This is a genomic window from Acidocella aluminiidurans (genome assembly GCF_055383125.1).
Map to the genome: position 1 here is coordinate 1956351 of NZ_AP031589.1, position 56755 is coordinate 2013105.

A 56755-nucleotide genomic window follows, 5' to 3' on the forward strand; every position below is an offset into this window, starting at 1 on the left:
GCAAACCAGAGCGGGCGTCACCAAAGGCATTTCCATCCGTATCATTGGCGAATAGTCCACCGACAATCCTGTTGGTCGGCACGCTGTCCCACATCGCTATGTAGGCCGCTTCTAGATCCTCAAGACCAGCTGCAAAATGATACGTCCAAGTAAATCCTTTATTCGGATCGCCTTTGCGGCCAAAAAAATAGGTCTGCCAAGGCGTGAAGTTCGTAATACACGGAACTTGATTGGCTTCCGCCTGATCGGCCACTGGATTGACCGTATCCGGAGCCGAATAGGCCACGAGCATATCAACGCCCTGCGAATTAATCAGATCGGCTGTCACGTCCGCGGCACGGTTGGGATCTGACTCGCTATCACGCTCAATAATCTCGACTTGATACGTCTCTCCAGCAATTTTTATACCTTGCCCCAGCACGCTCCGGACTTGGCTGACGATAAACTGGCTGGGCTCACCAAAGGCCGCCAAAGGACCGGTCTTGGCAACCACGAAGCCAATCTTGACAAGATTTGCCGCACGGGCAGGGCGCGGCCGCAATAGCGCCGGCAACGCCAAGCCCGCGCCGGCCCCTTTGAACAAGTCACGGCGCTTGAAGTCAGATCTGTGTCCCTTCCTCATTATTATTCTCCGTTTTTTTCTTTTCTTGATTATTTTTTAGAGTCGCCAATAGCTTGGCGCGTATCGTCGCCTGCTGGGCCGCCGTCCAACGACAAAACCCTTCGCCGCTCTTCATACCGAGTTTGCCGGATGCCACGAGTGCTTCGAGGTAAGGCGAAGGTCCCGGGTGGGAGTTGATCGCGGGTAGCACAATCCGATGTATAGCCAGTGTCAGATCCGTACCAACCAGATCTGCATTCTCCAAGGGTCCGAGCACACCAAGACGCAAACCAAAGCTCGATTTCACAACGGTATCGACATTTTCCGCGTTGCAAATGCCCTCCTCAACCAACGCGATCGCCTCCCGCCAAAGCGCATGCTGCAAGCGGTTGCCGATAAAACCGGGAACGTCTTTTTGGACATGGACCGGCGTCTTGCCCGCCGCGGCCAACAGCGCCATCGTCTGCGTGACAACCTCTGGACTGGTCCATTCTGTAGCGATGACCTCGACGAGCGGAATTAGAAATGGCGGGTTCCACCAATGCGTGCCCACAGCACGTTCGCGTTGGGAGAGCTTTTCCATGATCGAGGTAATCGGCATAACCGATGTATTGCTCGCCAGGATCGCCCGGGGCGGTGCATGGGCCTCAACCTCGGCGAACAAGGCCTGCTTGACCGCAAGATCTTCCAGTGCCGCCTCGAACACCATGTCGGCGTCCCGCACGGCATCAGCCAGCACCGCGCAGCCGCGTACGCGCCCGAGCAGCGCCTCCTCAGGCTGATTGAGCGTCTGCAAGTTCGCCGCTATGCGTGCATGCAACGTGTCGAGGCTCCCGGGATACGGGTCGTAGACGCTGACTTCATGCCCGGCCTGGGCAAACACCTGGGCAATGCCATGGCCCATTAACCCAGCACCGAGCACCGCGATATGCGCTTTCCCGCTCATCCCGCAGTATACCCACCGTCGGCATAGAGGATATGGCCGGTATAGAAATCGGACGCGGCCGAAAGCAGGAACAGCAATGGTCCCGCAAGATCCGAGGGTTCGCCCAGCCGCCCCTTGGGCACCCGCGCGAGGAATCCCTTGCGCGCCGCGACGGCTTTCTCATTCTCCTCAAACATCCAGGCGGTGAGGGGGGAACGGAATACAGTCGGCGCGATGGCGTTGACCGTGATGCCACGCGGGCCCCATTCGCAGCCAAGCGCCTTGGTGATGCCATCCACCGCTGCCTTGGAAGCGCAATAGGCCGTATAACCGGCGGGGTGACCGAGCAATCCCCGCGCGGAAGACATCAAGACGATCTTGCCGCCATTATTCTGCTCCAGCATACGAGCCCCTGCGGCGCGGGCCATGAGCCACGAACCGGTTACATTCGCGTCCATCACCTTGCCGAAACGCGCGGGCGTCAACTCCGCAATCGGCGCCACGTCATTCATGCCCGAAGCAACCACCAACCCGTCCACGCTGCCAAAACCTGCCGCATGCGTCACCATGGCATTGGCGTTGGCTTCGCTATCGGGACGAAGGTTAACCCCCACTACAGACGCCCCCAAGGCCTCGCATTCTGTCGTGATCTTCTTTAGTTCGTCGGCATTCCCCGCAGCGAGCGTGAGCTTGGCGCCCGCAGCCGCGAGCACGCGAGCCGCCAAAGCGCCGAACGCACCTGTAGCGCCGGTGATGAGGATGGACTTACCGCGCACATCGAACAGCGAGAGCGGATCTTTCTGCCAATCTGACATTATTTCCCCCCCGGATATGGCATGACGACAAGCATCGACACGACCTCATTCGTCTTATTGATGATATGGCGTTCGACATTCGCGCCGATGGTGCAAGAATCCAGAGGCCCAAGTTCGACCTCCTGACCTTGCGCAATAACAGTGAGGTGGCCTGAGAGAATGACATAGACCTTTTCAAGCGGCGAGGCGTCAGGGCCAGCGCTCCCCCCAGGCAAAAAATGCGACAATCCAGTCCAAAACGCCTCTGGCCCGCCTGGCTCGAAGCCTTGCAGCCGCAGCGCCTTGCACTCGAAATGGTTGGGAGCGCTGTAAGGCTGCGCTTCGTGAAAACGCTTCACGAGCATGTTGGATATTCTTTCATTCCGTTGTTCTTGTTTAGTCTCGCGCCACAAATCGGAGCGAAGCGACGCCTACATCGCTCCATACGGATAGAGGCGCGGTTCGCACGGCACGATATGATCCTCATCGATCTCGGCAACGCAGCGCACCATGGACCCGTCGCCCATATGCCAACGGATCGGCAGAGCCAGAAAGCGGAAGCGTTGATTCGTGACCTTGTCCAGATCACCACCGAGATTTTCAACGCCGACGATGCCGTTGCCCAGTAGATATTTGTGGCACGGCTCCCAAGTGCCGGGATTTCCGGTGGCCTCGAGTTCACCGAACTTCTCGTCATACTTCGCCTTGCCGTGTACCTTGATGTAAGTATCACGGTCGAACTCGGCGTAAGCCTCTTCACCGAACTGTTCGATAAATTCCTCACAGACCGAGCGTCCAGAATAGCCCGGCAGCGCCATACGGGTGCCGTTATTGCCGATCGATGTATGTAGCGGATGGTCCAGAGCCTGCTGGTCGAGCGCAACGACCTTAACCTGGTGCTTGACGAACCATTTTCCTGCATCGATTCCGGTGCCAAGGGAATAATGGTAGTACTCTTTACTGTCGTCAAACCTTCTGTGCATGCCTGTATTCAGACAAACGACCATGCCCTTTAGATCGGCCGGCTTCATGCCCGCGCGCTCAACCGCCGCCTCGAGATCGGCAGGCATGATCAATTGCCAGCGCTCGACGCGCACATCAAGACACACCGCCTCGCCGCAATAGGCATCCACCGGCAGTTCGTGGGTGTAAAGCGCGCGGCTTCCATCGAACATGCGCTCCATGACATGCCTGGGTGCATCGCAATGCGTGCCCGTGTGCATCGTGCATTTGATCATCTGGGTTAGCACGCCAGCCTTGGCCATGCTGTGCATCGGGGCGATCTCAGGCTTCTGGAAGTAAGGCCAAAGCGGCATATCACCGTAAAAAGGATGGCTGAGATCAACGAAGACTTTTTTACCCACGTATGTTTCCTCGCAAAGTGATGAGACAAAAACAAACCGCCGCCAAGCGCTGGCGTTCAGGCTGTCGATGAAGAAAGCACTGTTCAAAACCTCAGCCATTGCGCTCCAACGGATACGCATGGGCGTCCAGACAGCACTAAAAGAGCAAGAAAATGACTTTCAACAGCAGGCTTCCTTCCTCGGCACGCCAGCCATCTTTGGGCCGGTCTACCCGTATTGTGGTTATATTGAACCGCAATACGGGTCATGTCAAGTTAAACCCTTCCCCCCCCCGCCGACGGGCCGATCAAGCCGTGGCAGTTCGCTTCGCCGCACGAATTTTCGGACTTGTTCGAAAACCGCCAACCAAGACGGGCTTATTGCGCGGCTGTATTACATTGCGGTACAATATTAAGATGAGCACCATCCCCTTGCCTCGCGCCAAAGAGACCACCCCGCCCAAAGACGCCCGCGCCAACCAGATTCAAGTCATTGCCCGCGCCGCCGCAGTGTTGCGCTCGTTGGAGGATGAGGAGCGCGGCTTAAGCTTGGGGCAAATCGCCACGCGTGTCGGCTTGGCGCGTTCGACCGTCCAACGCATCGTTGCCGCACTCGCAGCGGAGCAACTGGTTATCGTCTCCGCCGCTGCTGGCGGCATCCGGCTCGGACCGGCGCTGCTGCGTCTCGCGGCGTCCGTCAATACGAGCGCCACCGAAACCGCCAAACCGCTGATCGCCAATCTCTCCGCGGCCCTGATGGAAACAGTCGATCTCTCCGTGCCCAAGCGCGATCATCTCGTCTTTATCGACCAGGTCGTGGGATCGCAGCGCCTGCGGACCGTCTCCGCGGTCGGCGAAGCATTTCCGCTGTCATGCACAGCGAATGGCAAGGCTTTCCTCACGACATTATCCGACGAAGAGGTCATCCGGCGCATCGGCCAAAATTACGAGCCGCGCACCCCGAAGACCCTGACCAGCTTTACGGCATTGAAAGCTGACCTAGCCAAAGCCAGGGCTCGCGGATACGCCCTGGACGCCGAGGAACACGCGCTGGGCATCACCGCGGTGGGCATTCTCGTCTATGACATGTTAGGCAACCCGCTGATGATCTCCGTGCCCGTACCCACGGCGCGCTTTGAGCAACATCGCAACGACATCATCCGCCAATTACTGGAAACCAAGCAGCTACTGCAGGAACGGTTTGGCGAAGACCGATAGCTTCGCCACCCCCTCGTGATGCGACGGACAATTCAGTGAAATATCGTGGCCAAGATTTATATTGATAGTTGATCATGTTTGATGTAGAATCACATTAATTAATTCAGTCAATTCGGATGGCGCCAAAACAAGCCGTCTTCCTGGGAAGGAAATTTGCATGTTTGACCTCACCCTGACCGGGTGTGGCACGGTAGTGCCGCACTGATGCCCCCGTCATCAGAAACCCTCATCATCGTCGGCGCCGGACATGCCGGCACCGAATTAGCGTTCCGCGTCCGCCAAGGCGGATTTTCCGGCAGGATCGAATTGATCGGCGCCGAGCCACATGATCCCTACCAACGACCTCCCCTTTCGAAATCCGCCCTCGCGGGAAGCTGTCCCACCGACACGCTAATCCTACGCGACCCCGCAGCATTTGCCGCCGCAGCGATCAACTTGCGGCGCGGCACACGCGTTATCGGCATCGATCGCATAACACGGCGGGTGATCCTGGAAGGCGGTGAAGCACTGCCTTATACATGGCTGACTCTCGCCACTGGCGGACATGCTCGGCATCTTAATCTGCCGGGGAGTCAGCTGGAGGGTTTGCATGTGTTGCGCACACGCGACGATGCCGAGGCGCTACGCGCCTCGCTGGTTGCGGGCAAGCGGCTGGTAATCGTCGGGGGGGCTATATCGGGTTAGAGGTGGCTGCGATAGCCGTTAGGCTAGGCCTGAGCGTGACCGTGGCTGAGGCGGCGCCGCGGCTATTGGCACGCGTAGCCGGGCCTGGTCTTTCGGCATTCGTGGAAGCCGCGCACAGAAAGGCAGGCATTACATTCCGGCTCGGCTGGGGGGTGAAGGAATTCCTGACCGCCCCACATAATGCGCGCCATGTCGGCGCCGTGCTTTGTCATAATGGGGTAAGCCTACCCGCCGATCTCGTCTTGATTGCCGCTGGGCTAGTGCCCGAAACCAGCCTTGCACAGACAGCAGGCCTGGCCGTTGGCGATGGTGTGCAAGTAGACGCTTTTTGCAAAACGACCGACCCAAATATCCTCGCGATCGGCGACAATGCTGCCTTTCCATTGCCAGGTTGGGATGAAAAAGTCCGATTAGAATCGGTACCCAACGCCTGCGAGCAAGCTAGGGTTGCAGCATCCGTCATCAACGGCGCGCCCAGCCCTTATGGCGCGACCCCGTGGTTCTGGTCAGACCAGGGGAACCTGCGGCTGCAGTCGGTTGGGGTGGCCAGACGCGGCGATCAGGAAGTCCAGCGTCCGCTGCAAGAAAACGCTTATGCCGCCTTCTTCCTACGCGCCGGCCACGCCGTGGCGGCAGAGTGCGTCAACTCACCCACGATTTTCATCGCCGCCAAAAAAATAGTGGCTGCGCAAGCCCGCCTGTCCCCGGCGCAGCTATCCGACCCGCAGCATCCACTCAGCTATCCGATGCCGGCTTGATCTAAGCTAAAGTATAAAGTGGCTATGATGCCCCCGGCCCGTGTTGGCTCGGCTCACACCGCAGCTTTCATCCAATCAAGAATAACCCGTTGCAAAGCACCGATGGAGAAACATCCATGGCAAACCCGCCACTTTCGAAAATCGATCTGTTTACCGACGAAGCGTTGAACGATCCCTACCCCCTCTACAAGTCATTACGGGCTCAGAATGGCGCCGTGTGGATGGAAAAATACGAGCTGTTCGCCTACTCGCGCTATGATGACGTCAAGCGCGCCCTGGCCACGCCTGAAATCTATTCCTCGGCCTATGGCGTCACCTACAATGACAAGATGAATCATGTGCTACGCAATGGGTTGCTGTGCTCGGACTCCCCACACCACGACAGGTTACGGCGAATCATCGAACGGCCGCTCACGCCCAAAGCTCTCTCTATGTTACGCGAGCGCATTACCAGAACCGCCGAAACATTGGTGGAACGTCTTGTGGCCAAGCAGACATTCGACGCCGCAACCGACCTTGCTCAGCATCTGCCTGTGACAATCGTCTCCGAACTAGTTGGTCTGCCGGAGGAAGGACGCGAGAAGATGTTGGAGTGGGCCGCGGCCAATTTCAACTGCATCGGCCCTATCAATCCACGCACCGAGACCGCATTTCCGATCGTGGAGGAAATGGTGCATTATGCCTTCACCCAATGCATACCAGGCAAGTTAGCTCCGGATTCCTGGGCAGATCGCATCTGGCAGGCGGCTGATAATGGCGAGATCGACCGCGAACTCTGCCCCTATCTGATGAACGACTATATGGGTCCAGCCCTCGACACCACGATCTTCGCCACCACAAACGCCATCTGGCTATTTGCCCAACATCCCGAGCAATGGGACATCATTCGCGAAACCCCCACGCTGATCCCCCAAGCCGTAAATGAAGTCATCCGCCTAGAAAGCCCTATCCAGGGCTTCACCCGCTATGTCACGAAAGATGACGAGATCGACGGCACCCGCGTGCCAGCCGGTTCACGGGTGGCAGTACTCTACGCATCCGCTAACCGTGATGAACGCAAGTGGCACAATCCAGAAACGTTCAACGTGCTTCGCGAGGATGCTGGCGAACATCTCGGCTTTGGCTTTGGTGAGCATCAATGTGTGGGCAATAATCTCGCGCGTTTGGAGATCCGCGCACTGCTGACGGCGCTGGCCACGCGCGTAAAACGTTTCGAGTTGGGAGAGACTCAGCGCGTGATGAACAACGTACTGCGCGGCCTAAAAAAGTGCATCGTCACAGTAAACTAATTTACTAGAACGAGATGGATTCACACTCAAGCGCTCCACTTATGTTTTGGCGATCAATTTCATGCGTTGAGTGTGACACTGACTCGTCAGCCCAAACATATATTACTCTAAGCACTGAGAGGGGTGTCATAACATGGATGTACGCGCGGCCGTGGCCGATATGACGGGGGAGCCATTGGTAATCGACATAGTTCAGTTCGCTCGACCAAAGTTCGGTACAGTGCTCGTAGACGTGAAGGCCGCCGGCATCTGCCACACGGATAAGCTTAACCTCTCCGGGGCCGACCCAGCAGGGCTTTTTCCCGCCATTCTGGGCTAAGAAGAGGCCGGAATCGATGGATATCATTGCCTGGCACTGGGTAAAGCTTGCCCCAGGCCCCCAAGAGAGTAGGCAGCCTTAACTCTTATCCTCGAGCGTAAACGAGAAATCGATGGCAACAGACACAAAATCAGGAAGAGGAGTATTTGCGACCTGATGCGCCAGATCAAGCGGAACACCGAGCATGCGCATGACCGACTCCGCCATCACCGAGGCCGTTGTGGGCGGGCAATATTCGTCATTGATGTCTTTGATGTTTCCAGACAACAACCACATCATCAAGCTCCACGTTGTCTGAATGTCATCGCCTATGATGCGGCACTCCCCTTGCTCACGCGCCCTCTGAAGGTCACGCAGCCCAAACGGCCCAAATCCGGCGCGCATACGCTCAATCATCAGATCCGGCCGCTTTACCCACCAGCGCCAGATCGGATTGGTCATCATTTCCTGCGCCACCAATCGCAGCGAATTAGCTATGATCTGAACAGGGCTGCTAATCTTGTCAGCGTTATTGGCAAAATCATTCTGATGTCCGAGGGAGTTGATAACACAATCAAGTACTCCGGCGGCGATGTCATCTTTCGAGACAAAATAGTTGTAGAACGTTCCAAATCCTGTATCCGCATGCTCGGTAATCTCCTTGATCGTCGTCGCATCGACACCTTGCGTGGACATCAACGAATAAGCCGCTTGAAGAAGACGCGCACGCGTCTTCAAACGTCTCGCCTGCACACGACGCGGTTTGGGTAAAGAAGATGATACATTCGGATCCATTTACATAACTTACCATCTAAACGGCTTCTGCCAAGCGACGCGCAGCACACCAAACAAGGAGGACACGCATGACGAGGATCACTTATATTCTGCCATCTGGCCATGGTATGCGTAACTTAGATGTACCAGACGGTACATCATTAATGCAGGCGGCGGTTCGCGCTGGACTACCCGGTATCATCGGTGAATGCGGCGGTGCCGCCATGTGCGCAACGTGCCATGTCTATATCGAGGCTGGCCCCGTGGCTGCAATGACGCCGCCAACTGACGACGAAGCGGCGATGCTCGACGACGCGGCCAGCCAACGCGCGTCAAACAGCCGGCTCGCCTGCCAAATCAAGGTCAGCGGCGCGTTGGAGGGGCTAATCATCAGGATCGCAGATATAATGTAGTCCGTTCCAAAAATTAAAATCGGGGAAAGCATAATGATAACAAAACCCGTCTCGCACTCGCGGCGGCGTTTAAGCCAGACACTCGGCATTGGCGCTTTAGCGCCGCCGTTCATCGTGCGAAGCGCCCATGCTGCAGGTCGGGTTGTGAAAGTTGGCTTCTAGGACGAATCGACATTCAGCGCATCCAAATCATGCTGCTTGCCAGTTGAACATTGGCTAAGAAGTAGATTTCCCGGCGATCATAGCGTGTTGCGATGCGTCGGAAGTGTTTCAGCTTGTTGAAGAATCTCTCGATCCTATTTCTGAGTTTATAGGCTTGTTCGTCGTGTGGAATTTGGACTTTGCGGTTTCGCTTGGACGGGATGACCGCTTCGATTTCTGCCCGTTCGATGATTTCGCGCAGCTCATTGGTATCGTAAGCCTTGTCGGCAATCACGCCACCCACGGTTTGGCCGTCCAGCAGGTCAGCCGCGGTGGTACAGTCGTGGGCCTCGCCGCCAGTCAGGATGAAGCGCAACGGCCGGCCCTCAGCGTCCGTGAGGGTGTGGATTTTCGTGGTCAACCCTCCTCTGGAACGCCCCAAAGCCTGATTCTTTGCCCCCCTTTTCCCCTCGCTGCATGCTGATGGGCGCGAACCACGGTACTGTCTAACATGAGATACTGATTATCAGGATCACTTGTCAGATCCTCAAAGATACGCTCCCATACCCCGGCTTTGGCCCATCGGGTAAAGCGTTTATGGACGGTTTTGTATTTGCAATATCGTTCCGGCAGATCATGCCAATGCGCACCCGAGCGGATCACCCAAAGAACTCCATTCACAAACAACCGATTATCAGCCCCCGTCCGGCCAGGAGAGGTGGCTCGACGTGTTTCTGCCCCCCGACTTCGCGACCATCTGGCTTCAGGCCGCCCAACTAGATTTCCAACCCAAAATCGCTACTCCCGCCAAGGCTATTCTATTCCCCGCAGCGGTCAAGGCGCTAGAGGCGCGCGGATTGGGTTATCGTCAGAGCTTTGATAGTCTCCCCGCCATCCTTTCACCTCCGGCTTGGCGGGGCAGGGCGCGGCGGCTTTCTCGACCGGATATGGGCTTCAAACACGCACTGACCGAAGTGGCATACGATGTGTTGCGCCGGACCACCAACGTCGATGATCCGGCATCTATTCGGGATGCAATCGCCACAACGGATCACACTTCCATCGTCGGGCGCATAAATTGAAAAAATGAACCGATCAATAACGTGTCTTCCACTCCCCTGGGCGGTGAGCAATGGCAGAGGGGAACGGAATTCCCAACTGAAATCTTCGTGGTCGCTAATAAATTCGCACCTGAAAACCCCGTCAGAAAAATTTTTCGTCATATCGAAAAGGGATTCCGCGTGCCAGTGACACCAAATGAAAAATCAACCCCCTCCGTAGGAGGGCGTTGCGGGAAACAAAACCGGATTACTGGCCGCTCAACACGCGGAAGAGATGGCGCCGCTCTCTCCATCTCTCAAAGAACTGCGAATGCGCGGTATAGTTCTGGCAAAAACTGCGCGAGATGATGCATTTCCTCGGCACAGTGCCCTAGCAATTCCAGAGGCTTGGGGCCAGCATTAGCCGAAGCCGGCGGCAATGACGCACCGGTTATGCTGTTACGAGGGGATTCCCCAAGATAAAACCGGCTACGCATCTCAGCCCCCTCTGGGGTCTGGCGCACCTGGTGGATGATCCAGGTATGCTCTACTGGCACATGCACTTCGCCAGCGCGACCGCAAATCACTGTGCCTTGAAATGCCCCCGCTTCAAACCCCAAACTCTCAGGAGGCACAAAGTGCAGCGCGCCTTCCAGGTAAGTTTCACCGATAAACTCTTTAATGAGCGAAACCCTTCCGACATAACTGCGATGCCCAGGGCGTTCGCCATCGCCATCCTTCCAGACCGCGAATAAATGCTCATCCGGGTGCCATAACTTGTAGCGTGCAGCATCGCTGCCATGCCAAGAAAACCACCAATCCCACATTACCGGACTTACACCCGGCATCGGCGTATGGACCGCAACCACCGCCGGGCCATCAGGAAACACCGTCCAGCCTGTTTCAATCGGAAGATATCCCGGCGCCGATAGCGCCGCGGATACTTCGCTGAAAGGCTGGAACAACCTTGAATCAAGAGGCTCAGCATGCAGGGCTCGAAGCTCGGCACTGCGGGTACGATCGAGTGGAGCCAGAAAGCGCGAAAAAGGCTGGGCTTGATCTTCCTTGTTGTAGCCACGATGGGTGGCGGAAGCGGCGAATGCGGACAGCATAGCAGCGCTCATGACTCCACCTCGATAGCAGCCAGAAGTATCGATTTGTCACGGGCCGCTGACAGCCCGGTAAGAGCATAGATCAACGCACTTAGCCAAGCGAAACATGCCGCGACCAAACCGAGGGCCGCATAACCGCCCGCCTGCACAACCACGCCCGCCAACACCGGCCCAATGGCCGTTCCGGTCATCAGCATGGCAGGGGTAAGCGCGGGTAGGCGCCCGGAAGGATCAATTCTGGATATGAACCCGAACATAAAAATATGACCAAAGATTACGAGGAATACGAGTGAGCCACCAGCTATGGCAAACCAAACAAAGTCGCTGTTATCGCAAATAACCAACGATGCACAGCCATGCAGCAGCAAGGCCACGACCGCCACCCCTACCGCCGGGAGGCGATATTGCAACATCCTTGCCCCCAACGGCGCCAGCAAATTAAATATGGCTGAAACGGCGAGAACTTCACCGATAGCACTCGTGGAGAAGCCATGTGCTTGCCCAACTTTTTGCAAAAAGCTGAAAATCATCGACTGCGCGACGGTCATAAACGCCACCCCCGAGAAGGCAAAGATTCGAACTGGCCAGTTTAGCTGCAGGCCAGTCGACTCAGTCCGTTTCTGGCTGATTTCTATGGACGGAAATCCAATCAGGCTAGCCAGGACACTAAGGCCGGTGACTATGGATAGCAGCAAAAATAAAGCCTGAACGCCACGGCTCGCGATGAGCTGTGGCATGATCGCAAAAAATGCAATGCCAAAAATCCCTACACCGACATTGACGGCGGCAAATAGCCGGTGCGGATTTTTACTGCGCCCGATCGTTCCGTTGACGCAAGACAATGCCGCGCCCGCCCCCAATCCACCTACTAGATGAGCAAAAACATAGAAGGCAAAACCATGCACAACGCAAAGGGACAAAAAACTGATTGTGGTAATGCTAAACCCGATAGCGACGGTAAAGCGGCCAGACAAGCGCATGAAGATCGGGCCGAAAATAAAATTGGCGACTAACACGCCAAAGATATATGCGCTGACAGTCGCGCCAGCCTGTTGGGCGGAAAAGCCAGAACTGTTGATCAGTCCAGCAATCCATAATGGCAGCACCACCAGGTCGATCATTCCTGCGACAAAGGTAATCAGCAAAACGGTATGCCCAACCCGCGTATCCGAACGCAGGCATCTGAAATTTGGCATGTCCAACTCCCAAGGAAGTTTTTTATTTTTAGCGGGCACTTTTCCAGCCCAAGGATTACGACAGCAGAAAAATGGCACCTTCCCTATTGGGAACGGTGCCATATCCGTCAGGCCAAGGCCGTTTCAGGTATCCAGGTTCCGTGAAAACCTTCATGAATTCGGCAAGGCAGTTTTATGATCGCGACAGGACCAGCCGCCAGATTAAGAGAGTCGAGTATCACAACGTCTGAGCGGTTCTCGGCCCGGCGCCCGACGACGGCAATCAGCCAACCATCATTTTCCCGTGCATCCGGAGATTTTGGCACGAACAGCGGCTCTTCTGGTGCTGAGTCGGGGCCGGCGTAGTAAAAATCTCGTTTTTCAGTCTCCAGGTCGATCCGACAGATGCAGGTGAAGGGCGGCCCCTTGGGTCCCCACTCCAGCATCGGCCCCAGTGCAGGATTTGAAGAACCACAGAAAAAACTTTTGGTCTTCTTTCCAAGATAACGGGGATCGATGACCGGCATTTCGCCAATTTGATCGGCCAATCTGACAATCTCTACGTGATCAGCCGTAGAACCAAGGTCAACAGTCCAGCGTTCAGGAAAAGGCGGCAACTCGTGAGCATCGGAGGCGTTTATCTGGGGGAATTGGGACAACCAACCAGAATCCGTAATAAAATGTTCAAGGTGCAATAGCGAACCGTCTTCCCATGCATTGATCGTATGGGTTTCCATGCAGGTTTTAGGAACGCTAAACCTACGCAGTCCAGCGACCCCTTCCTTTCGTGGGATTACAACGAGCTGTACCGATCTGGTTGGATCCCAGGCGAAATACGGCAAACCCTGTTGCACCCTCTCCCAATCGCACACCATCGGACAGATCGTGAAGGCAATATAGTTTGGCGATACAAGACAATCATGCACCATAGATGAGTAGGGAACGGTGAAGCTTTCTTGGCGCGCCAGCTCGCCGTCTGCGGCAATCCAGAATATATCTATGTCGTTTGTGGCCTTTCCGGCCGAATTATACGCAAAGGCGATCAATTCCCCGGTATCGGGATCAATTTTAGGATGCGCCGTGAATGTTGCACCCTTAAGCTTTCCTGCAAAGTCCCAACTTCCAAACGTTTCCAGCGTATGAGGATCGAGATGCATGGGGCGCGCCGCTTCTTTCAGAGCGAACAGCCTTCCACCATGCCAGAGCGTGGAGGTGTTCGCGGTATTGCCGTCAGCTGCACGCACAGAAGGATCGCTCGTATACGGATTGCGATAGGCGCCAAACAACGCGCGCCGGGCAGCCCGTTCTCGCTTGAGCTTCTCGGTTTGAACATAGCGCATCTTCAGATCGGCATGACCGTTCTCGAACCGCAGCATATGAATCATGCCGTCGCCATTCAAAAAGATATCATCAGCATGCAGTGGCGGATAAGCGTGATCGGCAGCAGCTCTAATATACGCCCCTTGCAAGGAGGGCGGTATGCTACCCTCAACTTCCAGGTCATATACATCCCCTTCAATCCTTACCGGCGCTGCATAGCCTCGGAAAACGAGCGTGTCGGGGAAGCGCAACCCTTCTTTCTGGGGTGCAACTTGATCCATATTTTCCTCCTCGTATCGCGGCATTTGCGCCGCATCGCTTGATGCGAGGCAGCTTATCGTCAAGCCAAGCGGGACGTCAACAAAAACCGAACCTTTCGGTTCAGTTTTTTGATCATCCAGATCTGTAAGCAGCCAGGAACACATCCACCCCGACTTTCACCTCCTCGGGGGAGGCGCCATAGGGCTGGTTATCCAGGGTGATGACCTTCAGATGCCGGTCAGACGAGACAAGTGCGAGGAAATGCGCCGCGGCAACCTCTGGATCGGCGACACGCAACTCTCCCCGCGCCATTGCCTTAGCCAAAAAGGCCGCCAACGCTTGGTGCAAACGAGCGGGGCCAGCATCGTAGAAAATCCGCCCAAGCTCGGGAAATCTTGTAGATTCCGCGATAATAAGACGAAGCGTGGCCGTATTGGCTTGGGACAAAAGCAGGCCGGCAGCCTCCTCGCCGAAACGATACAACGCTTCGGCCAACCCCCCGCCCGTGTCGGCCTGCAACCTGCTTAATTGCCGACTCGATTGGTCGATAATGACGGCTGTGAATAACTCATCTTTACCAGAAAAATGCGCATAAACAGTGGCCTTGCCAACCCGAGCCGCGGCGGCGACCTCCGCCATGCTGGTCTGCCCATAGCCTTGGCTCAGAAATAATTTTTGCGCCGCGTCTAGGATATTTTTGATTTTGCGCTGAGAGTACCCGCTCGGCACCTTCCTTACAGGGCACGGCCGGCTTGCTGCGGGCAGCGTTTCTGCTGGCAGGCAATGCGCGAGCTGGCCCAGCAAAATAGCGGCCAGCTCCTTGCTCAAAGCCTGCCAGTCCTGTTCTGTCACCAGCCCGGCAGGCTGCGCCAATCGGCCCAGAAGGAGAGCTGCCATTACATCATGGGCTGCCGAAACCGCCATGCGGTCGGTCACGCCATGCACAGCCAGAACGCGCCAGAGTATATCGCTGATCACGGAATGCGTTACTGCAGCCCGCGCAGCCAGCCCCTCATTCTCATGTGCGCCAGAGGCGAGCACGCCCAGCAATTTAGCCCGTCCGCGAACCGCTCCGACTAACACCGCAGCGAATTCCCCCAAAACCTCCTGGACAGTGAGAGCGGGCCTCGCCAGGTCCTGAAACGCCTCTGTAACCTCAGCCTCAACACGATCAAGCGCGGCAGATTGTACAGCACAGATTAAATCCGGCACCCCACGAAAGCGGGCATAGAAGGTACCATTACTTACGTCAGCGGCCTTCAGCACTTCAGCTAAATTAAGCCCACTCACCCCGCGCGCAGCGATAATGTCCGCCGCCGCCGTTAAAATACGCGATAATGACTTACGGCTACGATCCTGTTTGGGCTGACGCCCAGGGGGGGCATTAAGAGCAAACATCTTTAACCTTTCATTCCCCTAATACCGGCCGTGCGGAATAAAGGTAAAGCGAGCGGGGCGAGCTTTCTTTGGCGCGCCAGCAACCGGCTAGATGAAATAAATTAATTTTTATTAATTATCTTGCCCACCCACTCTTTTTTTGTGTTATAAAATTGGAGCAAAAATACCAATAATACGCCACAAAATAAGCTATGGGGAACATAATCCAATGAAATCGTCCGTTTTTTTGATCGGCCTGGCTACTCTTTCCGCTTGTAAACCTGCGCTCGCCATCGAGAATCATGTTCAATCCACACCGACAGATCTATTTTTCTTTGGTGCAGGCTTCTCCCCGCCCCCCACGCCACTCGGCACTTGGGGCGTTCGGGAGTTTATCGATCAATCTGCAGGGATTGGGCCGGATGGTAAAAAGCCCGCCGTGCAATCGCATACCACCGTCACCACAACCACGCTAAGTTGGGTCTATATGACTCACCTTGATATTCTACATGGGGAGTATGGGTTCGCTGTGGTGCAACCTTTCTTTGACATGAATGGCGACATCAATGGCGTGGTCAACGTTTCCACCCCCATGGGCTCGCTCTCTTTCCCTGAGCATGAAAGCGGCCACAACACCGGCATTGGCAATACCGAGTTCTATCCGATCATCCTGCAGTGGATGGATATGCCGCATTTGGCGTTAAACACGAGTTTGGCCATCCAGTTTCCCGACGGAAAATACAATAAGGCTGACTTACTGAACCCAAGCACGAATTATTGGACGATCGCACCAACTCTAGGCTTCAGCTACATAACTGACCATGGGCAAGAATTCTCCTCTTACCAGGAAATTGACTTCGACAGCGCCAATACAGCAACACACTATAAAAATGGCACGGAATATAAATTAGATATCGCCATCGGACAGCATCTAGGAAACTTTACCGTAGGCCCAGCCGGATATTATTATCAGCAGTTGCAAAACGACACCGGATCGGGAACGCTCGCACAAGACGCTGAGCCTGGAGCGGCACGAGTCTTTGGCGCGGGTATAGCCTTCAACTATATCCCTCGTCATGGATCTTTTTCTATATTCGGCGATATCGTCAAAGAATTCGGCGCCGTCAACCATTCACAGGGCACGGTGGCATCGCTGCGCTTGAGTGTCTCGCTATGACAATAAAGGCAAAACTTGATCTCGATCTTGCACAGAAGATCGTTGCGTCCTGTCTCGCTACAGCTCGGAAAAATGCCCTCGCTCCAATCGCAGTAGCGTTACTTGACCTGCGCGGTGTTTTACAAGTTTTTGTCGCCGAGGACGGGATAGATCTCGGTCGTCCTGCATTGGCCATTGGGAAGGCCAATGCGGCCTTGCAGTTTGGCATTGGCACCAGGGGTTTGGCCGAACGAGCAAGGCAATTACCAGTCTTTTTTACTGCCGCTGGTCAGACATTGACCGGAGGCTTCATCCCTAATCCCGGCGGCGTTATTATACGCTCGTCAGAAGGATTACTTTTAGGCGCGCTTGGCGTCTCTGGCGACATTGGCGACCGGGATGAGGAAGCGGCCATCGCTGGCATTCTTGCCCATGGACTACAAACCGATATCGGCTAACCAAAGTACCTATAAACATAGAATTTATGGTTTATTTAAGTTGTACAGGCTCTGACATTTCGCCTGCAATCTCCACACCAATGAGCACCGCCTCGTCTGCCAGCTTGGCGGGTGCCGTCTCACGTAGCCAGAAGCTAGCAATAAGCGCACAGCACAGCCCGAACGCTCCGGCGGTCATGGCAGCCTGCAGTCCAAAATGATCGGCCATGGCGCCCAAGAGCGGCGGCGCTACGATGATTCCGGCGGCTTCGGCGATACAAGTTACCACCGCGACACCCAAAGCCACCCATTCCTTGGGCACAGATTCACTTGGTATTACTGAAAGAAAAATTACCCCTCCGCCCCAAGTGACGAAAGCGGTAACAAATAACACTACCCAGGTAAGAATGCTGGCTGCATTAGGCAAGTTGAGCGCAATCAATGTGCCTATGAATCCCGTTGCGGCGACGATATGGGTCATACGCTTGCGCCCGAACCGATCCGAGAGCGCGCTCATACCCATTGCGCCCAGAAACCCACCAAGCCCCATACTAGCCATATGCATCCCAGCCACCGGCGCGCTGTAGCCCTTCAACCGGATCATATAGAGGGTGCCGAAACTCAGCCAGCTCCACAGCCATGTCATCATGAACACCGAGATGAACGCCGAGAGCAGCACATTGCGCCGCTTGAGTACGGTAAACCACGATACGCCCGTGGGCGTCTTGAGCCCAGAAAACGTCGTACCCGTCGGCTCCCGAACGAATGCCCAGACCAACGGCAGCACGATCAGCCCAGGGATGATGGTAAAAAAGCACGCCATCCGCCAGCCGAACGCAGCGCCGACAGAGGTTGCAAACAGCGGCGCGACAACGCTTGCAAACAGCGGAAACGCCCCTGTATAAAATCCTATATAAAAGCCTCGTTTATCCGCAGGCGCTTGGCTGGTGATTTGCGCCGTGGCCGCCATGTTATATGCACCCTCTGCACCGCCTACGATAGTGCGCAGCGCGATCAGCTGGCTAAAATTGCGCGCGAACCCGGTCAGCGCTGAACCCAGCGAGAAGATCAAGACCATCGGCAGCGCGACCTTGCGCCGCCCGACCCGGTCCGAAATCACCCCGCCGATGATCGCACAGACCAAATACCCCACCGACATCGCCGCCATGATCACCCCAGCCATGGCGAAATTCAGTCCGAATTCCGGCAATATATACGGAAACATCATGGCGACGAGCAACCGGTCTGCGGCCGAAAAACCCCAGCCCAGAAAATATACCGCAACCATCACATGAAACGGAGTCCAAAATTTCTTTGGCATTTCCTTATCCTTTTATTTTGATTGTCTAGAATACCTTACTGTGAAGAGGAGGAGCGGATTTGAGAAAACGCTTCCAAAAAACTCTTATGAGTTTATGAAATCTTCAGACTGATCCTTGATGCCATGATTTTCGACATACAGATCTCTCAGGATCGCCGCGAGATTTTGGTATTCTTTGGCGCAATGCTTCGCCAGTGCCTTGGCGAGCCTAGCGACCTCCACCTGTGGTACCTGCGCGCCAGCGCGCTCATAGCGGCCATTCTCGACCGTCCAACCAAGCCAGAAACAAGAGCGCAGCTCGATCCCCCCGTTAACCGGCCGGGCATTATGCGAAAACGCGATCATCGGCGGCAACCCGTGAATCCCGGCGATCGCATTGATCGCCGAGAACCCTCCCGCCTCGAAGCGAGCCATGTCATAGCCAAAAAATTCCGGCGAACGGAAATTAATGTCTAGCATAACGGTCCCTGTGCCGACATCCTCGGTTACCACATCGGTGGTGTTCCAGTTGCGCTCCCGCCAGGAGAGCGATTGATCGAACCGCCTCGCGATGGTCTCCGGCGTGACCCGCACCGCATAGTGTTCTTCAGGATCCCATATAGCATAGCGCAACGATTCGAGCCCGTGCCACGCGAACCACCATTCAAGCATCTCCGTCGTCACGCCCGGCATATCGGTGCGCCCTGCGACAAAGCATGAGCCATCGTCCATCAGACACCAACCTCGCTCGAGCGCGCGCTCGCCGGGCTCGAGCAGCTCATTGATACGTGCGAGCGGTAGCGCCAACGCGGCATCGGCTGGCGCCTCGATCGCATCATAGATCTCATTATTCACAGGCGTCATCGGCCGGGTGTAATATTTGGCGTAGGGACGCGCGGCCTCGGCCGCGGTCAATGCCCGCAGTTCCGTCATGTGCTTCCTCCAGTACTGTCTTAGAAAATTGTCATTTCGCGTGGGCGCGCTCATACCTGCGTCGGTAATCGCCAGGTGTCATACCCTGTAACCGCTTGAAAGTCCGCGCAAACGAGGCAGATGAGGCATAGCCGAGCTGGCTCGCTATGACGTTGGCGGGCACCCCTCCGGCCAGATCGCGCGTCGCCGCAAACATCCGCCATTCAGTCAGATACTGGATCGGGGTTTGGCCCAGACAGTCGTGAAAGACCTCGGCGAAGGGCGTGCGCGACATGCCGGCCTCTGCGGCTAGCTGCGCGACAGTCCAGTCTCGCTCCGGCGCCCGGTGCATTGCCTGAAGTGCCCGTCCGATCTTGGGATGCAACAGCCCACATAACCATCCGGGTCCCATCTCGCTGGTATCATGCATGCGCGCCAGATAGGTCCGCACCGCCAGAATGAACATGAGCTCGATAATGCGCGACACCATCGCCGCATACCCCGGCAGTTCATAGCTATCGTCATGCATCAGCGTCTGCGTCAAAAATTTTAACCAGGAAGGCTGAAGCTCCTCCGCTTGCAGGTGGATAAAGGGCGGCAGCGCACGCAGCAACGGGTTATCCTTTGGATTATGGACGGTGCAGAGTAAATCAAATACCACCACACTCTGCCCGCCTTTCGAGCCTTCCCAGCACACGGGACGCAGACAATTGTGCTCTGGCACCCAGACTTTTAGTCCTAGTTTTTCAAGAATTTCCGCCACTGGTGTACCGCTTATCCCCGCGTGAGAACTCAGCACATGCGGAGTGCCATGCGGAAACGCGATAAAATCCCCCGCCTGGAGCTTCACCGGCTTGGCCTGCCCAGACGGCAGATAGAGGCACTCGCCCTCGGCTATAAAATGGCAGATCATGCCCGGTAGCTGCGGATGCGTGATTCCCCAAGGCGCCGCGAATTTGAACATACCGAGCCTCGGACTCTGCATATGCATGAGCAAAAGCAATTCACTCAGCGGATCGACAATAAATTTTTTCTCGCCCCGTCGCGATATCGTATCTCGTTCGCTTAATGTGCATACATTGAACGGCTGCTCAGCCCCCCATTCGGTCTCAGCCTCCAAAAACACGGCCCGGCATTTCCCAAATTTATCCATTTTTTCGCCCCGCATCATACGGTCAATGTCTACTGCCTCCCCCTCTGGCAGGTAGACGTTACTGCTCCCGTCCTGTCCCTAGTTCTTCTGGCGGAATCCGGACGACAAATCTTTCCCACCCGGTTAGCCTAGCGCATCCGCACCACATTGTGGACCAACAATACGACAAAATCTTTGCATACCGTACTTAAATTTATACCCAGCGTCCGCTCACACCAACAGTGCGCCTCCTATTCCACTCCATAATCACCTAGATGCCGTAATGGGCCGGCTGCCTGGAGATATGCAGGGAGGTGGCTGTCCCGCAGAGTGATGGTGTGTGGAACGGGGTCCGAATGGTTCGGCCCCGAGCATCATCGGGGGACAGCCGTGGAATACTATGCTGGAATTGACGTGTCTCTGAAAGAGAGCTGCGTGTGCGTGGTAGATAGCAAGTGGAGGCCTACTACCCTTCATATCCGCATGCGCTAGCATTCCTTGGTCTGTTGTAGCCGCATAACCCACTACCACACCCGGCAGACGAGATTAGAGATGGTATATGAGGTGGTGAACGAGATGATGAACGGGGTATGGAAAGAGATATGAAATGAGATCGTCAATGAGCTGGGCAAAGAGATAGCCAGCTTGTCAAGATTCCGATTCGGAAGTTGAAAAGCTTGCTCCGAATATGAACAATGCGCGTCTGATTTTTCCAAGCAAAGACGCTGCTGATGCCACGTAAACGCAAACCCACAGAAGACGAGATTGAAATCCTGGCCGATCAATTCCGCCAGCTCTGGCGGCCGGGAGATGTGTTGCGCCCCTGGTTCCGTCAGCACCAAAACATGCTACTCGATCTTGTGCATGGCGCATGGTCCTGGGCATCCGTCGGGCAAGCCCTGACCAAGGCGGAGATCACCTATGGCACCGGCAAGCCTTGGACCGCCAAATGGCTACAAAGCGATTTCAGCCGGGCTCGGCAGCCGTTGAAGGGCTATGGACGTAACAAGCCTCCGCCGGATTCGGTGTCGACGCCTACACCCGTTGCGCCGGCGCCGCCCACGGCTTTGATCTCACAGGCCACGCCACCACCCTCGGCATCTGGCGTTCCACGTTTCAAACCAGCAACATTCCGCATCGCTGAGCCGCCACGTGTGCTGAGTGAGACCGAACGCGCAGAGATCGAACGTAACCGCCGCCTGACATTCGGGCCGCCTGAACCCAAGGAGTAGAGCCAATGTCCAAAGACAATTCCAAACCGGCCCCCGCGATGAACGGTGGCAAACCGTCGGGCGCCACCCCCTACCGCCCAAATATGACGAAATTCACTAGCCCACGCGCCGATATCGTCAGCCTGGCGCCGCCTCAGGAAACCGAGCCTGAGATCGGACAAGGGATCAATCTCACGGGCCAAGCCAAGATCATCTTCGCCGCCGGGCGGGGCAAGACGGGTAAAACCACCCTGCTGCGTTGGCTCACCGAAACCTCGATCCGTAATGGCGGCACGCCGATTTTGGCCGATGTCGATCCCAGCAATGCCACCTTCTCCGCCTATTTTGCCGATGTGGCCCGGCCAGAGACCGATAATCCGGCCGGGGTCACCGCTTGGCTGCAGGAGCTGATCGAATATTGCATCAATGAGCGGCAATCCGCCCTTGTCGATCTGGGCGGCGGGGATACCACCTTACGCTCCCTTGCCGCCGAGATGCCGGGCCTGGCGGCGCATATCGAGGCCGCCGGCATGGCGCCAATCATGTTCCACCTCACCGGCGCCCAGCCCGAGGATTTGCTCCCCGCCCTCACCCTGGCCGCACGTGGGTTCACCCCTGCGGCGCAAGCCTTGGTGTTCAACGAATATAGCATTGAGCCCGGCGCAACCCGTGAGCGGGCCTTTGCTCGTCTCACCGCGTCGGATGCGTATGCTCGTCTGGCGGCAGATTGTGTGAAGCTCTGGATGCCCCGGCTGCACGCCGCCGAGGCCGTGGAAAGCCGCCAATGCAGCTTCGCCGCCGCGCGCGATGGCACCGTCACGCCCTCGCTGGGGCTGTTCGATGCTGCCCGGGTCCGCGTTTGGCTTGATGCCATGGATCGCCGCTTCGCGGGGGTCAGATCATGGATCCCATAAGCCCCGCCGCGCGCCGGGAGGCCTTGCATGAGCAGATCAGCGACGCGCAGATGATCCTGCGCCGCGCCGCCGCGGCCGCCGCCCTGAAAAGCGACCCTCTGGCGGAGCAGCTCCAGGCCCTGGCCGTGTGTGTCGGCGCGCTGAGCGATCTCTACCAAGCCAGCGAAGCCACCCAGATCGACATCGCCAACACGCTGAAGACCCAGACCGGGGTGATCGCCGATGAAGCCATTGCCCGGGTACACGCCTCGGGCATGGACATCGTCAACCAGCTAGCGCCGCAACTGGCCGATGCCGCGGACCGCACCATGCGCATGAAAATCACCACGCTGCGTATCCGCAGCATCGTGGGTCTGGGTCTGGCATTGGCGCTGGCCATCCTGGTGCCCAGCCTGTTCACCTATGCCGCAGGGCTCAATGATGGCCGATTCCAGGCTGAAATCGCCGCGCATGTGATCCCCGCCGCCATGACCAGCCCTGCCGAGGCCCTCGCCTGGGGGCATCTGATGCAGGATAATGACGGCGTCACCGCCATGGCCGCCTGCCGCAAATCCATGCAGCAAGATGCCAGCGGACGGCATTATTGTTTCATGCCGGTATGGACCGACCCGATATCCCCCGCCGTGCCTTCAGCCCCCGTTCAATGACCTACAGCGCCGCCGCCTGGGAACATTACCCTTGCCCGTCCCAGCACATAGCCCTAAATATGACTACTGTAGTTCACCCCACCTCTCGGAGGCCGCCATGCGGGAAATTCAACTTCGCGACGCCAAGGCCAGCCTGTCGGCTGTGGTCGATGAGGCCTTACGCGGCGAGCCCGCCATTATCACCCGCCACGGAAAGCCCGAGGCGGTCATTCTCAGCTTCGAAGAATGGCAGCGGCTCTCGCATGTGCCCTCCTTCGGCCAATTGCTGATGGCTGCCCCGCTCGATGCGGACGATCTGCCGCTACGCAACCAATCCCCACTCCGTGATAGCGGCCTCTGATCCTTGTATCTCGTCGACACCAATGTCATCTCGGCGCGCGCGCCCTCGCGCGTCCCTCTGCCCGATTTGGCCGCCTGGATGGATGCCCACTCGGCCGATTTATTTCTCTCCACGGTCACAATCGCCGAGATTGAGGACGGCATCGCCAAGGCCAACCGTGAGGGGGCAACCCGCAAAGCCCGTGACCTAACCGCCTGGTTGGAGACCGTGTTGCACCTCTACGCGGCGCGCATCCTGCCATTCGACGTGGCCAGCGCCCGCCTGGCAGGGTGTCTATCAGACCGCGCCCGTGGCCAGGGTCATGCGCCCGGCCTCGCCGACATCATCATCGCCGCCACCGCCCAGCACCACGGGCTGACCATCCTGACCCGCAACCTGCGGCATTTTGAGCCGCTGGGTGTGGCAGTACATGATCCATTTATGCGCCTGCCCTGAGCATGGTCGTGGGCGGCAGGAATGTTCATACCTCCGACGGCCACTTCCGGCGCGATTGCGCCCTTGCGGGTCATTCCCGGGCTCTAATTGGATGCTCTGAAGCAGACCTTCCAAAGGTGTAAATGTTTTCTGCTGATAGCTTGGCCTGGCGGCTTTTGGGATTGTTTGCGTTCGCGTGGCCGACTTTCCATGCCACCAGGAGACGGTGCTTCGCGTGGCAAACACGACCTCGCCATCCAGCAATGTCGCGTAAATCCTAAGTTATGCGACACCTGTGATCGATCCTTGGCAGTTCTTCACTTCAGACTGCTCACAGGGAGTCTGCTCCGCAGGTCTTCAAGGGCAACGGCTATTGCTTCTCGATTAGGCCGGAAGAAGACCCAATTCTTGATCTGTCTAGCCTCAATCAGACCCGCCTCCATCAGAATCTTCATATGTGCTGTCCCGGTGGGCTGACTCACCGCCAGCTTCCGCACAATAGCTCCGAGGCAAACCCCATCCGCGACGAGATCACCATCCACCTGGGGCGGAAAGTTCGCTGTCGGGTTCAGCAGCCACTCCAGCACGTGAAGCCGCTTCTCGTTCGCCAGGGCGCGCAGAAAATCAGGAGCTGACGTCATCTCCACTTCCATATAGGAAAAATTCTATATAGGTAAGCTTCTATATGGCGCCCGTGAAGACGCCTCTTTCTTACGTTCGTTGGAGCGCATCATGGGTTCGTCACCGCACGCTTCTTACCCAATCGGCATCCTGGATAGCGGAGTTGGCGGGCTTAGCATCCTCCGCGCACTTCAACAGGTGATGCCCCAGGAGAGCTTCGTCTACTTTGGAGACTCGCAGAATGCGCCCTATGGGGCACGCGCCGAGGGGGACATCCTGCGCCTCATCCAGCAGGCCGCTGCCACGCTTCTACAACGACAGATCAAACTATTGGTGCTCGGGTCTTCCACAATCACCACGGTTGCCTTGACCGACCTGCGGGCGCGCTTCGCGCTCCCCATCATCGGCACCAATCCAGCAGTAAGCCTTGCCGTCGATGTCACGCGGTCGAAAGTCGTGGGCGTTCTCTGCACGCAGGCGACGGCGCACAGCCAACTGCTAGGCGATCTTGTTTCCCGCTTCGCTACTCCCAAGGGGGTGCGCGTCCTCCGGACCTGGCACAACGATCTGGTCCCTATGCTGGAGCGCGGGGAAACCGACACGCCTGCACTTCGAACCATCCTGCGCGAAGCCTTGAGCCCCCTTGCCGCAGCCGGTGCCGATCAACTCGTGCTTGCCTCGACCCATTTCACCTTCCTGAAGCCCACGATCCAGGCTGAGTTTGGCAATACCTTTGGATTTGTAGACAGCGCTGCGACCGTCACGGCAGAAGTCGCTTCGATCTTGAGGCGCGAGAGCGTAGATTTACCCGCAGGTGAAGGTGGTTCGACGACCTACCTGTTCACCGGGGATTTAAAACTGGCGCGTGCTGCGGTCGTGAAACTCTTCAACTCCGTTCCCTCAGCAGAGGTGACCATAGCCGAGAATTTGGTGGTCCAATCCCCCTCTACGTCAGTGCTATGATCGCTTTCCCCCTCCAGCACTGATTGTCGCATAAATTTTAAGTTGCGCGACAAATATTCAAATAGGAATGATGGCGCCCAAAGTCAGCTTGCATTGCCCCATATCTCGGTGGCCTTCACGACTGTGGTCTTCGAACGCAAGGCATTAAGGGCAATTCGATGAATCATCTCGGTTGGGGCAGTGCATAGGTCTTCTACAACACGGACGTGAAATGCATCTGCTGCCCGCGACAAGGCTGTGAATACAACACAGTTTTGCGTCATCATTCCGCAGATGAGCAACTCCCGCACACCACATAGATACTCGGTTAGGCGAGTATCCTGAAATGCATCCGCGACGTGCTTGATCACGATCGGCGCATCGCCCACGGTATCGAGAATCCCTGGACGGATATCTACGCCTGAGCTCGTTGCCGCGAAAAGACCCGTTGGGGCGGTCGAGACATGCTTGATCAGGATCACCCTGTCGCCGTTTTCTCGCGCGTGGTGGATGGCTGAGATAATACGAGCTTCGGTCTCTTCGGCCTGCCAAAGGGGGAAGACACCTCCCGGGAAGTAGTCGTTCTGAATGTCGATAACGATCAGGCTGCGAGCCATCTGCACTACCTTTCTGGTGATAATCAATAGTTTTTCCGGAAAACGCATCCGGCCATAAGTGGCCCGATGGACATTATCCGTATAAACTGGGCCAATGCGCCTCGCTGTCATTGCTTATGATCAAATCAGCCCCTTCATGCTGTCGACGCCACTGGCCGTCTTCGGTGAACCGTTCCTGTCCGCTGGCCATCGGGTTGATGTCTGTGCCGTTCAATCCCGTATTCTGGCTGCTGGTGGGCTGACGATCGAAGTTCCTCACCGGCTGGAGGCAACGCGCGATGCGGATGTGGTTTTCCTTCCAGGCTGGAGAGATCATGCCGAGCCCGTGCCGGCTGATATCATTGACGCACTACAGTGCGCGCAAGCGCGAGGGGCCATCGTGGTTGGTCTTTGCTTGGGTGCCTTTGGGCTTGCCCAAGCGCGCCTGCTGGACGGGCGGCGAGCGACGACACATTGGGCTCGGATCGACGCTTTTGCCGAAAGGTTTCCTAATGTATCCGTTGATGCTGGAGCAATCTTTGTCGATGAAGGGGCTATTCTAACGTCGGCTGGAATCGCATCCGGCCTGGATTGCTGTCTGCATGTCTTGGCGCGCATTGCGGGTGCGGGGGAAGCAAATCGCATTGCGCGTCATCTCGTTGTCGCCCCACAGCGATCCGGCAACCAACCGCAGCTTGTTGAACGGCCGGCAATCACCTCCTTAGCGGACATGCGGCTAGCGGTGGTTCTCGACGAAATTCGTCAAAACCCCAGGCGATCACCAACCCTCGATGAGTTGGCCGGTCGTTTGGGGATGAGCCGCCGTAGCCTAACTAGGCACATCCGCGTCCGTACCGGCGGCAGCCTCGGAGAATGGTTGCGGCGGTTGCGTTTGGCACGAGCGCAAGAGTTGCTCCTGGCTGGTATGAGAGGATTGGACAACGTCGCCGAGCACAGCGGCTTTCCAGACAATCATGCACTTCGGGCCGCGTTTCACGCGGAGCTAGGCATGTCGCCTCGCCAGTGGCTTGCACGACACAGGTTGGCCTGACCGCTCTCTCGGAAATGGGGGAATGCGTATGCCGCGTAACTTGTAAATTATGCGACAGGTAGGCGGCCTCCCGGCCAGCCTAGCATTTTCTTGTCGCGTATCTTTGTCGCAGCATTCGTATACTTACGACAAAAATACGCGACAACCGGTGACCGGGATGGGGGGGGGGAGCGGAATGGCGGGTTTTGGACGTTAACCCTAATAAGCGGTCATTGCCGAGGTGCCCACGAATTCGTAGGATGAATAAAGCTCTTCAATCGGGATGAGACATGAAGGCAATGGGTAACGTTACACTCATCCGTCTTTGTTGATTTCATGGAGTAAATACCGTGGAATGGAACGATATTCAGGGCAAAAAATATCCGGGATACGGACGGTGCATCTGTCCATCGTCGAATGATTTGAGACAATTGGCAGCGTGATTTAACGGAGGTTTTGGCTCACCTATTGGGTTAAAAGTTTAAGCGGCTATTTGGTTATGGCGCAAGCGTCTTTGCTGGATGGTTTGACGCTTGATTTGTTCCCGCTCACGCAGGATGCCCTGGGCCCTGCCATGATAGGCATCGGCTGGCGTAACGTTGCCGAGGCTCTCATGATAGCGGCGGTGGTTGTAATGCTCGATGAAGGCGCCGATTTGGCGTTCAAGATCACCCGGCAGGTAATAGTTTTCGAGCAATATGCGGTTTTTCAACGTCTGATGCCAGCGCTCGATCTTGCCCTGGGTTTGCGGATGACACGGCGCACCACGGATGTGGCGGATGACACGGCGCACCACGGATGTGCTCGATATTTCGCCGCCCGAGCCATTTGGCCAGATCGTCGGCGATGTAACACGGCCCGTTATCGGACAGCAGGCGCGGCCTTTGCGCGACTTTAGCTGAGGCGCGGCCTGAAGCTTCGAGGGCCAGGGTCAGTGTGTCGGTAACATCCTCGACCTGCATGGTGGTGCATAGCTTCCAGGCGATGACATAACGGGAATAATCATCGAGGATGGTTGAGAGATACATCCCCCCCAGCCGATGACTTTCAAATACGTGAAGTCTGTCTGCCAGAGCTGGTTTGGCGCCGTGCTTTTGGTTTTGAATTCATTAGCCGCTTTGACGACGATGAAGGCTGGCGAGGTGATCAGATCGTGCGCCTTGAGCAGCCGGTAGACCGATGCTTCGGAGACGAAATAGCTTTCTGTATCCGTGAACGTCACTGCCAACTCCCGCGGGCTGAGCTCAGGCTTGTCCAAAGCCAGATTGATGATTTTATCGCGCACGTCATCGCCTATGCGGTTCCACACGCGGTCTGGCTTTGAGGGGCGGTCAGCCAACGCCTCAGGCCCGCCGGCACGATAGTGCTCGTACCAGCGATAGAATGTCGGGCGGGGGATGCCGAGCTGCTCCAGCGTCCGGCGCACCGGTAGGTGCGATTGTTCAACCAACCGGATGATCTCCAACTTCTCAGCGGCGGAATACCTCATTCGTGGCCGTCCCCAGCCCCGATCATGCTTTTTTTAAGTAGGCGCAGCTCGAGCGCCTGCTCGGCTACCACCTCCTTGAGGGCCTGGGCTTCATGGCGCAGCGCCTTTACCTCGCCTGAGGTCGCTTCCCGCGCTGTATCGCCCGCCAGGCGGCGCTTGCCCGCTTCAAGGAATTCCTTGGACCAGGAATAATACATGCTCTCGGCAATACCCTCACGCCGGCACAGCTCGGCGATGCTGTGCTCGCCGCGCAGCCCCTCCAACACAATGCGGATTTTATCTTCCGCCGAATAATGCCGCCGGGTCGCCCGGCGAATGTCACGCACCACCGCCTCGGCAGGCGGTTTTGAAGTCGAGGATTTCTGGCTCATCTACGCTCCTTCGTCGCTACGATGAGCCAGAAATCCTCCCTTACTCAAGATGCCAAATCTGTCTCATGGGCGCTGACGGGGGACAAAATCGGCGCCTTCATCGAGCATTACAACCACCGCCGCTATCATGAGAGCCTCGGCAACGTTACGCCAGCCGATGCCTATCATGGCAGGGCCCAGGGCATCCTGCGTGAGCGGGAACAAATCAAGCGTCAAACCATCCAGCAAAGACGCTTGCGCCATAACCAAATAGCCGCTTAAACTTTTAACCCAATAGGTGAGCCAAAACCTCCGTTAAATCACGCTGCCAATTGTCTCAAATCATTCGACGATGGACAAGCTTCCTCAACCGCCAGCGGTTCATCCTCGGGCCGGACATAGCCGCGCTCGACCCGCAGCTGGCCGCTGCCATCGATGCTGACAAAGACGCCCGCCATTGCGATCTCGGCGGGGTCGTAAACCGGCGGGCGTTGGGTCAGCGCGTCGATCTCCGCATCGATCTCATTAAGACGGGTATCAGCATCGTCGGAGATTTCATCCGCCGCGGCGGCTTCTTCCTCGATCCGCTCCGCCTCAGCCCGCAGCGCCTCGACCTGGGCGATCTCTGCCTCGGTGAGCGGACGGCGCGTGCCCGGAATGCGCCGAAGGCCGTAATTATGGCCATAGGGGAACTCGTTGGCCTGTTCGACCCATTTCCAGCCCTCGGCGCGGATGGCATCGGCATCGCGCTCCAGCTTCTCTGCCACCACGCGTGCCAGCAGACCGCTATCCTGCAGCCAGCCGCCATCATCCTGCTGGAACAGATCGCGCATGATCGGGCCACCCGCCGCGACATACTCTTCACCGGCATATTGCGCCCGCTTGTCCGAGGCGCGCACCGCGCCTTCGGTCAGCAGGCGGCGGATTTGGTAGGGTTCTTTGTTGTAGGAGCGCTGCATCGCCTCCCACACAGTTTCCTGGCGCTGATGGTCCGGGCTGACCGAGAAAGCCATCAGTTGCTCCAACGTCATCTCGTCCTCGGCATAGACTTCCAGCAGCCGGGGCGAGACAGCAGCCAGGCGCAGCCGCTGCTTCACCACCGAGACGGGGACGAAGAACACCGCTGCGATCTCCTCCTCGCTCTGCCCTTTCTCGCGCAGCGCTTGAAACGCCCGGAACTGATCCAGCGGATGTAAGGGCGCGCGCTGCACATTCTCCGCCAGGCTGTCTTCCTCGGCGATACCCTCGGTGCGGATGATGCAAGGGATTGGGGTATTCTTGGCCAGGCGCTTTTGCCGCACCAACAATTCCAGCGCCCGGTAGCGCCGCCCGCCGGCGGGGATCTCGAACAGGCCGGTCTCAGCCCCCTTATCATCGAGTACCGGCCGCACGGTGATGCTCTGCAGCAGCGTGCGGCGGGCGATATCCGCCGCCAGTTCTTCGATCGACTCGCCGGCCTTTACCCGGCGGACATTGGCCTGGCTCAGCACCAGCCGGTCGAAGGGAATGAGGTGGCTCGGTTTGTTTGAACAGTTTTACCCTGTTCTATAAGTGTTTTTCTGCCTTGGTTAAGCTGCCACCGGTATTGGCGTCAGCGTGTTGAAGTAAGCCTGATCGGGTGTTTTCCCGTCAAGGGCGGAATGGGGTCTGCGGGTGTTGTAGAAGCTGAGATACCGGCCGAAGCCGGCCCTGGCCTCGGGCACATTGGCGTAGGCGTGCAGATAAACCTCCTCGTATTTGATGCTGCGCCACAGGCGTTCGACGAAGACATTGTCGCGCCAGGAGCCTTTGCCGTCCATGGAGATTTTGATTTTATGGGCGGTGAGCAGCTTGATGAACTCGGTGCCGGTGAATTGACTGCCCTGGTCGGTATTGAAAATCTCTGGCTTGCCGTGCTTTGCCAACGCCTCCTGCACCGCCTCGATACAGAAATCCGCCTCCATGGTAATGGACACCCGCCAGGCCAGCACCTTGCGGGTGAACCAGTCCAGCACGGCGGCGAGATAGATGAAACCCCGCGCCATGGGAATGTAGGTGATGTCCATGGCCCAGACGTGGTTGGGCCGGGTGATGGGCAAATTACGCAGCAAATACGGGTAGATTTTGTGATCCGGTGCCGGTTTGCTGGTGTTGGGCTTGCGATACATCGCCTCTATCCCCATGCGCTTCATCAGCGTGGAGACGTGCAGCCGGCCCGCCGCGAACCCCTCCTGAGCCAGCAGACCTTGCAACATCCGGCTGCCGGCGAAGGGATGCTCCATGTGCAACCGGTCAATGCGGTTCATCAGCGCGAGATCAGCAGCCGGGACCGGCCGGGGCTGATAATACACGCTGCCCCGGCTGATGCCCAAAGCCGCTGCCTGGCGGTTGAGGCTCAGCTTCGCGCTCCGGTCGATCATTTTTTTGCGCTCGGCAACAGACCCGCCTTGCCGAGCGCGCCCGATAAAAAATCCCGTTCCAGTGTCAGCTCACCAATCTTGGCGTGCAGCGTCTTCACGTCCACCGCCGGCGCCGCCTCGGCCTTGGGCAAATCGCCAAACACCGCCGTGGCTCCTTCCAAAAGCTGGTCACGCCACGTCTTGATCTGGTTCGGATGAACGTCAAACTCCTGCGCCAGATCAAGCAGCGTCTTCTCACCCTTGATCGCCGCTACCGCAACTTTCGCCTTAAACGCCGGGCTGTGGTTCCGGCGGGGTCGTTTGGCCATGCGTCTCTCCTGCTCGCGGTTCTACACCGCTTCGACGCAGAAAAATCACTTATCCAGGCTGTTCAGATTCGCCGAGCCAGCTCTGAATATCGCGCGAGGCGCTCAGCGCAATCTTCTGAACGGGTTTCGTGGTTTTACCCATGGGACAAACTCCATGACGGGCGGCCCGGAGCCACTCTCCGCGCCCATCACCCGTCACCAAGCGCCCAGCCGCCCTCTGCCTCTCAACGCGGAAACCTGGTCACACCTAGCCATTCAATCCCGCTCCATAAGAAAAGCCGTGGACCGGAAACCCGTCCCACGGCTTGCACACATCCATGTCTCAACCCTCAAACGACCGAGCGTTGTTCACCCCACCCGGTCGAGCAGTTGCTTGGCTTTGCCCTCCAGTTCCAGCCTGGCATCCTGGTGCGGGCGCGAGCGCGCCAGAGCGGTGATGCCCTGCACAAAGTCGAACACGGATTCGGGCGGATGGCCTTCCTCCTCCAGAACTGTGGCGATGATCTTGGCTGTCTCGCCTTTGCTGAAACCGCGCTTGCGCAGAAAGCTCTCACGTTCATCGTCAGCACGCGCGACGATCTGTTCCCGGGCCGCCTTAATGCCCGCAACAAATGGCGCCGGCGAGGAATTGGCAAAACGCCGTAGCGCCGGGGCGGCTTCATGGGCAAAGCGCTGGGTGGCGAACTTGCTGTGGCGGATGCTGATCTCCTGAAAATTTTCTGTGCCCCAAACGTTCCGGTTGGCGCACACGGCGCGCAAATAGAACGAGGCGATGCCCAGGGTCTTCGAACCCACCTCGGAATTCCAGCAATAGAACCCGCGGAAGAACAGATCCGGCTCACCATTGGGCAGCCACCCCGCCTCGATCGGGTGGGTGTCATCGACCAAAAACAAGAACACATCCCTGTCGCTCGCATAAAGCGTGGTCGTCTCCTTCGTCACATCCACGTAAGGGTTGTGGGTCATGGTCGACCAATCCAACACGCCCGGCACCTTCCAATTCGTGTCACCGGTGCCGTTGCCTGCAATGCGCATCACCGCCACCACCAGTTCATGGTCCCAGATCCGGCCATAGTCCGGGCCGGTGACGGCGCGCAGTTCCACGCGCCCGTCATCAGTTTCCAAGGTCTTGACCAGTTCGGCGCGGTGGTTGAGCAGCCCGTGCTGCAGATTGATCCCGGCCAAGGGTGCGGGCAGATCGCGCAAATAGCCCGCGGGAGCGCCCACCAGCCCGCAGAGCTGGCCGAAGCTCCAATGGGTTGGCGCCACCGGCCGCTCCTGCCCCGGCACAATCAGGGCCAGGCGTTCGCCATTGTCGCGCCGGGCCTCTACCCGGATCGCCCGGCTCTCCACAGTCCGCGCCTCGGCACGGTCCGCCCGCGCGCGCACCGCGCCGTACAATTCCGGCAGAGATAGAAACCGCTCATCATCGGGGCGCGAGAACCATTCCGACGACACCCGGCCCAGCCGCTCCCCGCGGCTGACATCGACCTTGAACCCTACAGAACCAGCACGGCCGTCATTGGACCCTATAGCCGCCACAGCGGCAGATGCATTGATATCCATGGCAATTCTCCATGACAGGCTTCGGAAGACACTCTCCCGAACCCAAACCCGTCATGAAAAATCCGGCAAAACTCTGCCTCTCAACCCCCATCGATGCCGATGCCCGCCCCCCGCGCCTTCGGCGGCGCCGTTGGAACGATTATACAAATTGATCTCGAAACACGTACGACCGTGACTTTCCGCCTGTCCACCTCCCGATGATCAAAATCGCGTCAAAGCATTCTGCTTTCGGCAACGACGGGCCGGGAGCCGCTGGTCCGCTTCTGAGCACATAGGGTAGCAAAGCGGACGTTGATCAATTACGGTTTTGGAGCGAAAAAGACACGAATCAGCGGGATGAGATTAGACCCTCTGAGCTGGTTACCTAAACAGGACATCATGACAACCGATTTTTCGAATTCGAGCGCGATACTTGCAACAGTAACAAGCATTTTGGATGCTGAGGGGCTGTCTCAGGCGGCCACGGTCTTAAAGATGGCAGACGCTCGGTTCGAGAAGACAGGGTACGACAACTGGAACGGAGGAACAGACCTCTACACTCTGTTTCTCCAAATAGATGCCAGCAGCTTTGCACGCCTAGGGCAGACGCGCGACGAACTCGAACAGCAGATTACCGAGCGTCTGAAACCGGTTATCGATGGCTTTTCCGACGACTGGGTGTCCGCGCAAATTCGCCCTCGCGTCGAGAACCGGACCGGTTGGAAGTCAATGAAGCAGGGGGGCCTTACAGAGATCACTCGGCGTGACATCCGCGACTATTTCATTGTGTCGGAATACGGCTGGTGGGGTGACCTTGATGAAACCGAGTTCCTGAGCCGGTTGTACGATTTGGCCTCCCTTCCTTCGTATGATCACCGTTTTAAAGATGCAGCCGGCGATATATGGCAGCATCGGCATAACAATGATGATTGGCCCAACGACTGGGTGTTCGAAGACGGTCGCTTTGGATTGGCCGAGTCGGATGAGAAGCTGCTTCGCTTCCTTGCTGAAACTCTCCACCCGGCGGTGCGGCGAGACGGGAAGCAGATCGCTATCCTGGTCGGTGAATTAAACAAGCGCCTGAATCCCGATGGCTGGGAGCTGGCCGAGGCCGAGACGATCTCGGGGCGGCCGTGCTACGCCGCTCAGCGCCTGCTGTCGGGCGCGGTACGTGCCGTTACGCGTGCCCGCGCCGCCGCCGACGCCCTCGACGCCGGCTGGATGCAGCGCGAAATCCAGCGGCTCGAGAGGGCAATTGATATCGACCCGAGTCTGGCAGTTGGAACGGCGAAGGAACTAGTCGAAACCTGCTGTAAGACCATCTTGACGCGACAAAAGGTGGACTATCCGAAAGGCAGTGATCTTCCCAAATTGGTAAAACTCGTGGCGACAGAACTGAAGCTTGTACCTGAAAGCATTTCAGAGGCCGCCAAGGGCGCGGATGTCATCCGCGGCATACTGAGGAACTTGGCCACAATCACACAGGGGTTAGCGGAGCTGCGAGGCTTGTATGGTACCGGGCATGGTAGGGACGGCAAATATCGCGGGCTTGGGCCGCGCCATGCGAGGCTCGCCGTGGCATCCGCAGTGGCCTTTGTCGATTTTGTGACCGAGACTTACCATGACCGCCAGGGCTGATTGGAAGCTGCTAAATGAGCCACGATGGGAACGCCGATCTGTGTGTGCGGAATTTTCACTTCTGTGAAGCTGCTTGAGGCTGTTGATAGCCAAAACGGGCGCTAGCGGCCGGTGGGGGCCGACAGCGGCCCGTCCGCTTCCTAGGCGAACAATGACAAAAACGGACATTCCGCCGTTGAGGTCTCCACGACAGCTTTAGACCGAGGTGTGACGCCGGCGCCTCCGAAGTGCGATCCGGAGAGCCGACGTTCCGTAGGATTTAGGTTTGTTATTGGAAAGTCATCCGCCGCTGTTTCGGTGGCTCAGTGCGACCGTTTCGTGCAACGCGGCCTTAGCCTGCCGCCTCTCGCGTACCGACGCGGCAAGGCGATTAAGAATCGGGACCGTCTCAGCCCAGCTGATGCAACCGTCGGTTATACTCATGCCATAGATGAGTGTCCTGCCTGGCTCGAAATCCTGATTTCCTGACACGATGTGGCTCTCGATCATCACCCCGCGAATATGCCTATTGCCGGCCGCGACCTGCCCAGCAATGGATTCGGCCACACCGGGCTGGCTCTTCGGATCCTTGCGGCTATTCCCATGGCTTGCATCAATCACGATGCGCGGCTCAATCCCGGCCGCGTCGCACAGCCGAACGGTTTCAGCGACGCTTTCCGGATCATGATTGGGCGCTCTTCCGCCGCGAAGGATTATATGTCCGAATTCGTTGCCCCGCGTCGCCGCAATCGCAGCACGCCCTTCTTTGTCGAGGGCAAGAAAGCGGTGCGGATGGGCAGCAGCCTTCACGGCGTCGATCGCAATCCCGACATCGCCGTTCGTACCGTTCTTGAAGCCGATCGGGCATGACAGGCCCGACGCCATTTGCCGGTGCAGCTGGCTCTCGGTCGTCCGCGCCCCGATTGCCCCCCAGCTTACCAGGTCGGCTATGTATTGCGGCGTCATCACATCGAGGAACTCGCAACCGGTAGGCAGGCCAAGCTCGTTGATGCCCAGCAGGAGCTCTCGCGCCGTTCGAAGGCCCAGATTGATTTGGAAGCTGCCGTCCAGCAGTGGGTCATTGACCAAGCCTTTCCAGCCTATCGTTGTGCGCGGCTTCTCGAAATAGACGCGCATGACGATCTCCAGCGCATCCGCGTGCCGTGCCCGTTCTGCCGCGAGGCGCCCGGCATAATCGAGCGCCGCTTTCGGGTCATGGATCGAGCAGGGACCGACAACGACGAGAAGGCGGTCGTCGGTCCCGTCGAGGATGCGGTTCAGCCGTTCCCGCGCTTCGGTGATCGTGGACTCTGCAGCCTGACTTCGTCGTATCTCGGCGATCAGTTGTCGAGGTGGCGTTAGCGGTTCGATGGTCTGGATTCTGGTATCGTCGATCTTCATGGTCCTGGCTCCTGGTTCTGCCACGCCGGGACATGAAAAAAGCCACCAGCGGGACTGGCGGCTTTCGGAAGTGCGATGCTGGCTACTCGGTTACACGCGCGCTCCTACGATCCGCCAAATATGCGGCGGATAGTAAAATCGAGCAAAGCTGGACGTTGCGATCATCATCACGAGCGAAGCGTAGACGAGTCACGTCTTGCTGTCACCTCCCTATCTGGCAACCGCGTATGTTTGCCAGAAGCGGAGAAGCGGCTTTCCCCCAACAATAGGCCGCTTCTGGTATACAAGTACTGATCCAAAATTTAAGACAAAAAGGGTCGATGCATACCGACCGCCTACGGGTCAGAGGGAAAAACGAACATAGCCGGCTTTAGCCCCTGTCGACAGCCTGCGACCTAATCAAGCCGTTAAGTTTCACGACCCAGATCTCGAAACAAAGCGGATCGGGCCGCTGTTTGACAATGCCCGTCGTTTTGAAAAGACAATGCGCGAGACACTGCCGCTCCAAGCCCGGCAGCGGGATGCTACTCGAAGCGGACTAAATTGGTGAACAGCTAATCCGAACAAAAGCGTCCACGGCCCATGCTTTACCAGGAGCTAGGAAAGCGCGCGTCAACCGCAACCAATCTTCGAGAGGCAGTAAACGCAAGCCGCTTGGCTCAGCCCACCCTTGTGCCTCGGAGACAAACCGTGCTCCATCATGCGGGCGTTGAACAAGTTGAACAACATGTGTGATGCCTCGGGGGCGCACATGATTATTGGCCCATGCCCCTCCGCCTTGCTGCAGGCCAATAGTGCAAAATGGCGGAAGTGTATCGGCCGTGATTTCGTGCCCTTCTAGTATCCAGTTCGACTGCAGCCTAAGCGCTTCAATCATGTTATCTGACCAAGTGCTAACAGCCGCGATTTCATCTTTATCGTAAATGTCGGCACCTGCTGCCACCACTGCCGCTTTCATTCCCGATGCGAGGAGTAAGGCCGCCCAGCCTGAGCAATCAATGACAGGGGGCAAAAAATCCAGCCCTTCCAACTTGGTCCCGGCTTTGTAGAGAACATGACCCGTATAACGATCGACGAGAGTCCACATCGCTTCGCCAACCGCTTCGAGCTGAAACGATTTGCTCATTATCGCCTCATCAATATTGAGATCAGATTGGAGCTAAGGCAGTTCATGTCCGCTTATGTATCACTTACACTATTCGTCTGGTTACGGCAAAACCGAAAATTGTGATTTGAGCCGAATGCGGCCTGACCGCTTTTGGGTGAAATATGGGGGAGCTTCAAGGCCAGCGACAGAACCTATGGCGCGCGCCGCGTGTGGCGTGATGTACTCGAGGCGGGCTTGGCCTGTGGCCTGCACCGGGTTGAACGGCTGATGCGCGAGAACGGCTTCCGGGCCCGCCCGAAGCGACGGGTCAAGCCGAAGGACGAGGGCGAACGTGCTGTGATCGCCGATAATATCCTTGATCGGGAGTTCGCCGCCGCCCGGCCAAACCAGAAATGGCTGGCTGACTTCACCTATATCTGGACCGCCGAAGGCTGGCTGTATGTGGCCGTGGTTCTTGACCTCTTCTCCCGGCGCATCGTCGGTTGGTCGATGAAGGCGGAACGCGATGCGGCGCTAGTCATGGACGCGTTGATGATGGCCGTCTGGCGCCGCGGTAAGGCCGACGCGCTACTTCATCATTCAGATCAGGGCTCGCAATATACCAGCGAGAAATTCCAACGCTTGCTGACTGATAATGGCATTACCTGCTCAATGAGTCGGGCCGGCAATGTCTGGGACAATTCAGCAATGGAGAGCTTCTTCTCATCGCTCAAAACCGAGCGCACGGCTGCCAAAACCTACCGCACCCGTGACCAGGCCAGAGCCGATGTATTCGACTATATCGAGCGTTTCTATAATCCACGGCGGAGGCATTCGAAATTGGGCTATCTCAGTCCCATGGAGTTCGAGGCCAAGGCCGTGCTAGCTTAACTTGCTGTCCACCAAATCGGCAGCAGCTCAGAAGCGGACATTGCAGATCTTTGAACTTCGACGGCTGCTTCCGAGTCCAGTATTGCCCTTCTACGCTCTTTACGGCTCTTCAGAAACCGGACAGTCTTGGGCATGAAATTTATGCGGCACTTAATTTGGTTTTGGCTACCCCTTTTTTGCTCAGGCTGCACATCCGCGCAGCAAGAGCCTTCACCGAATTTTGCTGCTTACCTCTATCAATGGCCCGGAGATTCTCCTGCGATCAGTGGCGACGGCAGCACACTCGTTGCTGACATGAATGGTGTAATATGGCTCTGGCACCAAGGTGAAAGCGCCCAGATTTTAGTCAAAATCCCCAAATACTATCATGTTGGCACATTAGCGGTTAGCACCAACGGCCAGACAGTGGCTGGAAGTTTTGATCCGGATGGAGAGCGATTGTTTCCGCCAGTCTTTTATCCGGGTCGAAACAACAGAATGTTTTTGTGGCGTAAGGCAACTGGTCTCCAAATGCTGCCCGAGATTCCAGCAGCAGATCATATTAGCGGCGTACATGTAAACGACGCGGGAAACGAAATCGCCTTTGACTGCACAGATCGAAGATCTGTTCCAAACTTAGTAATAGCTTGCCGAGATGGTTCATTTAAAGGAAGCGAAAACCTGCGTTATCTCAAGTTGTGGACGTCGCTTCATGGCTATCAAAACGTGACTTTTCCCAAAGACGATGAAGAGATTATCGATAAGATTTCTGACAACTTGCAATCTTATCTTATAGAGTATGATTCGCCTGGAGCAGTCTGCAAGACTGCTTTGCTGAACGTTGATGGAAGGCAGACTCTCATGCCGTTGTCCGGCAGTTTCCGAGCTTGTCGATCTGAATATTCGAGCCCCAATAATAAGTATTTTGTGGAGCGGGCATCGCTGCCGAGTGACGCTTTGGTTGTATGGAATGATAAGGGGCAGGAGATTGGTCTGCGCAAACCTTTGCCCGGTTGTGGATTTGGTCTGATAGCAGCTATCGACGATTTCGGAAACATCTATGCCCAAGAAGGGTGCTTTAATGGCAAATCAATTTGGACTGAAGGAGTACGTGTAACAGCTGCTGGCACGGAAACTCTCAAACATTGGTTGGAAGCAGCGGGAGCGGGTTCGTCGTTACCGTTAGACCTTATTGTTAACCTTGTAAGCGCCAATGGTAAGACGCTCTACGGAACGGAGTTTAACGGTATTGCAATCGGAAACGCTGCGACCAGCCACTCCCCTGCATCGATTTATGTTCCAGGTGCTCCGCCTGGCACTGTCGCCGGCTTCGCACCGGGCATTCCGTTTATTGCGCATGTTCCGTAGGGCGCACCATCTTGGGTTGTGTCGATCAAGGCGGACATTTCGGGCCTACCTAATTCAATGGATTGTCCTGCGCCCTTGGAGGGCCGCTCCGGAGGCAGGAAACTGGTCAGGCGGGCGAATGTTATTGGCGCGGAGCCGTTGCATGCCGATATTGGCGAGTGACTAGTTTGAGCTTCATAGTTTCGTTGCATGGGGCCGAAAACGGTCTGACCGCTTTGGAGTAAAAAATAAGATAAGCTGCCATTGCCATCTGATGGCCACGCCGGATGATTGCGGCAGAACCGGAAACTCCTACGGGACTAAGCCCGGACGAGGCATGGAATCTCCAGCACCGGGACGTGTCGATCGTCACGGACTATGCGACGGGCGAAAAAATCCTGCAGATCGAAGTTCGCGGCAAGCGTGGTGTCGGCCACTGCAAAAGCATGCCTGGGGCGGTCCGGCCATATGAGCGCTTGCTCAACCTGCCGAAGCCGACACGCGGCAAACAGAAGCGGAACCGCAGTAAGAAGAACCCAAATCCGCTCCTGGAACTGGAATATCCGGAGCGGAAAGATAAAGTATTCCCGCAGAAGCATGCCAAGATGTTCAGAGAACTGCTGGTCGCGGTCAATTTGAAAATGGACCGTGACGGTAAGCCGCGTACCTTTTACAGTCTCCGGCACACTTATATCTGCCTGCGGCTGACGGAAGGGGCCGATATCTATCAGGTTGCCAAGAACTGCCGCACCAGTGTCGAGATGATCGAGAAGCATTACGCGGCGCATATCGCCGATCTGATCGACGCCGCCGCCGTGAATGTCATGCGCCCCAAGGCCGTGCGTGCGGCGGTGAAACAGGCAAATGGTGTTGCACGATAGGGTGAGCAGTGTGAGGAAGAAAAAAGCCGGCCGGAACGGTCGGCTCAGAAGACAAAACTTCGGGACGCGGAACGCGGCCCGGCCGATCTTCCTTTGAAGCAGGGACATCTGACGGCGGAGACTTAATTGCGTCTCCTCGAAATTCAGGGGAGCCCGAGCGGGCTCCCCCCCAAAGCGCGATCCGCTCGCCGGATCGCGCCAAGAGCGCGCCGTTCAGCGGCGCGCAATCAGGCCGAACGGCCAAGCACTACTAAGTTGCATGCCGGCATACTCGGAAATACGCGATTGATGACAAGCTCTTCTGCTCTCCAAAGATGTCAACATAATTTACAACGATTGGAAAACCATGCGACCTACAATTTATAATGGTCGTGGGAGTAGAAGTGTTTATTTGCGACAATAAATCATCGGAATTTGCAGATGTGGTGACATCATAGTTTGCGCTTGTATCGAAATATTCGATGTGCAGCCGACGAGCAATATCAAACATCGTACCAAGCGGGATAAGCATCTCTTCGTCGGGAGAGAGAACGAATGTTCGTGGAAAGCCAACATCATTTTTCATGAGTTCAGTGCGATTGTTGGCAACTAATTGATCAATATCCTGAACTTCAACGCTAACATGTCCGGTGTTTTTAATCATCATTGTAACATTATCGCGATATGCAGATACTGGCCATTCAACATCGCTTTTGACCCACTCGACCTGAATTTGGCTGCCATTTTGGTCGATTATGAGTCGATCTTGGGCACTTAAAATGCCGTTTGGTGCAGCGATTGGCGTTGCAAAATGTTTGCATGTTTCCGGTGCTTCAGGGACAAAGATAGCCGGATCACCGGGTTGACTGTGGTATAAAACGCCGTTCGTGCAGTTTGTATTCGGTATAGTTGAGAGTAGCTGTTGAGGGTTGACCGTGGTATAATTGCGAATGTTGTAATTCATCGTTCCAGTGTTAGTTGATACGGCCGGTGAATTTGGTCCCGTCGTACTGGCCGGTTGAGCAAGTGCTACAGATTTGCAGCCTATTATCGATAGGAAAACGGCAGGGGCGAGAAGTTTATTCATTTATTTTTAGAATCCTCCGTATTGTAATTGATAGTCCCTGAGTTGTTGCCAATGGCAGGAGAATTCTGGCCGCTAGTTGTTAGAGTATTATTACTATTTACTTTTGGCGCGGTGGACTTTGGAGCCGTCATCGAAATCTTCGCAATGACTCCCTTGAAGTCTCCGGATAGGCTTATGTTCCGCCCGGTGGCAAGCCCAATACAGACGAGAATTGCTACGACTAGCGCAATATAAGAGCATTTTTTGGAGCCGAGCCTCATTTGCCGTCATGCTTTCAAAAAGGGCAGCACCGCTAAAGCGCAGCTAGGTTTAGGGGAGAAGCGTCCAAGAAAAACAGTAGAGCCATATCGTGTCGCGATGCGCGCATATACCGTTACGCGCTCATAGATTCAATCCTAATCCCCGCTTTTCACGACCACAGGAATGTAGGGACAGTGTTCGGTCCGGCGTAGAGTGAGAGGCGGGCTGCTTGGACGTGGCAGGCTCCGGATCATGATTGGGTGTGCTTCCGCCGCTGGAGGCGAAGAGGCGGCCTTTTAGGCCCTCATGTCCTGGCTGCGGCGATCAATTCCGGGACGCCGACCAGGGTGATAGCCCTTCTGATATTGTAGGCGAGCGCGGTGAGACTGAACTCCCCGCGGACATTTCTCAGCCGGCGCATGAGGAACGCGCCCTGGTTCATCCACTGCTTGATGGTGCCGAATGGATGCTCGACTGTTTCCCGCCGCTGGTCCATCACCTCCGGCCGGGCTGCGAGCCGGGCCGCCATGCGGTCCATGACGCCCTCATTGTCCAGGCGCGACACACGGCGATAGGTGTTGGCAGTGCAGCGTTGCTTGAGCACGCAGTTCCGGCAGGCTTTGCGGTTGCAGTAATCGACCTTCCGGTTGCCCCGCAGCTTGGCTGCGTAGAGAGGCAACAAGGTGGCCCCGCCTGGACAAACGTAAACGTCTTTGTCCGGATCGTATAGGAACGCCTCCTTGGTGAAGAAACCTTCGCGGGCGGCTGTGCCTTTGGCCGGCTTGGGCACATAGGCTGTAATGCCCGTTTCCTCGCAAGCCTCGATATCCTCGATCTTGTAGTAACCCCGGTCGGCAACAACCTCGATGGTCTCCACGCCAAGAGCCTCCATGGCCGCCGCCGCCGTTGGGGCGAGCAGCCCAAGATCGATAACTTGGCTGCTGACCTCCTGCTCGGCGATCAGCTTGTGCTTCACGTCCACCGCAAGCTGGATGTTGTACCCCACGCCGACCTTGGTCATGCGGGCCATGGCACGGGCGTCCGGGTCGGTCAGCGATATCTGGTCCTCGCCCGTGCGCTCCAGCTCATCCATGAGGGCCTGGTGGCGGTCGCGCTTGCCGCGGATCGCCGCGATCTTCTCCGCCAACCCGCCGCTACCGCTGCCGCTGGCCCGGTCTTCATCGGCGTCGCCCTCATCCAGCCGCGCCATATAGGCAGATAGTTTTCCGTCCGCCTCGCGGATGAACGCCGCTAGCGCCGCACGGGTGAAGTTGCGGTCCTTGTTGTTCACCGCCTTGATACGGGTGCCGTCGACAGCCAGCAATTCACGCCCGAACAGGTCAAGCTTGCGGCACAACAGAACGAACTGGCGGAACACCAGCTTGAACGTCGCCCGGTTGTCGCGTCGGAAATCAGCGATGGTCTTGAAGTCCGGCTTCAGGTGCCGCAGCAGCCAGATCACCTCGATATTGCGATGGCTCTCGGTCTCAAGCCGGCGGCTGGACCGCACACGGTTGAGGTAGCCGTAAATGTAGAGCTTCAACAGGTCCGCCGGGTGGTAACCGGGGCGGCCCATCGCTTTAGCCGCGGCCCGGACAAACCCCAGAGCTTGCAGGTCAAGTTTGTCAACAAATGCATCAATGAACCGGACCGGGTTCTCCGGCCCCACGTAATCGTCAACCGCCTCGGGCAAAAGCAGAAGCTGCGAACGATCCGTCCTTCTGAGATGTGCCATGGCAAACCGTACCATCACGCATCAATTCAAGGAATCATAGCCCGGGAAGTTTCCACACGGTCTGTACAAGTTGCGCGACAATCGTGACCGAGAATAGAGGAGTAGGACCAATTACAATTGCTCGATCTTATAAAGGACATGACGGCAGAGAGGATCATCTGGAGCAAGTCGGGGATGATCGAAATCTCCGTCCTCGACCCTAACCATCCCAATACGTTTCATAACCGCTTGAGACCGAATGTTGCCCGTGGCTGTGAATGAGAAAATTTCATTGAGGCCCAAGGTATTGAAGCCGTATTGCAGGGCTGCGCGTGCGCCCTCGCTTGCATAACCCGCACCCCAATATTGTGGGGCAAGCCGCCAACCGATCTCATGGTCAGGTCCGAATGGCGGATTGAACATCATTTCCATTAAGCCAATAAAGCCAATTAAAGTTTTATCAGCCTTGAGTTCAGCCGCCATAAAGAAGGGCTTTCCAGCGTCTGCCATTGCGATCATTCGATCAATACCTGCGTCGCTCGCGGCTCGGTCGCGAGGGGGACCGAGAAATTCCATGACTAATGGGTTTGCATTTATTTCTGCCATTGGAGCCCGGTCTGTGTCACGCCAAGCTCGAAGTATTAAACGGTCAGTTTCAATCATTTTTCACTCTTATGGAAATAGGACAATGCTGACGCCGACCAGCCTGAAACCAGATGGGCAGGCCCAAGGAAGGGCGAAAACAAAAGATGGTTGATCTCGGCACGCGAGCGCAAATGCCATTTGGGTCCAGAGAAAGTTGCGTAAAGCAGTTCATGACCAGCGAACGATGATGATGTATCCCGGCTCCAATATGCGCCAGCCCATGCGATCAATCCGTCTTGGTCACTTTGAGCCATGCCCCGCCGCAGGCCACGGCGCAATAAAGCGTCTTTGCATTCGCTCCATGGTAAATCGAGCCAGATCAAACCGGTAGCACGAGGTAGCGCGATTTCCGCCAGCCAGCCATATACGCCTTCAATGATCCAATTATGGCCAGCGGCGAATTCAGCGACCAATGCCCTGGATTCATGCTCTTGTCGCTTCTGACCATTCGCTGACCAATGCAAAAGGTCGAGGTCATAAGCCGCGAGCACGTTGGCCGATCCGATGCCATCACTCCCCATGAATCACCTTATCCGAGCCGGGCAAGAGGTTTTGAAAGGGACTCTAAGTCGAAATAGGCGGGCAAGAATCTCGTCGTCTGTCAGTATCCCGTTGCGCCAGTCAGCGCTCCACCCATAGGCCTCGCACACGGCCGCATCGAGCGCGGCCTGCGCGTTCGCCAGCCATTGGGGCCGAGTATTGTAGAGATTAGTGAATATAAAAAGATAGTCGAGAACCGATGCGATGAGAATCGTACGATTATCTTACGCTTACATGAAGCTTCCGTATTCTCTACACGCAAATATACTACACAATTAAAGGTCCTTCCTAAAATCCTCGTTCGTCCAACTGCCCAATCGATTCATGAAGTTATTCCAACGTACCTCCGGACTCTGTTGAAACATTTCTGCGGTTTCCTCACATGGGATAATTCCCATTGTTTTTCCGAGGAAGACGATCCGACGACCTCGTTCGACGCTACGAACGACGTTTTCCCATAGTATACTTTCTTCCAAAAGGGAGAAGTTCAAAGTAAGCTGCGCCAGCGGATGCAAAGTGTGATTTTCCTCATTCTTTGCATGCTCCTTGAAATTTAGGCCATTAACAAACAGCGTAACCGTATGCGCCCCGGCCATAGCCGCATCTTTGAATGCGTCGCCTATTTGTTTGGGTAAAGACTCTCTTATTGCGCCTGTTATGATTGTAAAACGAACGAGCGGATGGGGGTAAAATCCATCACCCGGAGCATCGACAGATCGGTTTCGGAAATCAAACAGTGAGGTAATAATTGCAATGCCTATTGCACAATTGTTGAGGAAGCCATGAAGGCCCTCCAAATCTTCACGAGAGCTTCGTAGATAACCTACGATAAAATGTGCTATTGACCTAGCCGCTTCTTGATCCGCGTGCACCTCAAAGCCTTCATATATTTCCCTTTGGCTCATGCCCAAGGTCTCATCAGTAAAAACGCAATACGGAATCTGTTGTTCAATCAGACTTCGTTTTATTTCGAAATGATGGCCCAACAAGTGTGCCAATTCGTGGCGCATGAGGAAAACGGTGGCTATGGCGCACACATCTCGTAAAAAGACTGGCACTAGTTCGTTCGTACAATAATCAGAGATTAGCCCCTCGACATCCCGTTCAAAATATTCTTCATTTGGCGAGAATATTGCACGGAGACGACCTGGTAGAGCTTGGGTTATATTTCGACGATCTCTGATCGAATAGATATGGTTTATGCCAGGTACTTTGGTTCCAGCCATAAACAAGAAAGCAAAAAGAAACACTCGGTCAAAGCAACCGGTTGGGATATAAAGAGTGTATTCGCTTTCGGAGGATTTTCTAACAAATACATTGAGGCCAAGCGAGTGGAAATGGTTCAAAATCAGGGTTCGTTGCCCAGACTTTTCCTTTGCCGAGTCAATCTGCGCCGACATAAAAGTTTCTGGCAGGCCGTCCCACAGTTCCGTACATATTGACTTTATGTTTTGGTAAAACGGGACTCGCTGGAATATACTATGGGTCATCCCTGCAAACCTTGTTCACGCCATATTTAAATACCATCGCGGCTACGAGGCTAATAGACAGTCCCCCACGATCAACTGAGACTAAGTCTACCAATGCCGCTATGATTTGAGTCTCTTCGGCATTGGCTATTTTGAATATTGGTTTTCCCTTTTGGCATATTTTGGGTCTTAATTTAGCCAGCATCTCCTTAAATAGCGCTAGGCCTAGCTGTTTCTGTTCTTCCACGGATGGGTCATTTGATCCGAACTGTTCCGCTCCCGCTTCTCGGGCGAGTCGGAGCGCCAGTTCGTCAAACTCTAGCGAAACTAGAGTCTGAACCTCAGATACAATTGGCATGCATCCTCCTACTTCGAAATCTATGCGGTTGCCGACGATTACACCAATAAATCAATTATCATAATTTAATTGGCACGTCGTAGTCTCTGTCAAGTCCATTTCCGGAGTTTCTAGTTCTGTTTTCCGTTGCAAATCGAGGTATGTAGTTCAGCCTGAGTCTGCTTTATCTATTGCTAAATGGTTACATTAACGATCGACTGGATAGGAACTGCTGAATATTCGAAGAACGAACCCGCTGCGCGGGAATGGTGCTTGTGTTGATGGCGCCGGCTGGGGGTGGCGTGCAGGTTTTGTTTGAGGATTTGGGCGGCCTAGCTGAGGATGCGGGCTTCTTTCATTGCAAAGGAGCCTGCCATGACCAAGCCTGTTTTACCAACCTCGCCGATCGATCTGCGCCAGCGGATGATCGAGGATATGGAGATGCGCCGTTTCTCGCGGGCGACGCAGCGCAATTACCTCAGCGATGTCGGGCGGTTTGCCAAATTTCTCGGGCGTTCGCCCGATACGGCAACCGCGGATGATGTCCGGCGGTTCCAACTTGAGCAGCGCGATAGCGAGACGCCTGTGCCGACCATGAACAGCATCGTATCGGCATTGCGGTTTTTCTTCACCATCACGGTCGACCGGCCGGAGTTGGCGCGCAAGCTGGTCCGGGCCAAACACCCGCGCCATTTACCGGTGGTGCTGAGCCAGGAAGAGGTCGCCCGGCTGCTCGACGCCACGACCTGCCTCAAACACCGGGCGGCCCTGTCGGTCGCCTACGGCGCCGGCTTGCGGGTGGCGGAAGTGGCGGCGCTCAAGGTCAGTGACATTGACAGCGAGCGCATGCTGCTCCGGGTCGAGCGTGGCAAAGGCGGGCAATATCGCAACGCCATGCTGTCTCAGGATCTGCTGGCCGTACGGCGCGCCTGGTGGCAGGCCGGGCACCAGCAGGGTGTTGTGTACAAGACCGGCTGGCTGTTTCCGGGAGAGCACGCAACAAAGCCGATTTCCACCCGGCAGCTGCACCGGGTGGTTGTTGAGGCGGCAAAGGCTGCCGGGCTCAATAAACATGCCGGCCCGCATACGCTGCGGCACAGCTTCGCCACGCATCTGCTCGAAGACGGTGTCGATACCCAAAGGCAGACAGTCCGTTTTGGCCCATCTTTCCCACTCCGGAAGCGCGGTCTGCATGCTTCCTACGTCCTGAGTTGGCAGGATAACTGCCTTTCAAGGAAATGACCCGAAACGACAGATTCGTCCCAGACCTGGACTTCAGCGCTACCGCCCGGATGGTCCGCTATCAAGATCGCGGTTTGGAACCGGCTATGGCGCACTTGGGCGCTATGCCGTCATCACAAACCTCCCTGGGCATCACCTGCCCGCCCATTTCGGCATGGCCATGGCCCGTCTTCTGTCATGATACAGCCGCACAAAATCCGACTCGACTCTCAAGCCGAGTTGTGGATTCAATGTTCTTGTTATGTTCTCGTCCACTCACCCCGCTATCGCCACTGCATTTCCGGCCTTTCTGCGCGCCTGCCCGGCCGTGCATGAGTTCCGCGCGCCGATGGGCACGGCGGCACATGCCGGTCTGGTGGCATTGCTACTGGGGATGGTCTGGGGAGAGCGCCCGGCTCTGTGGGTGAGCGCGGCACCAGACTGGTATCCGCCAGGGCTGGCTTGGGCAGGGGTTGATCCGGCCTGTTGCCTGTTTGCCCAGGCGGAGGACGATGCCGAAGCCCTGGGTTCAGCGGAAGTGGCTTTGCGCGGCGGTATGGCGGGGGTCGTGGCATGCGAAGCCCTTTCGCGGCTGGCCGCCAAACGCCTGGCGCTGGCGGCAAAGCAAGGCGGCGGCTTGGGGCTGGTGCTGCGCCACGCCCCTGCCCAAACGCGGGAGGATTCCACCGCCTTTGCCTCGCGCTGGATGGTGCATCCAGCGCGAGGCAACCCCCATGCCCCGGTGTTGCGGGCGGAGCTGCTCTACGCCAAAGGGGCCATGCCGGGGACGTATCTGTTTACGCTGAAGGAGGGATGGGATGCAGAAGCGCCGCTTTCTCTCCCTGGCCTGCGCCGAGCCGGATGATCTGGCGAACCTGGCGCTGTGGTGCCAGGCTTTTACGCCCCTCACCGCGCCTGATCCGCCAGATGGGGTGATACTGGACATTACCGGCTGCGCGCATCTGTTTGGCGGGGAGACCGGGCTGATGGCCCGGCTGGCGGCACGGCTCCCCAGTGCCCGGATGGCGATTGCGGATACAGCCGCCGCCGCCTGGGGGCTGGCGCGCTACGGCAAGCCGGGCAACCCTGATATTTTGCTCCTGCCATTGGCGGCCTTGCGCCTGGCGCCAGAACCCATCGCCCGGCTGCGCCGCATCGGCATTCGCACCATCGGGCAGTTGGCACGCCTGCCACGGGCCGGGCTGGTGGCGGGCTATGGGCAAGCACCCGCCTTGCGGCTGACCCAGGCACTGGGTGAGGCGCCGGAGGTCATCCGCTTCATCACCGCGCCACCGGAATGGCGCGAAGCGGAACCGTTTATGGAGCCGCTACTGCTGCCCGCGCAGTTACAGGCGGTGCTGATCAAGCTGGCGGCCCGGCTCTGCGCACGGCTCACCGCAGCCACATTGGGCGCAACCGCACTCACCGCCCGGTTTTACCGGGTGGATCGCGCCTGCCCGGCGATCCACCTTGCCTTTGCCGCCCCCTGCCGGGATGAGGCGCAAATCGCCAAATTGCTGATCGAAAAATTGGCGCGAGAGATCGATCCGGGCTTTGGCATCGAGGCGGTTGCCCTCGAGGCCCCGCTCACCGAACCGTTGCCCCTGGAGCAACAGGACATGGGCGCAAAAGCCCCGGATTACGCCCGGCCGCTAAACACGCTGCTCAACCGTCTAGGTCCCGCTCGACTCTGGCGGGCGGCGCCGCATGCTTCGCATATCCCGGAATTCGCGGTACAAAGAATGGCCGTGAAGGCCCGGCCCGTGGAGTGGCCCACGCCGCATCACCCCCGCCCCATTCGTTTGCTCACCCCGCCTGTACCGATCACCGCCATCGCCCCGGTGCCCGATGATCCGCCAGTGCAATTTACCTGGGATGGGCAAGCCCACCGGCTGCGCTGGGCGACAGGGCCGGAGCGTATCGCGCGGGATTGGTGGGCGCACCCTTTTGACCCCGCCCGGCCGGAATTGGAGAAGATCCGGGATTATTATCAGGTGGAAGATATGGAAGGGGCCCGCTTCTGGCTGTTCCGCGCCGGGCTGCATGAAGGGGTGGCCACACCACGCTGGTATCTGCACGGGTTTTTCGCCTGATGTATGCGGAGTTGCTCTGCCAGAGCGCCTTCTCCTTCCTGGAAGGGGCATCGCATCCGCAAAGCCTGGTGGAGCAGGCCAAGGCGCTGGGGCATGAGGCGATCGGCATTGCCGATCGCAATAGCGTGGCCGGGGTGGTGCGCGCCTATGTCGCGGCGAAGGCCGCCGGGCTGCGCCTGCTGGCGGGTAGCCGGCTGGTGCTGGAGGATGCACCGGACCTGGTCTGCTACCCTTCTGATCGCGCGGCCTGGGCACGGCTCTGCCGGTTGCTGAGCCTGGGCAAGGCCCACGCGCCCAAGGGCGAATGCCGGCTCCGGTTCGAAGATGTTGTAGCCCATGCCGAGGGGCAGATTTTCATCGCCGTGCCGCCGCCGGTGTTGGATGATGCGTTCACCGCATGGCTACGCTTGGCCGGACAACAATTGCGCCGGCAGCTTTATGTGGCGGCGGTGCGCCGCTATGCGCCGGATGATCTGGCACGGCTCACCACCCTGCAAAACCTCGCGCAAGCCAACGGCCTACATCTCATCGCGGCGAATGACGTGCTCTATCACAGCGCCACCATCCGGGAATTGCAGGACGTGATGCGCTGCATCCGCCTGGGCTGCACCATCGAGCAAGCAGGGTTTCTGCTGGAGCCGCATGGCGAGCGGCATCTCAAATCCCCTGCCGAGATGGCCCGGCTGTTTTACAAATTTCCAGAGGCGCTCAGCCGCCAGCAGGAGATTTTGCAGCGGCTGAATTTCTCGCTGGATCAGATTTCCTATGAATACCCCGACGAGCCCGTACCGCCGGGCCTGACACCGGATGCGCATCTAGCCAATCTGGTGCGAAGCGGCGCGGCTTGGCGCTACCCCGCTGGCGTGCCGGAGAAGGTTCGAGCCTTGCTGGACAAGGAACTGTCCATCATCGCCCAGCTGAATTATGCGCGCTATTTCCTCACCGTGCATGACATCGTCCGCTATGCCCGGGCGCAAAAAATCCTCTGCCAGGGGCGCGGCTCAGCGGCCAATTCAGCGGTGTGCTACGCGCTGGGCATCACCGCCGTGGACCCAGCCGAGAGCGATCTGCTGTTCGAGCGTTTCGTCTCCGCCGAGCGGGGCGATCCGCCGGATATCGATGTGGATTTCGAGCATGAGCGGCGCGAGGAGGTCATCCAGTATCTTTATACCCGTTATGGCCGTCACCGGGCCGCCATCGCCGCCACGGTGATCCATTACCGCCCGCGCTCCGCCATCCGCGAGGTGGCGAAGGTGTTGGGCCTGCCTGACGCCACCGCCGCGATACTGGCGGCGCAGACCTGGAACCCCGGCGATGAGTTATGGGGCGCGGACACGCTGCGCGAGGCCGGGCTGGACCCGGACGAGCCGCGCCTCAAACGCGCGCTGATCATCGCGCGCGATCTGGTGGGGTTGCCGCGCCATCTCTCCCAGCATGTCGGCGGCTTTGTGCTTACCAAAGGGCGGTTGGATGAGAGCGTGCCCATCGGCCCCGCCGCCATGGCGGACCGCAGCTTCATCGAATGGGACAAGGATGACATCGACGCGCTCAAAATGATGAAGGTGGATGTGCTGGCGCTGGGCATGCTCACCTGCATCCGCAAATGCTTTGCGCTGCTCGGCATCCAGGATCTGGCGGACATCCCGCTCGAGGACAAAGCCACTTACGGCATGCTCTCCCGCGGCGATTCGATCGGCGTGTTCCAGGTGGAAAGCCGCGCGCAGATGAACATGCTGCCGCGCCTAAGACCAGAAAAATTCTACGATCTGGTCATCGAGGTCGCCATCGTCCGGCCCGGCCCGATCCAGGGGATATGGTGCATCCATATTTGCGCCGCCGCCAGGGGAAGGAGGCGGTAAGCTACCCGGCGCGCGCCGGCGGCTTGCCGAATGAGCTGGAAGAGATTCTAGCCAAAACCCTGGGTGTGCCGTTGTTCCAGGAGCAGGCCATGAAGATCGCCATGGTGGCGGCGGAATTTACACCTGAGGAAGCCAACGGCTTGCGCCGGGCCATGGCGACGTTCCGCAATCTCGGCACCATCGACAAATTCAGAACCATGATGGTCGGGCGCATGATACGGCGCGGCTATGAGCAAGGCTTTGCCGAGGCATGTTTCCGGCAGATCGAGGGGTTTGGCGCCTATGGATTTCCCGAGAGCCATGCAGCGAGTTTCGCCAAGCTGGTCTATGTCTCCGCCTGGCTCAAATGCCACCACCCGGCGGCTTTTGCAGCAGCACTGATCAATGCCCAGCCAATGGGCTTCTACGCCCCGGCGCAGATCATCCGCGATGCGCGCGAGCATGGGGTGGATGTGTTGCCGGTGGATGTGAATGCCTCCACCTGGGACTGCACGCTTGAGGGCGGCGCGTTGCGGCTGGGCTTGCGGCTGGTGGATGGCTTCCAGCAAGGCTGGGCGGAGAAGCTGGCCGGGCGGCATTTTACCAGCATCGAAGAGCTGGACATGCCCAAAGCCGCTTTGGAAGCCTTGGCCGCTTCCGAGGCGCTGGCCAGCCTGACCTCCGGCCGCCGCGACGCGCTCTGGCAGGTCGCAGTGCGTCAGACGGGTTCGACGCTCATCGCACCAAGCCCCACACCGCAAGCCGAACTGCCTTTAATGAGTGCAGGCGAAGAGGTGGTGGCGGATTATCGCGCCCTCGGCCTATCGCTGCGCGCCCACCCCTGCGCGCTGCTGCGCGACAAGCTGACGGCAGCCGGTGCCGTTACCTGCAGGCAAGCCACCCAGGCCCGGGATGGGACAAGGCTCCGCCTGGGTGGGGTGGTAATCGTCCGCCAGCGCCCCGGCACGGCCAAGGGCACGGTGTTCATCACCATCGAGGACGAGACCGGCATCGCCAACCTCATTGTCTGGCCGTCGCTGGTACAAAGCCTGCGGCAACAAATCCTCGGCGCCACGCTGCTCATCGCCGAGGGGCGGCTGCAACGCTCGGAGGAAGGTGTCACCCACATTACCGTCGAGCGTCTGGCTGACCGTTCCGGCTGGATCACCGGACTCGATGGCCCGGACGCGACCCAGCCCCCAAACCGGCGCCCCGGCCATCCACGCCAGGAACGAATTGTCGGCAAAAGCCGCGATTTTCATTGATTGGCAAAGACCAAATAACCAAGAGGGCCAAGCCCCTGGTTGCGCACCCGCAAGGGGTGCGCTTTTTGGCGATCCGCCAAGCGGATCGCTCTCTGGCCGGGCCTGCGCCCGTCCCCAACCGGCGTAGCTTATGCTACCCATTATTTTCCCGATAAACGCCACCGGCACACAATGACTGGGCCGGATTGCCGTATCGCAAGCCCATGCAGGGTGGCGTTGCCCGGCCTCGCCAGTCAGTCCTCATCCGCCTGCACCAGATCGGCCACGGTAACTTCGAGCACCCGCGCCAATTCATACAGCGTGATCACGGTCGGGTTCCGCCGCCCCCGCTCCAGACTACTCAGATATTGCTGGCTGACCCCGGAACGCGCCTCGATATCTTCCTGCGTCAGACCCCTAGCCTTGCGCAGCCGGGCAAAATTCCGTCCCACCAATTGCCGCATATCCATACGGCATGCTTGCCCGGTTACACACTTTAAGTTTATAAACTATAATATGTATTTCGCGCAGAATGTGGTAAGGGCCATGCGCGGGGATGATTTCCCCGAACAATGAACACCACCCCCGCTTGAATGCATCGATTTCCGTGCGCCCCCGCTCCACATGGCGCCGCCGGAACGGTACAGACCATCGGGTAGAACCACGCGGGCATAAGCCAATGCATGACACGGATCAGCCGGTCTGGGATGATATACACCGCTGGGAGATGGCCATGCGGGCCACGACCAGCCTGCTCAAGATTTTCTCTTTCCCCGAATTCTTCGCCGCCGCCGCTGAGCGCCTGGCCCAGCTCCTGGGCGCCGATGGCGTGGCGCTGATTGTCTACGATGAACCCGGGCAGCTACGCTACAAACTGTTCCACGGGCTGGAAAAGCTCAACCAAACCCCCATCGTCAAATTCAGCTTCCCTGCCAGCCAGGGCACGGTCGGGCGCGCGCTCGCCTCGGGCCAGGCGCTGTTTACACCCGATTATCCCAACAGCGCGGATGCCATGCCGGATTTCGTGGGGGCGGGGCTGCGCGCCAATCTGGTTGTGCCACTGCCCGATCCCGCCGGCTTCAGCGGCGCCATCGCAATTGCCTGGCTGCACCGGCACCCCGCGCCACCAAACGCCACAAGCCTTGCCATTGCCGAGATGTTCGCCGCCCTCATCGGCTCGGCCGTCTATCGTGAGGCTTTGGAGGCGCAACTCGAAACTCTTTCCCTCACGGACCCGCTGACGGGCTTGCCGAACCGGCGAACATTCATGCTGCGCCTCGTCAACGCGCAAAAGCGTGCCTGCCGTAATCAGTCCCTCATGGCGCTCGCCGTGATCGATCTGGATGGTTTCAAAACCATCAACGACGAACTCGGCCATGCCGCCGGAGATCAATGCTTGCTCTTGGCGGCCAATGCGATCCAAAATATCGTCCGTGACGTCGACATGGTCGCCCGGTTTGGCGGGGACGAGTTTGTCGTCATCCTCGAGGACCTACGCTCGTCCCAGGAAATTCTTTCCATCCTCAACCGTATCGTCGGCGCCGTCCTCGAAGGCTGCAATAGCAACGATGAACGATACAAAATAACCGCCAGCCTCGGCGCCACCATCTATCCCCTGGATTTTTCAGAACCAGAGATTTTGCTCAGGCATGCCGACGAGGCGATGTATCTCTCCAAGCGCAACGGCGGCAATCAGGTTACCCTGCGGCCACGCGATCTGGTTTCCCCTTCGCGGTAAGCCACCGTCGGCAAGATGCCCTTCGGCTCGATTGCTCAAGCGCTTTGAGAAGAGCAGCCTGCAAAATAGATTCAGTGGGGCCCAGCCCCTGGTTGCGCACCCGCGAGGGGTGCGCTTTTGGCGATCCGCCAAGCGGATCGCTATTTTGCCGGGCCTGCGCCCGTCCCCAACCGGCGTAGCTTGCGCTACCCGCTATTTTCCTCTGTCAGCGTCCCCGGCGCCAGATCCGCCTCCGTGACCCGCAGCCCGGCTTCCCGGGCCGCTCGCTCCTCAGGCACAGCCATTTCCCGCCGAGACTTGCCGCTTTCCTTACCCCCCCTGCCCTTCCCATTCGTCGTGGCCTTTGCCTGCTTCTCAGCTTGCCTGGCCGCCTTCGGCCGCATCACATTGATGGCGGCAGCGTCGAGGGTGTTCTTGATATGAGCAGCGTAATGCTTCTCAATCATCTCAACCGAAGTCCGGCAGTTCTTGGCGATCTGATAAATATCGGCACCTTCCATCAGCCGCAGACAGATATAGGTGTGCCGCAAACTGTAAGCCGTACGCGGCTTGCCATCCCGATCGGCTTTGAGCCTGGCTTTGTCCAAAATCCTGTTGAACAGCTTCAACTGCCCGCCTTGCGGAAACACCTTGTCCGTCGGCTCCGGCAATTCCATCGGCAACGGTTCATTCGGGTGTTTCTTGCTCCGGTTTCGCTTCTGCAGCCCCCGCGTCGGCTTCGGCCGGTTCAGCAAGCGCTCATAGGGCCGTACCGCCCCCGGCGTGCTCTTACAGAACCCCACACCGCGCTTGCCGCGCACCTCGATCTCCAGGATCCTCTGCCCCGTGGCATGATCCGTCACGACCGCCACATCCCGGTGCTCCAGATTGCCCGCCTCATCGGGTCTGAGCCCGGTATTGCCCATGAACAGGATATAGTCGTGCATCTGCTCGGCATTCCACCGATATTGCGGCTGCGGCGGATTGCGCGCCCAGTCCCGCGAAGCGGTATAAAGCTGCTTATATTCCTCGGGACTGAACCAAGGCCGGTGCACGATCTTGCCCTGCGTCTTATAAGGCGGCGACAGATCCGGCAGATAGGTCAGCCATCCATGGCGGATCGCCGCCTTCAGCACCAGGCGCAGCGTCACCACCTCATCATGCAACGTGCTGCGCGCCGGCGTCTTCGCGCCCGCCTTCGTCGCCGTCTCGATCCGGTGCACCCGGTAATCCTGCACGGCCCCCGGCGTCACCTCCGACAGGCCCATTTTCCCGAAGAAGGGCAACAGATGCAGGCGCAGCCGGATCTGATGCCCTTGCACCCATTTGGGCGACCGCTCGCCCTCGGTGATCACCTCATATTCGCGGGTGAATTTCTCCGCCGCGTCGGCGACGGTCTTTTCCGTCACCAGCGTGCCGGCGGCCTGCTTGCCTTGCAGCGTCAGATACCAGTCCTCAGCTACCTTCTGAGCAATGGTGAGTTTTTCCTGTTTGGTGGTGGCCCGCCATTGCTTGCCGCCCACCGAGGCCGAGCACTGCCAGAAGCGGCTATTGCCGCGCCGGTAAAGCTGAAGCTTGCCACCCAACAAGGCGTGATGGTCGTCCATCGCACGCTCCCCAACGGGGCCGCGGATACGGGCACAATCTCGATCAAGGCGCCCGGCGATCAGCGGCGGTTGCACTCGGTGAAAGTTTTACAACCGCGTAGCTTGTCAGGTTTTTACGGGCGGGTGACCATGTGTTAAACATGCGCTAGGCCGTTTCGGCCTATTTAGCGCCTTCTGCGGCGCTTTATCTATTTGATTTTCTTTAGAAACTTGGTTGCGGGACCTGGATTTGAACCAGGGACCTTCAGGTTAAGAGACGGAATAGCATTAAATTTAGTCAAATATATTCTTCTATCTTTCGAAACCGTGCGTGCACTACCCTAAATACTACACTTAGAAATCCTCGCTTGTTTCGATTTTTGGCTCAAAATGCCCTAGTTGGCCAACCTAAACACAACGCCCGCACCGCTTAACGCGAGGTGTACCCAAACTTCCCATTGGCCTCTCAAAAACTCCTGGCGGACTGAAGGATGTCACTTCGCAAGATAGGCGTGAACATATCTGGCCTCGTTTACTCCCGCCCCCTTCAGAACTCCCTCACCCGAAACACCTCCCC

General features: G+C 57.4%; 51 protein-coding genes and 5 pseudogenes (2 of these 56 only partly in view). 25 read left to right on the forward strand and 31 right to left on the reverse strand.

The features are described from left to right. From ACZ46S_RS09725 to ACZ46S_RS09745, 5 genes are all read right to left on the reverse strand, one after another. Nucleotides 1–622 carry the start of an ABC transporter substrate-binding protein gene (locus tag ACZ46S_RS09725; RefSeq protein ID WP_464061555.1) on the reverse strand. Its footprint begins 656 nt before the window's first position, so 622 of the gene's 1278 nt are visible here — the first part of the coding sequence; its start codon is at nt 620–622; the stop codon falls past the left edge of the window. Continuing rightward, a complete protein-coding gene (locus ACZ46S_RS09730; protein ID WP_464061556.1) occupies nt 600–1547 on the reverse strand; it encodes a 3-hydroxyacyl-CoA dehydrogenase family protein in 948 nt (315 codons plus the stop codon). The genes ACZ46S_RS09725 and ACZ46S_RS09730 overlap by 23 nt, the downstream gene beginning before the upstream one ends. Then, nucleotides 1544–2341: an SDR family NAD(P)-dependent oxidoreductase gene (locus ACZ46S_RS09735; RefSeq protein WP_464061557.1), complete on the reverse strand. Its 798-nt coding sequence runs from the start codon at nt 2339–2341 to the stop codon at nt 1544–1546. The genes ACZ46S_RS09730 and ACZ46S_RS09735 overlap by 4 nt, the downstream gene beginning before the upstream one ends. Continuing rightward, nucleotides 2341–2685, reverse strand: coding sequence for a cupin domain-containing protein (locus ACZ46S_RS09740; RefSeq protein WP_464061558.1), 345 nt, complete (start codon nt 2683–2685; stop codon nt 2341–2343). The genes ACZ46S_RS09735 and ACZ46S_RS09740 overlap by 1 nt, the downstream gene beginning before the upstream one ends. A 66-nt stretch (nt 2686–2751) precedes the next feature. Next, nucleotides 2752–3783 carry a cyclase family protein gene (locus ACZ46S_RS09745; protein WP_464061559.1) on the reverse strand — a complete coding sequence of 344 codons (1032 nt, stop codon included), beginning with the start codon at nt 3781–3783 and terminating at the stop codon, nt 2752–2754. A 296-nt stretch (nt 3784–4079) separates the two neighbouring features. Between ACZ46S_RS09745 and ACZ46S_RS09750 the strand changes: the two genes are divergently transcribed. From ACZ46S_RS09750 to ACZ46S_RS09760, 3 genes and pseudogenes are all read left to right on the forward strand, one after another. Next, a complete protein-coding gene (locus tag ACZ46S_RS09750) occupies nt 4080–4880 on the forward strand; it encodes an IclR family transcriptional regulator (RefSeq protein ID WP_464061560.1) in 801 nt (266 codons plus the stop codon). A gap of 204 nt (nt 4881–5084) precedes the next feature. Beyond that, a pseudogene (locus ACZ46S_RS09755) lies at nt 5085–6322 on the forward strand (NAD(P)/FAD-dependent oxidoreductase). 116 nt (nt 6323–6438) lie between these two features. Continuing rightward, nucleotides 6439–7611: a cytochrome P450 gene (locus tag ACZ46S_RS09760; RefSeq protein ID WP_464061561.1), complete on the forward strand. Its 1173-nt coding sequence runs from the start codon at nt 6439–6441 to the stop codon at nt 7609–7611. 397 nt (nt 7612–8008) lie between these two features. Here the strand turns inward: ACZ46S_RS09760 and ACZ46S_RS09765 are convergent, their stop codons facing one another. Then, nucleotides 8009–8704, reverse strand: coding sequence for a TetR/AcrR family transcriptional regulator (locus ACZ46S_RS09765; RefSeq protein WP_464061562.1), 696 nt, complete (start codon nt 8702–8704; stop codon nt 8009–8011). Nucleotides 8705–8772: 68 nt separating this feature from the next. Between ACZ46S_RS09765 and ACZ46S_RS09770 the strand changes: the two genes are divergently transcribed. After that, nucleotides 8773–9096 carry a 2Fe-2S iron-sulfur cluster-binding protein gene (locus ACZ46S_RS09770; protein WP_464061563.1) on the forward strand — a complete coding sequence of 108 codons (324 nt, stop codon included), beginning with the start codon at nt 8773–8775 and terminating at the stop codon, nt 9094–9096. Nucleotides 9097–9271: 175 nt separating this feature from the next. Here ACZ46S_RS09770 and ACZ46S_RS09775 read toward each other — a convergent pair. Beyond that, nucleotides 9272–9996, reverse strand: a pseudogene (locus ACZ46S_RS09775) (IS5 family transposase); the annotation flags it as partial. Here ACZ46S_RS09775 and ACZ46S_RS09780 point away from each other — a divergent pair. After that, nucleotides 9966–10319 (forward strand): hypothetical protein, encoded by a 354-nt coding sequence (locus ACZ46S_RS09780; RefSeq protein ID WP_464061564.1) that lies wholly within the window; start codon nt 9966–9968, stop codon nt 10317–10319. The pseudogene ACZ46S_RS09775 and the gene ACZ46S_RS09780 sit on opposite strands and share 31 nt — an antisense overlap. Before the next feature lie 275 nt (nt 10320–10594). Here ACZ46S_RS09780 and ACZ46S_RS09785 read toward each other — a convergent pair whose 3' ends face one another. From ACZ46S_RS09785 to ACZ46S_RS09800, 4 genes are read right to left on the reverse strand one after another with little or no spacing between them, the layout of a single operon-like run. Further along, nucleotides 10595–11401 (reverse strand): DAPG hydrolase family protein, encoded by an 807-nt coding sequence (locus ACZ46S_RS09785; RefSeq protein ID WP_464061565.1) that lies wholly within the window; start codon nt 11399–11401, stop codon nt 10595–10597. Further along, nucleotides 11398–12687, reverse strand: a complete 1290-nt coding sequence (locus ACZ46S_RS09790) for an MFS transporter (RefSeq protein WP_464061566.1) — start codon at nt 12685–12687, stop codon at nt 11398–11400. The genes ACZ46S_RS09785 and ACZ46S_RS09790 overlap by 4 nt, the downstream gene beginning before the upstream one ends. Before the next feature lie 5 nt (nt 12688–12692). Beyond that, nucleotides 12693–14309, reverse strand: coding sequence for a carotenoid oxygenase family protein (locus ACZ46S_RS09795; protein WP_464061567.1), 1617 nt, complete (start codon nt 14307–14309; stop codon nt 12693–12695). Further along, nucleotides 14278–15543, reverse strand: a complete 1266-nt coding sequence (locus ACZ46S_RS09800) for a TetR/AcrR family transcriptional regulator (protein ID WP_464061568.1) — start codon at nt 15541–15543, stop codon at nt 14278–14280. The genes ACZ46S_RS09795 and ACZ46S_RS09800 overlap by 32 nt, the downstream gene beginning before the upstream one ends. A 208-nt stretch (nt 15544–15751) precedes the next feature. Here ACZ46S_RS09800 and ACZ46S_RS09805 point away from each other — a divergent pair, with 208 nt between their 5' ends. Both ACZ46S_RS09805 and ACZ46S_RS09810 read left to right on the forward strand, forming a co-directional pair. Further along, the gene (locus ACZ46S_RS09805; RefSeq protein WP_464061569.1) at nt 15752–16699 is read left to right on the forward strand and encodes a SphA family protein; all 948 of its coding nucleotides are present in this window, start codon (nt 15752–15754) and stop codon (nt 16697–16699) included. Then, nucleotides 16696–17136 (forward strand): GlcG/HbpS family heme-binding protein, encoded by a 441-nt coding sequence (locus ACZ46S_RS09810; RefSeq protein WP_464061570.1) that lies wholly within the window; start codon nt 16696–16698, stop codon nt 17134–17136. The genes ACZ46S_RS09805 and ACZ46S_RS09810 overlap by 4 nt, the downstream gene beginning before the upstream one ends. Before the next feature lie 31 nt (nt 17137–17167). On the opposite strand, the gene ACZ46S_RS09815 is transcribed toward ACZ46S_RS09810, so the two are convergent. The 3 genes from ACZ46S_RS09815 to ACZ46S_RS09825 all read right to left on the reverse strand — a co-directional run bounded on the left by ACZ46S_RS09815 (nt 17168) and on the right by ACZ46S_RS09825 (nt 20498). Then, nucleotides 17168–18436, reverse strand: coding sequence for an MFS transporter (locus ACZ46S_RS09815; RefSeq protein WP_464061571.1), 1269 nt, complete (start codon nt 18434–18436; stop codon nt 17168–17170). Nucleotides 18437–18520: 84 nt separating this feature from the next. Further along, nucleotides 18521–19348 carry a DAPG hydrolase family protein gene (locus tag ACZ46S_RS09820; RefSeq protein ID WP_464061572.1) on the reverse strand — a complete coding sequence of 276 codons (828 nt, stop codon included), beginning with the start codon at nt 19346–19348 and terminating at the stop codon, nt 18521–18523. Nucleotides 19349–19379: 31 nt separating this feature from the next. Further along, the gene (locus ACZ46S_RS09825; protein ID WP_464061573.1) at nt 19380–20498 is read right to left on the reverse strand and encodes a cupin domain-containing protein; all 1119 of its coding nucleotides are present in this window, start codon (nt 20496–20498) and stop codon (nt 19380–19382) included. Between the two features lie 692 nt (nt 20499–21190). On the opposite strand from ACZ46S_RS09825, the gene ACZ46S_RS09830 reads away from it, so the two are divergent. From ACZ46S_RS09830 to ACZ46S_RS09850, 5 genes are all read left to right on the forward strand, one after another. Next, complete coding sequence (locus ACZ46S_RS09830) at nt 21191–21691, forward strand: hypothetical protein (RefSeq protein ID WP_464061574.1); 501 nt, start codon at nt 21191–21193, stop codon at nt 21689–21691. A 5-nt stretch (nt 21692–21696) separates the two neighbouring features. Further along, complete coding sequence (locus tag ACZ46S_RS09835; RefSeq protein WP_464061575.1) at nt 21697–22584, forward strand: P-loop NTPase family protein; 888 nt, start codon at nt 21697–21699, stop codon at nt 22582–22584. After that, the gene (locus ACZ46S_RS09840; RefSeq protein WP_464061576.1) at nt 22572–23231 is read left to right on the forward strand and encodes a hypothetical protein; all 660 of its coding nucleotides are present in this window, start codon (nt 22572–22574) and stop codon (nt 23229–23231) included. The genes ACZ46S_RS09835 and ACZ46S_RS09840 overlap by 13 nt, the downstream gene beginning before the upstream one ends. Before the next feature lie 97 nt (nt 23232–23328). Beyond that, a complete protein-coding gene (locus ACZ46S_RS09845; RefSeq protein WP_464061577.1) occupies nt 23329–23571 on the forward strand; it encodes a type II toxin-antitoxin system Phd/YefM family antitoxin in 243 nt (80 codons plus the stop codon). A gap of 3 nt (nt 23572–23574) precedes the next feature. After that, nucleotides 23575–24006, forward strand: a complete 432-nt coding sequence (locus ACZ46S_RS09850; RefSeq protein WP_464061578.1) for a PIN domain-containing protein — start codon at nt 23575–23577, stop codon at nt 24004–24006. Between the two features lie 296 nt (nt 24007–24302). Here ACZ46S_RS09850 and ACZ46S_RS09855 read toward each other — a convergent pair whose 3' ends face one another. After that, on the reverse strand, nt 24303–24638 hold the full coding sequence (locus ACZ46S_RS09855) for an ArsR/SmtB family transcription factor (protein ID WP_464061579.1): 336 nt from the start codon (nt 24636–24638) through the stop codon (nt 24303–24305). A gap of 79 nt (nt 24639–24717) precedes the next feature. Between ACZ46S_RS09855 and murI the strand changes: the two genes are divergently transcribed. Next, a complete protein-coding gene (gene murI, locus ACZ46S_RS09860) occupies nt 24718–25569 on the forward strand; it encodes a glutamate racemase (protein ID WP_464061580.1) in 852 nt (283 codons plus the stop codon). An 83-nt stretch (nt 25570–25652) separates the two neighbouring features. On the opposite strand, the gene ACZ46S_RS09865 is transcribed toward murI, so the two are convergent. Then, the gene (locus tag ACZ46S_RS09865; RefSeq protein WP_464061581.1) at nt 25653–26213 is read right to left on the reverse strand and encodes a cysteine hydrolase family protein; all 561 of its coding nucleotides are present in this window, start codon (nt 26211–26213) and stop codon (nt 25653–25655) included. A 46-nt stretch (nt 26214–26259) separates the two neighbouring features. On the opposite strand from ACZ46S_RS09865, the gene ACZ46S_RS09870 reads away from it, so the two are divergent. Then, nucleotides 26260–27195 (forward strand): GlxA family transcriptional regulator, encoded by a 936-nt coding sequence (locus ACZ46S_RS09870; RefSeq protein ID WP_464061582.1) that lies wholly within the window; start codon nt 26260–26262, stop codon nt 27193–27195. Between the two features lie 460 nt (nt 27196–27655). On the opposite strand, the pseudogene ACZ46S_RS09875 reads toward ACZ46S_RS09870, so the two are convergent. Further along, a pseudogene (locus ACZ46S_RS09875) lies at nt 27656–29034 on the reverse strand (IS3 family transposase). Between ACZ46S_RS09875 and ACZ46S_RS09880 the strand changes: the two are divergent. After that, on the forward strand, nt 29026–29295 hold the full coding sequence (locus ACZ46S_RS09880) for an integrase core domain-containing protein (protein WP_464064279.1): 270 nt from the start codon (nt 29026–29028) through the stop codon (nt 29293–29295). The pseudogene ACZ46S_RS09875 and the gene ACZ46S_RS09880 sit on opposite strands and share 9 nt — an antisense overlap. Nucleotides 29296–29375: 80 nt before the next feature. Here ACZ46S_RS09880 and ACZ46S_RS09885 read toward each other — a convergent pair. From ACZ46S_RS09885 to ACZ46S_RS09895, 3 genes and pseudogenes are all read right to left on the reverse strand, one after another. Further along, nucleotides 29376–30521: pseudogene (locus ACZ46S_RS09885) on the reverse strand (ParB/RepB/Spo0J family partition protein); the annotation flags it as partial. Between the two features lie 60 nt (nt 30522–30581). Continuing rightward, nucleotides 30582–31720, reverse strand: a protein-coding gene (locus ACZ46S_RS09890; RefSeq protein WP_464061516.1) for an IS3 family transposase whose coding sequence is annotated in 2 segments (ribosomal slippage) — nt 30582–31465 and nt 31465–31720 — 1140 coding nt in all. Because the reading frame shifts where the segments join, the coding sequence is not laid out codon by codon here. Between the two features lie 348 nt (nt 31721–32068). Beyond that, a complete protein-coding gene (locus tag ACZ46S_RS09895) occupies nt 32069–33286 on the reverse strand; it encodes a DUF932 domain-containing protein (RefSeq protein WP_464061583.1) in 1218 nt (405 codons plus the stop codon). Between the two features lie 291 nt (nt 33287–33577). Between ACZ46S_RS09895 and ACZ46S_RS09900 the strand changes: the two genes are divergently transcribed. Then, nucleotides 33578–34903: an abortive infection family protein gene (locus tag ACZ46S_RS09900; RefSeq protein ID WP_464061584.1), complete on the forward strand. Its 1326-nt coding sequence runs from the start codon at nt 33578–33580 to the stop codon at nt 34901–34903. A gap of 279 nt (nt 34904–35182) precedes the next feature. Here the strand turns inward: ACZ46S_RS09900 and ACZ46S_RS09905 are convergent, their stop codons facing one another. Together ACZ46S_RS09905 and ACZ46S_RS09910 are read right to left on the reverse strand one after the other, a co-directional pair. Then, a complete protein-coding gene (locus ACZ46S_RS09905) occupies nt 35183–36283 on the reverse strand; it encodes a 3-deoxy-7-phosphoheptulonate synthase (RefSeq protein ID WP_464061585.1) in 1101 nt (366 codons plus the stop codon). A 538-nt stretch (nt 36284–36821) separates the two neighbouring features. Next, complete coding sequence (locus tag ACZ46S_RS09910; protein ID WP_464061586.1) at nt 36822–37409, reverse strand: hypothetical protein; 588 nt, start codon at nt 37407–37409, stop codon at nt 36822–36824. 150 nt (nt 37410–37559) lie between these two features. Between ACZ46S_RS09910 and ACZ46S_RS09915 the strand changes: the two are divergent. From ACZ46S_RS09915 to ACZ46S_RS09925, 3 genes and pseudogenes are all read left to right on the forward strand, one after another. Further along, nucleotides 37560–38261, forward strand: a pseudogene (locus ACZ46S_RS09915) (IS3 family transposase); the annotation flags it as partial. Between the two features lie 132 nt (nt 38262–38393). Further along, the gene (locus ACZ46S_RS09920; RefSeq protein ID WP_464061587.1) at nt 38394–39608 is read left to right on the forward strand and encodes a hypothetical protein; all 1215 of its coding nucleotides are present in this window, start codon (nt 38394–38396) and stop codon (nt 39606–39608) included. A gap of 338 nt (nt 39609–39946) precedes the next feature. After that, nucleotides 39947–40468 carry a site-specific integrase gene (locus ACZ46S_RS09925; RefSeq protein ID WP_464061588.1) on the forward strand — a complete coding sequence of 174 codons (522 nt, stop codon included), beginning with the start codon at nt 39947–39949 and terminating at the stop codon, nt 40466–40468. A gap of 250 nt (nt 40469–40718) precedes the next feature. Here the strand turns inward: ACZ46S_RS09925 and ACZ46S_RS09930 are convergent, their stop codons facing one another. The 6 genes from ACZ46S_RS09930 to ACZ46S_RS09955 all read right to left on the reverse strand — a co-directional run bounded on the left by ACZ46S_RS09930 (nt 40719) and on the right by ACZ46S_RS09955 (nt 46500). Then, complete coding sequence (locus ACZ46S_RS09930) at nt 40719–41534, reverse strand: hypothetical protein (RefSeq protein WP_464061589.1); 816 nt, start codon at nt 41532–41534, stop codon at nt 40719–40721. A 544-nt stretch (nt 41535–42078) separates the two neighbouring features. Then, on the reverse strand, nt 42079–43524 hold the full coding sequence (locus ACZ46S_RS09935) for an IS1182 family transposase (RefSeq protein WP_464061590.1): 1446 nt from the start codon (nt 43522–43524) through the stop codon (nt 42079–42081). Between the two features lie 96 nt (nt 43525–43620). Continuing rightward, complete coding sequence (locus tag ACZ46S_RS09940) at nt 43621–44151, reverse strand: GNAT family N-acetyltransferase (RefSeq protein WP_464061591.1); 531 nt, start codon at nt 44149–44151, stop codon at nt 43621–43623. Continuing rightward, complete coding sequence (locus ACZ46S_RS09945; protein ID WP_464061592.1) at nt 44148–44654, reverse strand: P-loop NTPase family protein; 507 nt, start codon at nt 44652–44654, stop codon at nt 44148–44150. The genes ACZ46S_RS09940 and ACZ46S_RS09945 overlap by 4 nt, the downstream gene beginning before the upstream one ends. 294 nt (nt 44655–44948) lie before the next feature. Further along, nucleotides 44949–46073, reverse strand: coding sequence for a hypothetical protein (locus tag ACZ46S_RS09950; protein ID WP_464061593.1), 1125 nt, complete (start codon nt 46071–46073; stop codon nt 44949–44951). A gap of 79 nt (nt 46074–46152) precedes the next feature. Beyond that, nucleotides 46153–46500 (reverse strand): hypothetical protein, encoded by a 348-nt coding sequence (locus ACZ46S_RS09955; RefSeq protein WP_464061594.1) that lies wholly within the window; start codon nt 46498–46500, stop codon nt 46153–46155. A 354-nt stretch (nt 46501–46854) separates the two neighbouring features. Here ACZ46S_RS09955 and ACZ46S_RS09960 point away from each other — a divergent pair, with 354 nt between their 5' ends. The 5 genes from ACZ46S_RS09960 (at nt 46855) to ACZ46S_RS09980 (ending at nt 52896) form a co-directional block, all read left to right on the forward strand. Further along, entirely contained in the window at nt 46855–47721 is an 867-nt protein-coding gene (locus ACZ46S_RS09960; RefSeq protein ID WP_464061595.1) for a tyrosine-type recombinase/integrase, read from the forward strand. Nucleotides 47722–47962: 241 nt separating this feature from the next. Next, nucleotides 47963–48565: a hypothetical protein gene (locus ACZ46S_RS09965; RefSeq protein WP_464061596.1), complete on the forward strand. Its 603-nt coding sequence runs from the start codon at nt 47963–47965 to the stop codon at nt 48563–48565. Then, nucleotides 48519–49793, forward strand: a complete 1275-nt coding sequence (locus ACZ46S_RS09970; RefSeq protein ID WP_464061597.1) for a Y-family DNA polymerase — start codon at nt 48519–48521, stop codon at nt 49791–49793. Before ACZ46S_RS09965 ends, ACZ46S_RS09970 begins: the two co-directional genes overlap by 47 nt. Then, the gene (locus tag ACZ46S_RS09975) at nt 49793–51652 is read left to right on the forward strand and encodes a PHP domain-containing protein (protein WP_464061598.1); all 1860 of its coding nucleotides are present in this window, start codon (nt 49793–49795) and stop codon (nt 51650–51652) included. Before ACZ46S_RS09970 ends, ACZ46S_RS09975 begins: the two co-directional genes overlap by 1 nt. Continuing rightward, nucleotides 51607–52896 carry a helix-hairpin-helix domain-containing protein gene (locus ACZ46S_RS09980; RefSeq protein WP_464061599.1) on the forward strand — a complete coding sequence of 430 codons (1290 nt, stop codon included), beginning with the start codon at nt 51607–51609 and terminating at the stop codon, nt 52894–52896. Before ACZ46S_RS09975 ends, ACZ46S_RS09980 begins: the two co-directional genes overlap by 46 nt. Before the next feature lie 233 nt (nt 52897–53129). On the opposite strand, the gene ACZ46S_RS09985 is transcribed toward ACZ46S_RS09980, so the two are convergent. Continuing rightward, a complete protein-coding gene (locus ACZ46S_RS09985) occupies nt 53130–53345 on the reverse strand; it encodes a helix-turn-helix transcriptional regulator (protein WP_464061600.1) in 216 nt (71 codons plus the stop codon). Nucleotides 53346–53608: 263 nt separating this feature from the next. On the opposite strand from ACZ46S_RS09985, the gene ACZ46S_RS09990 reads away from it, so the two are divergent. Then, nucleotides 53609–54613 carry a sensor domain-containing diguanylate cyclase gene (locus ACZ46S_RS09990; RefSeq protein WP_464061601.1) on the forward strand — a complete coding sequence of 335 codons (1005 nt, stop codon included), beginning with the start codon at nt 53609–53611 and terminating at the stop codon, nt 54611–54613. A 185-nt stretch (nt 54614–54798) separates the two neighbouring features. Here the strand turns inward: ACZ46S_RS09990 and ACZ46S_RS09995 are convergent, their stop codons facing one another. Together ACZ46S_RS09995 and ACZ46S_RS10000 are read right to left on the reverse strand one after the other, a co-directional pair. Then, nucleotides 54799–56199, reverse strand: a complete 1401-nt coding sequence (locus tag ACZ46S_RS09995; protein ID WP_464061602.1) for a tyrosine-type recombinase/integrase — start codon at nt 56197–56199, stop codon at nt 54799–54801. A gap of 526 nt (nt 56200–56725) precedes the next feature. Next, nucleotides 56726–56755, reverse strand: the 3' portion of a protein-coding gene (locus ACZ46S_RS10000) for an RES family NAD+ phosphorylase (RefSeq protein WP_295745072.1). It continues 690 nt past the right edge of the window; only the last 30 of its 720 coding nucleotides appear in the window; its start codon lies off the right edge, out of view; it ends in the stop codon at nt 56726–56728.

Coding starts and splice junctions, on each gene's coding strand:
- ACZ46S_RS09760 (WP_464061561.1), top strand. CDS start 6,439: ATGGCAAACCCGCCACTTTCGAAAATCGATCTGTTTACCGACGAAGCG.
- ACZ46S_RS09735 (WP_464061557.1), bottom strand. CDS start 2,341: ATGTCAGATTGGCAGAAAGATCCGCTCTCGCTGTTCGATGTGCGCGGT.
- ACZ46S_RS09840 (WP_464061576.1), top strand. CDS start 22,572: ATGGATCCCATAAGCCCCGCCGCGCGCCGGGAGGCCTTGCATGAGCAG.
- ACZ46S_RS09740 (WP_464061558.1), bottom strand. CDS start 2,685: ATGCTCGTGAAGCGTTTTCACGAAGCGCAGCCTTACAGCGCTCCCAAC.
- ACZ46S_RS09730 (WP_464061556.1), bottom strand. CDS start 1,547: ATGAGCGGGAAAGCGCATATCGCGGTGCTCGGTGCTGGGTTAATGGGC.
- ACZ46S_RS09945 (WP_464061592.1), bottom strand. CDS start 44,654: ATGGGGAGTGATGGCATCGGATCGGCCAACGTGCTCGCGGCTTATGAC.
- ACZ46S_RS09795 (WP_464061567.1), bottom strand. CDS start 14,309: ATGTGTTCCTGGCTGCTTACAGATCTGGATGATCAAAAAACTGAACCG.
- ACZ46S_RS09970 (WP_464061597.1), top strand. CDS start 48,519: ATGCAGAAGCGCCGCTTTCTCTCCCTGGCCTGCGCCGAGCCGGATGAT.
- ACZ46S_RS09895 (WP_464061583.1), bottom strand. CDS start 33,286: ATGGATATCAATGCATCTGCCGCTGTGGCGGCTATAGGGTCCAATGAC.
- ACZ46S_RS09870 (WP_464061582.1), top strand. CDS start 26,260: ATGCGCCTCGCTGTCATTGCTTATGATCAAATCAGCCCCTTCATGCTG.
- ACZ46S_RS09855 (WP_464061579.1), bottom strand. CDS start 24,638: ATGGAAGTGGAGATGACGTCAGCTCCTGATTTTCTGCGCGCCCTGGCG.
- ACZ46S_RS09800 (WP_464061568.1), bottom strand. CDS start 15,543: ATGTTTGCTCTTAATGCCCCCCCTGGGCGTCAGCCCAAACAGGATCGT.
- ACZ46S_RS09995 (WP_464061602.1), bottom strand. CDS start 56,199: ATGGACGACCATCACGCCTTGTTGGGTGGCAAGCTTCAGCTTTACCGG.
- ACZ46S_RS09835 (WP_464061575.1), top strand. CDS start 21,697: ATGTCCAAAGACAATTCCAAACCGGCCCCCGCGATGAACGGTGGCAAA.
- ACZ46S_RS09955 (WP_464061594.1), bottom strand. CDS start 46,500: ATGCCAATTGTATCTGAGGTTCAGACTCTAGTTTCGCTAGAGTTTGAC.
- ACZ46S_RS09985 (WP_464061600.1), bottom strand. CDS start 53,345: ATGGATATGCGGCAATTGGTGGGACGGAATTTTGCCCGGCTGCGCAAG.
- ACZ46S_RS09980 (WP_464061599.1), top strand. CDS start 51,607: ATGGTGCATCCATATTTGCGCCGCCGCCAGGGGAAGGAGGCGGTAAGC.
- ACZ46S_RS09940 (WP_464061591.1), bottom strand. CDS start 44,151: ATGATTGAAACTGACCGTTTAATACTTCGAGCTTGGCGTGACACAGAC.
- ACZ46S_RS09805 (WP_464061569.1), top strand. CDS start 15,752: ATGAAATCGTCCGTTTTTTTGATCGGCCTGGCTACTCTTTCCGCTTGT.
- ACZ46S_RS09845 (WP_464061577.1), top strand. CDS start 23,329: ATGCGGGAAATTCAACTTCGCGACGCCAAGGCCAGCCTGTCGGCTGTG.
- ACZ46S_RS09935 (WP_464061590.1), bottom strand. CDS start 43,524: ATGGTACGGTTTGCCATGGCACATCTCAGAAGGACGGATCGTTCGCAG.
- ACZ46S_RS09765 (WP_464061562.1), bottom strand. CDS start 8,704: ATGGATCCGAATGTATCATCTTCTTTACCCAAACCGCGTCGTGTGCAG.
- ACZ46S_RS09785 (WP_464061565.1), bottom strand. CDS start 11,401: ATGAGCGCTGCTATGCTGTCCGCATTCGCCGCTTCCGCCACCCATCGT.
- ACZ46S_RS09770 (WP_464061563.1), top strand. CDS start 8,773: ATGACGAGGATCACTTATATTCTGCCATCTGGCCATGGTATGCGTAAC.
- ACZ46S_RS09820 (WP_464061572.1), bottom strand. CDS start 19,348: ATGACGGAACTGCGGGCATTGACCGCGGCCGAGGCCGCGCGTCCCTAC.
- ACZ46S_RS09910 (WP_464061586.1), bottom strand. CDS start 37,409: ATGAGCAAATCGTTTCAGCTCGAAGCGGTTGGCGAAGCGATGTGGACT.
- ACZ46S_RS09990 (WP_464061601.1), top strand. CDS start 53,609: ATGCGGGCCACGACCAGCCTGCTCAAGATTTTCTCTTTCCCCGAATTC.
- ACZ46S_RS09975 (WP_464061598.1), top strand. CDS start 49,793: ATGTATGCGGAGTTGCTCTGCCAGAGCGCCTTCTCCTTCCTGGAAGGG.
- ACZ46S_RS09750 (WP_464061560.1), top strand. CDS start 4,080: ATGAGCACCATCCCCTTGCCTCGCGCCAAAGAGACCACCCCGCCCAAA.
- ACZ46S_RS09810 (WP_464061570.1), top strand. CDS start 16,696: ATGACAATAAAGGCAAAACTTGATCTCGATCTTGCACAGAAGATCGTT.
- ACZ46S_RS09790 (WP_464061566.1), bottom strand. CDS start 12,687: ATGGCACCGTTCCCAATAGGGAAGGTGCCATTTTTCTGCTGTCGTAAT.
- ACZ46S_RS09960 (WP_464061595.1), top strand. CDS start 46,855: ATGACCAAGCCTGTTTTACCAACCTCGCCGATCGATCTGCGCCAGCGG.
- ACZ46S_RS09825 (WP_464061573.1), bottom strand. CDS start 20,498: ATGATGCGGGGCGAAAAAATGGATAAATTTGGGAAATGCCGGGCCGTG.
- ACZ46S_RS09950 (WP_464061593.1), bottom strand. CDS start 46,073: ATGTCGGCGCAGATTGACTCGGCAAAGGAAAAGTCTGGGCAACGAACC.
- ACZ46S_RS09965 (WP_464061596.1), top strand. CDS start 47,963: ATGTTCTCGTCCACTCACCCCGCTATCGCCACTGCATTTCCGGCCTTT.
- ACZ46S_RS09745 (WP_464061559.1), bottom strand. CDS start 3,783: ATGGCTGAGGTTTTGAACAGTGCTTTCTTCATCGACAGCCTGAACGCC.
- murI (WP_464061580.1), top strand. CDS start 24,718: ATGGGTTCGTCACCGCACGCTTCTTACCCAATCGGCATCCTGGATAGC.
- ACZ46S_RS09830 (WP_464061574.1), top strand. CDS start 21,191: ATGCCACGTAAACGCAAACCCACAGAAGACGAGATTGAAATCCTGGCC.
- ACZ46S_RS09930 (WP_464061589.1), bottom strand. CDS start 41,534: ATGAATAAACTTCTCGCCCCTGCCGTTTTCCTATCGATAATAGGCTGC.
- ACZ46S_RS09865 (WP_464061581.1), bottom strand. CDS start 26,213: ATGCGTTTTCCGGAAAAACTATTGATTATCACCAGAAAGGTAGTGCAG.
- ACZ46S_RS09815 (WP_464061571.1), bottom strand. CDS start 18,436: ATGCCAAAGAAATTTTGGACTCCGTTTCATGTGATGGTTGCGGTATAT.
- ACZ46S_RS09905 (WP_464061585.1), bottom strand. CDS start 36,283: ATGAAGATCGACGATACCAGAATCCAGACCATCGAACCGCTAACGCCA.
- ACZ46S_RS09920 (WP_464061587.1), top strand. CDS start 38,394: ATGAAATTTATGCGGCACTTAATTTGGTTTTGGCTACCCCTTTTTTGC.